We start from the raw sequence: 50,963 nt of genomic DNA on the forward strand, positions 1-50,963 counted from the left end.
ATAGGCAGGCATAACCGCGGCGCCAATGTGCTCTTCTGCGATGGCCGCGTGGAATACGGCAAAACCAACGTCTGGAAAGGCCTGCAGAATGCGCAAAAATGGAACTACGATCACCGGTGGCACTGAATATGCCTGTTTTCGGTAAACGCCCCGTCTCCGCCACGGAGTTGCGCGCGGATGCCGCGTCCGCACCCAGCCAAACGGGCCGTGGGTTTACCCTGATCGAGTTGCTTGTGGTGATCGCTATCATCGCAATCCTGGCGGCGATGCTGCTTCCGTCTCTAACGCGAGCAAAGGCGCAGTCGCAATCTGCTCGATGCAAAAGCAATCTTCACCAGATGGGCATTGCGCTCCGGATGTACCTGGACGACTTTCAGAAATATCCCCGGTATTGGGTTCCCACACCGCCTGCGGTGAATCCGCGCCTCGGTTTTTGGGATTACAAACTGCTCCCCTATTGCGGTTCCAACCAGAGCCTGTTCCTGTGTCCTTCGGTTATTGGTCCGATCAACAACGTAATCAAGAATTGGTCCCCCATGGAGGATGCGACCGGGCTTCATCCGAACCGAAGCTACGGCTATAATGCCTCAGGCTGGTCGAATGAATGGCGGTTTGGGTTGGGAGGCAGCCCTGTGGGCCAGGAAAACCCGCCGTTTCCCGTCGTGCCAGAAAGGCAAGTGTTTGTGCCTGCCGATATGATTGCAGTGGCAGATTATGATCCCCTGCTCACGGATGATGACAACGACGCCGATCTCAATGCGGATTTTCTCTTTATGGGCCTGATGGGCAGGCATAACCGCGGCGCCAATGTGCTCTTCTGCGATGGCCACGTGGAGTACGGCAAGACCAACGTCTGGAAGAGCTTAGAGAATGGGCAGAAATGGAATTACGATCATCAGCGGCATTGAATACTTGAATTTTGAAGCTTCTCTGGCCCTGCTTGACTCCATTGACTAGCTGCGCCAAGCCTTGGATGCGGACTTCGAAGCGATTCGCCCGACTCAATCCGCCCCACGCCGATGGGTGTGCCAGTCAGGATTATGCTCTCTTAGCTTGAAAGGAAAAATGAAAAGAGCTGTCAGACCGTCCGAGTCCGTCTCAAGCCTCGGAAATCACGCGAGGTTACGCTTTAATACCGTATCTGCCTCCGGCCAAACGAGCCCCCCTAGCTTCACCCTGATCGAACTCCTCGTGGTCATCGCCATTATCGCCATCCTCGCCGCGATGCTCCTGCCGGCGTTATCTCAGGCCAAGGCCAAGGCGCAAGGCATCAAATGCATGAGTAATCTGCGGCAGTTACAATTGGGCTGGCACATGTATGCGTGTGATGCCGCCGATGCCATGGTCCCTAACGCTCCGCTGGGCGCCAACTCAGCCACCGACCCGACCGTTAATGCCACATCCTGGTGCAGCGGTGCGGTGGAGGGCTGGGGGCCGGCGGATGCCAACACCAATTACTTCTATTACAGGACCTCTATCATGGGTCCGTACATGGGAAACCAAGTCGGCGTGTACAAATGCCCCTGCGACATCATCCCCTCGGCCAATGGCCAGCGCCTGCGCAGCTATTCAATGAATGGCCAGATGGGAAACCTTTATTCCAAAGCGTTCACGCTCGGTGTCAATCCCGGCTACCGCGCGTACGTGGGCGTTGGCGAATTGACCACCCTGAGTCCCTCGCTGGCTTTTATCTTTTGTGAACAGCACATTTGCAGTCTTCATGACGGTTATCTGCAAGTGAATGACAATGCGCCCGAATGGCCCGAGGCGCCGGGGTCCTACCACCGCTGGGCTGCCGGGTTCTCGTTCGCCGATGGCCACACCGAATTGCACCGATGGCTGACGCCTTCGCTCAAAATCCCTGTCATCTACGGTGTTAACTGGAACACCGTTTATGCCCAGCCCGGCGGCGCAAACAACCCTGATTATGCCTGGTTCAAGGCGCGTACCGCCGCGCCCCGGTGAACCCCCGGCATGCTGAGAGCCTGTTTTAAAAATAAAATTGCCGCCATTCGCCCTCGCCTCGTCCTCGCTCTCGAAAGACTGAAAAATCGAGGACGGGGAGGAACGGGAGCCGTCCATTTTCAAAACACGCTGAGATGGCGCTGTGCGCACTTCGCTGCCCGATTCTTCCCCAATGCGTTGGGAAACCTCTGTTTCAGTTTCGCTGTTACTTCACCCCATTGACGAGCGGGGCCAGGCCCTGGATGCGCACTTCGAGGCGGTCGCCCGATTCAATGCGCCCCACCCCGCTGGGCGTGCCGGTCAGGATAACATCCCCGGGCAACAAGGTGAGATTGGTGGAGATAAAACTGACCAGCCTAAAACAATTGAAGATGAGATGGGCCGTGTTCGAGTTCTGGCGCAACTGGCCGTTTTGGAAAAGCTGGATGGTGAGATCGTGCGGGTCGATCTTGGTCTCGATGTAGGGGCCCAAAGGCGTAAACGTATCGAAAGACTTCGCCCGGGTCCATTGGCTCTCCCCGTTCTGTATCGTGCGGTCGCTGATGTCCTGGGCGGGGGTGTAGCCTAAAATATACCGGGAGGCGGCGGCTGGGGTGACGTTGCGCACGCGGCGTCCGATGACAACCGCCAGTTCCGCCTCGAAATCCGTGCGATGGTTGGGGAATGGCACTTCGATCTTGCCCCCATCGGGCAGCAGCGACGTAGTGGCTTTAATCCAGAACAACGGCTCCTTGGGCAAGGGCTTGTTGGTCTCCCGGGCGTGGTCGGCGTAATTGAGGCCCACCGCAATAATCTTGGACGGCACCACCGGCGTCAGGGTGCGGACCCCTTTAAGCAAGGTGGGCTTCCGATCAAAGGAAGGGGAGCCGAAAACATCTCCGCGCAAGCGGAAGACTTCGCCGTCCACGACTTTGGCGTAAAAGATTTCTTCGCCCTTCTGAAATCGGCCAATGGCTGCCATAAAGCGGCTGATTTCTAGCAAAGACCAGGCCCTGCTCGCAAGGTAAAAGGAAGCGAAGCGGGCGCAAGTCAGGATTCCTCGAATGCGCGTTTTTTCAGGGAACTGCTTTCAAGACTATGAGCTACTCAAATTGAACGGTGGGGAGCACTACCGGAGCGCGACCTCAGCTTCCAAAAGCCAATCGGGACCGATTCGGCGCCATTTGACGTTCTCAAGCTGGATGATTTCATCGAGGCGCCCGGCGCCCTTGCCCGCAACGGCTTTGCGCGAATTGCTTCCACCGAGAATCTTTGGCGCATAAAAAAAGGCCACGCGATTTGCCAAACCGCTGAACAAGAAAAACGCGTTGATTTCTCCGCCTCCTTCGACCAACAAACTGGTGATGTCTTGGCTTCCGAGTTTTTGCAATAACCAGCGCAGGTCGATTTTGCCGTCGCGGGCCGGGGCGGTCCAAACTTGGACCTTTCGGCCCAAGGCTCGCGCGCGCCGGGGCGGGGCCGACCGGCTGATGACAATGGTGGTAAGGTCTGCTTGCATGTCGGTCACGACCTTGGCGGTCAAAGGTGTGCGGGCGTTTGCGTCCAGAATAATCCGGCGCAAGTCCTTTCGGGGCTGGGGGGTATTTTGCCTTTTTCCCACGGCTCGGAACGTGAGGCTCGGATCATCGGCGAGGACGGTGTTGATTCCCACCAGAATGGCATCCGCACCGCGGCGCATCTGCATGGCTTCGAGGCGGGCGGCGGGGCTGGTAATCCATTTGGATTCGCCGGTGGCGGTGGCGATTTTCCCATCGAGGGTCATGGCAGCCTTCACCGTGACCAACGGGGTATGGTGAACGACCCAGTGATTGAACGCTTCGTTGAGTTGCTCGCATTCCCTGGCCAGGATACCCGAGGTGACCGCGATGCCTGCGCGGCGCAACAGCCTGAATCCCTTGCCGCAGTGCGCCGGGTTGGGGTCGGTGGCGCCGGCTACGACTCGCGTTACCCCGGCGGCGATAATGGCCTGGGTGCAGGGGGGGGTGCGGCCCGTCGTGCAACAGGGCTCGAGAGTGACGTAGAGGGTTGCGCCGCGTGTGGCGTTTCCCTTCTTTTGCGCGTCGCGCAGGGCCTCAATTTCGGCGTGGGGTTCGCCCGCGCGACGATGCCAGCCTTGGCCGATGATTTCGCCGCCTTTGACCAGGAGCGCGCCGACCATGGGATTGGGGGAAGTCTGCCCAAAGCCGCGGCTGGCTAAACGCATCGCTCGGCGCAGAAAGCGTTCAGGAAGTGTAGGCATCGTTAGAGCTTTCCGGGTCTGGTGAAATGATCGCATGGAGAGGACCCCTCTCCCAGAGATGCCACAGCTTTCGGCAGGTCACCCCTACGGGGTTTGGTGTGTTCAGGGCAGGGGCGTTCACTATAAACAGGCCACCCCCTAGCGGGGGTTTGGGGACCAGGCGCCGCAAGTCCACAGGTACCCCTTCGGAAGGGGCGAGGGAGAAGCATCGGAAGAGTAGAGATGTAGTTCATGTTAGGGAGTCCTCAAATTATGAGAATGGCCTTCTCATTGGCTCAGCGTACATCTGCGCCTCGGCGGTCACTCCTCGAAAAGCGCCTCGGCGAATTGTTTGGCATCGAAGGGCTGCAGGTCGTCGGCTTGTTCGCCGAGGCCGACGAATTTAATCGGCAAGCCCAGTTCCTTCTGGATGGCAACCACCATGCCGCCTTTGCTGGTGCCGTCGAGTTTGGTCACCACCAGGCCGCTCAGGGGGACGGCCTTGTTAAACTCGCGCGCCTGGTTCAAGGCGTTCATTCCGGTGGTGGCATCCAACACCAGCAAGACCTCGTGCGGAGCGCCGGGCAACTGCCGGTTCATGACCCGATGCACTTTTTGGAGTTCCTGCATGAGATTATGCTTGGTGTGCAAACGCCCGGCGGTATCAACAAAGACATAGCCGGCATTGCGGGCCTGTGCGGCGGCGATGGCATCGTGCGCCACGGCTGCGGCATCAGCCCCATACTTGCCCGCAATGACATCGATCTTGAGGCGTTCCCCCCAGAGTTTAATTTGCTCGATGGCGGCGGCGCGGAAGGTGTCGCAGGCAGCCAATAACGCGGTCTGGCCGCCGGCCTGGACCCAATGAGCGAGTTTGGCGGCGGTGGTGGTTTTGCCGGTGCCATTGACCCCGACGATGGAGACGATGGTCGGCCCGGACTCAGCGCGGCGCAACCCTGGGGCGTTGGCCGAAAGGCTGCGTTCCACCTCGCGTTTGGCGATAGTGAACACGTCCAAGCCCTCGGCGCCCTGGGTCTCGAAGGCCTTCCTGATGGCTGCCACGATCTGCGTTGTCATGTCCATGCCCAAATCGGCTGAGATGAGGGCCGCTTCGAGTTGCTCAAGGGCTTGGGCATCGAGCCGTGGCGAGCGCGTGACGATGCGCTTGATTTCGTGGGTGAGCTTCTGATGGGTCTTCTGTAGGCCCGCCTTGAATTTGTCGAAGAGACCCATGCTACTGGCCAGAGCGCGCTGCTGCGGCCTTGCGTTGTGCGCCCCTGCTTTTAAGGGCTTCGACATGCTGGTAGGGCAGCTTGATAATCCCGATGACCGGTTTGCCTTTGCTCATGCCATGGCAATCCGAGCCGCCCGTAACCAGGAGATGATACCGGTCGGCGATTTCCAAATAGTGTTCGGAGGTGGCGGTCGAGTGTTTGGTATGGAAACATTCAATCCCGTCCAGGCCGGCTTGGGCCATGCCGGGAATGACTTCATCGGCTCGATTCAAGCCGGGGTGTGCCATGACGGCAACACCGCCGGCCTGGTGAATCAATTCAATCGCTTCGGCGGCGGACATTTTGAATTTAGGGACCCAGGCGGGCCGGTTCCTCTTGAGGAAACGTTCGAATGCTTCATCAAGGCTCCCGCAGAGCCCCGCTTGAACCAGGGCGCGGGCCACATGCGGACGGCCCGGGGCGCGGCAATTGGCGAGGTCAAATACGGCCTGGCTTTCGAGTGGCACGTTGAGTTGGTTGAGCCGCGTCACCATTTCGCATACCCGATTGCGGCGTACGGCTTGAAAGCGTTCCAGTTCGACCAGCAACCGCGCATTGTTCACATCCACGCAATAACCGAGTACGTGAATTTCGTGGCCATCCTGTTCGGCGGTCAGTTCGGTGCCGGGGATAAATTCGATATGCAGGGCCTCGCATTGCAGAGAGGTTGGAGCGCAGCCCTCGACGGTGTCGTGGTCGGTCAAGGCGACGGCAGCCAATCCATGGGAATGGGCCTGGCCGGCTACTTCCTCCGGCGAGTAGGTGCCATCGGAAAAGAAACTGTGCAGATGGAGATCGGCAAACATTCAGGCCTTCACTTAACCACGCGGGCGGGGCGGAGGAGTTCGCCCTTGATCTTGTCCAGGATGCCATTGACGAATTTGCCGCTGTCCTGGGTGGAGAATTTTTTGGCGATATCGACGGCTTCATTGATGCTGACGACGGGCGGGATGTCATCCCGGTGCAGCATCTCGTAAATGGCCAGCCTCAGAATGTTCCGGTCCACGGCGGCAATCCGGTGCAAGTCCCAGTTCCGCGCGTGTTTTTTGATGATTTCGTCGGCCTCAATGCGGTGCTCGATAGCTCCGCGGATGAGGGGGTCGGCAAAGAGGCGAATGGCGGCTTCATCGGCGCTGGGAGGCGGCAGTTGCACCGGTTCGCCCCAGGTTGCCCCGCCTTTGTCTTCCGCAATGGCGGCGGCGCGCTGAGTTTCCCAGAATTGGCCCAGCGCCGCATCGAGGTCCTCCGGCGGATTTAAATCGTGCTGAAACAGAAATTGAACCGCGCGTTCGCGCGCTTCCCGTCGCTTTCCCATGCACTCACCATGCCGCAGAAAGGCCCCTCTTGAAACCAAAATCTTCACCCGAAGCGATGTTCCACACATTATTATCAATGCGCGTACCGCACGGCTCCAGTTTAGGCTGGGGCCATGAAAACAAATCCTCGCGCGTGGCAGCTTTACCAGATTCGGATTTGGGCTGGTCTGGGGCTGATTCTTGTTTTAGCATTGGCGTCGTTCGGCAGGGTGTTTCGTTTCGAGGCAACTGGTGGTGCTGCGGCGGCAGACCCGGAGCGTCAAATGGGTGAAGCCGGGAGTGCTTTTTAGTAAGCGCGGGGCCGTGTCGTACTCGATCATGAACGAACCAGAGCGAGCAGAATTGGCGCAGCTCAAAGAGCAGCAGGCCCAGCTTGAACGGGAGGTGGGCCAGTTGTCCGCTCAACTCAAGCTGCTCGAACAGCGCCTGAGCGTGGCGGCACCGCCAAAGGCCGTTGCTCCTGCGGCCAGTCAATTGGGAGCATCCCCTGCGCCTAACAGGCCAACCGCTGCGCCCGTGGCAGAAGTGGCAAGACAGACTGCTGCCCGGGAACCGTTCCCAGTGCAACCGGCGCAGGCTTTACCACCTCCATTGCCGCCAATTGTTCCACCCCCTCGTGTGACTCCAAGCCTCGGCTCACAGGCGCCCAGGATGAGCCCTGTCCAAGGGGCGCCAGAGGTCAGGCGGCCATCCATTGGCGCCGCCGCAGCGCCGCCAATCTCGAAACCTGCGGAATCGCGTTCGTTCGAGATGCGCCTTGGGACGTATTGGGCGCCGCGGATTGGGATCGTGGTGTTGCTGACCGGCCTGGTGTTTTTCGGGAACCTGGCCTACGAACAGTACATCAGCCGGCTGGGGCCTGCTGGAAAGGTCTTGTTGCTCTATTGCGCCAGCGCGCTGTTGTTGGGGGCGGGATGGTGGTGGCAGCGCAAAGCGGCCAAGGAATCCCTCAAGAACTACGCCCAGGTGCTGTTTGCCGGGGGGTTGGCCTCCCTTTATTTCACGACCTACGCCGCCCATCACATCGAGCAGCTTCGGGTCATTCAAAGTCCGCTGCTGGATGGTTTCCTGCTCCTGGCTTGCGCGGCGTTCATTGTGTTTCACGCAGACCGCAGGAAGTCCGAGTTGCTTGCGCTCTTGGCAATCGGGCTGGCCTATTATACCTCGATCATCACGCGGGTTGGCTCCTTCACCCTGTACTCGAACCTGGTCCTGACAGCGGCAGCGGTGTTTTTCCTGGTGCGCAACCGCTGGGCGGTGGTCTCCTACGGCAGCCTGGTGGCGAGTTACGCCGCATACGCCTTTTGGCGATTCTACGATGGCAGCGCCTGGCATTGGGCTTCGCCCGCAGAAGGGCTGTGGTCGGGCACTTGCTTTCTGGTCTGCTACTGGGCCGTGTTCAGCGCGGGCGTCTTTCTCTCGCGGGACGAGAAGTTTGCCGGAGAGAACCGCTCGGGCTTTCTGACGCTAAACAACGGCGCATTCTTCACAATGTTCCTGCTCACCATGCTGCAGGTCAGGCAGGGCGGTTTTTGGGAATTCTCGTTGATTTATGGAACGGTGCTGCTGGCCTTGTCCGAGCTGGCGCTGCGCGTCCTGCCACGCGAACCGCTGGCGCGCAATGCCTATCTGACCCAGGGCTTGCTGCTCGTTACGCTCGGCTTTATTTCAAAATTTGCGGGCCTGAATCTTGCCCTCATCCTTGCAACAGAGAGTTTTGTTTTGCTCAGTCTTGGGCAGCAGCGCCGCAGTTTAGTGCTTCTGACGGGGGGCTATATTGCCGCCGCGTTGGGCGCGGGTTGGGGCATTGATGGGATGCAGCAGTTCGATCGAGAAGGGCTTTACCTGGGCATGGGACTGGGCGCATTGCTCCTGGCCGACGCGCTCCTGATGCATCGCCGGACTGCGGAAAAGCCCTTTTTGCTGCGCGCGCAAGTCTCGTTCTTCACGGTGCTGGCGCTGGCGGTGTGGTTGGTCACCACCTGGGACAACAGCAGCCACGCGCATTTCCCACTCGTGCTGGCAGTCGAATCGGTCTTGCTCACCTTTTCAATTTACCTTCTAGGCGCGCCGGAGATTGCGCTGTTGAGCCAGAGTTTTTTAGTTCTGGCCCAGACCGCCTGGGTGTTGAACAGCTTGGAATCCTCGCCGCGCTGGTGGGAGCCGGCGCTGCTGATTGCTGTGTCCCTTGGGATGAGCCATTGGTGGCAAAAACAAAAAATCCTCTCCTGCAATTCCAATGCGCGAGGTTTCTGGGAAGGGCTGTATGCGCTCGGGATAGTTGCGATTCTCTACTTATGGGTGCATCGGCTGGTCACCCCGCCGGATTGGATGCTGCTGGCCAGCCTCCTGGCCATCGGCATTACCGCCTACGGCGTGGCAACCCGCGCGTGGTTTCTGGCCGCTGCCGCCCAATTGTTTGTCCTGTTCAGCGGGGCGCAATTTATCGAAGAATTTTGGCAAACCAAAGCGCCATGGTCATTGGCCTTGGCGCCGCTAGCGACGCTGGTGGTGCTGTCCTTGGCAACCGTCCGCTGGTTTCAGCAAAGGCCTCAAGCCGATGCGCGCGTTCGAGGGCCCTTGCTGCAGATTGCCTTGGTTTATCGCTGGGCCGCGCTCGTGATGGCTCTCATCTGGGTTTTTCAATACATCCCCGAGCGCGAGTGGATGTGGGTCCTGGTACTGACGGGATTTGTGGTCTTTCTGTGCGCTGGCCGCCTGCGAACGCCCGAGGCGGCGCTTTTTGGGGCGGTGTTCACTCTCACAGGTCTGATTGTTTTTTGGCTCCCACAGAACTCTGAGCCGGCAGGGGTTTACTGGCCGAACTTGCTGGCGATTCTAGCTGTATTGGCCCAGCAACAAATCGCAAAACGGCGCCCACAGGATTACCCGTTCGACTCACAAATCCATATGGCGGCCATCTTGCTGGGCAGCTTGAGCCTGTGGCTGTTCCTGACGCGCTGGGTCCTCGAGAAGGCGGGTGGATTCTACCTGACGGCGAGTTGGTCGGCGCTGGCGCTGGTTTTATTTGTTTGCGGAATGGTGCTGCGTGAACGGGTTTACCGCTGGCTGGGTTTGGCTGTGCTGGGCTGCGCCCTGGGGCGGATCGTGATATTCGATGTCTGGAAACTCGAGTCGCTCTACCGGATTCTGAGCTTCATGGCTTTGGGCATCGTCCTGCTTGTCCTGGGCTTCGTTTATAGCAAGTACCAGGAGAAGCTCAGGGAATGGCTGTAAGACCGAGACACTAATTTCACGAATTAACAACGAATGTTTTTGCGATCCCAGCGAAACTTGACTTAACACAAGGGGCGGACTAAAAAGCGCCAGAGGATTGGCGCAGTCCACGACGCTTCGCGCGGACTGGAGCAGGTTGCAAATCCGCGCTACGGCTTAGTTATCCCTCGCGCAGCCAGCGGGCGGCATCAGTCGCGGCGTACGTAATGAGGATGTCGGCTCCTGCGCGGCGCATGGCCAGCAACGTCTCCAATGTTGCGGCCCGTTCATCCAGCCATCCGTTGGCTGCGGCCGCTTTGAGCATTGCGTGCTCGCCGCTCACGGCGTAAGCAGCGGTGGGATAGCCAAACTCGCTTTTTACCCGGTGCAGGATGTCCAGGTACGCCAAAGCCGGTTTAACCATCACAATGTCCGCCCCTTCCTGGATGTCCAAGGCCACCTCCCGCAGTGCCTCCAATGCATTGCCCGCGTCCATTTGATAGGCGCGCCGGTCCCCAAATTTCGGGGCCGATTCTGCAGCCTCACGAAACGGCCCATAAAAAGCCGAGGCGTACTTGGCGGCGTAGGACATAATCGGCGTGTCGCTGAAGCCCAGCTTATCCAGTCGCTCGCGGATGGCGCGCACGCGACCGTCCATCATGTCGCTTGGTGCGACCATATCCGCTCCGGCCTCGGCATGGCTGGCGGCGGTTCGAGCCAGCAAGTTCAAAGTCGGATCATTCAGGATGGTTGCTCCGGTGTTGGTCCGTCGCACGATGCCGCAGTGGCCGTGAGACATGTACTCACAAAGGCAGACATCTGTAATGATGAGGCTTTGAGGAAGCTCCTTTTTCAGCAGACGTACCGTTTGCTGCACGATGCCGTTGGCCGCATACGCGCCCGAGGCCTTGGCATCTTTTTGCTCTGGAATCCCAAATAGCAGGAAGGCCCGCACGCCGGCCTCATGAGCCTGGGCAGCTTCCTTGAGCAATTCGTCCGGAGAAAGCTGACACACCCCGGGCATAGCGGCAATGGGGCGGCGCAGGCGCCGTCCACTTCGGACAAATAGCGGCAGAACCAATTGTGCCGAGTTCAATTGGGTTTCGCCGACCATGCGTCTGAGCAACGCCGATTGGCGCAGGCGGCGTGGCCGGTAGCTGGGGAATTGTCCAACAGGATGCAGACTCATAGGCCCACAGTGTACGCGCCGGGCCATGTGTGCAAAGCGCAAAACTGTCTGCAATTGACCAGGACGTGCCTCAATTCAGGCCAATTGGCGCATTGCAGGAGCTGACGTAAAGGGGCTTCCTACAAGAAGCGGTGGCGGAGGGCTGTCCTGGCTAAATGTAAACGATCCGCACCGGCTCAGGGATGTCCGGCAGGTCCTGCATCTGGATTTGGAGGGTGCGCCTGCGGTAGGCCGCTGTGGCTTTGAAAGTGCGCGTGCGCAATTGGACCGCGAACTGGCTGGGAACGCGATGCTCTGATTGCGGGCTGGGGAAATTAGCCAGGCCGCGCACTTCTTGCAGCAGTTTCATCATGTTCACTCGGGTAGCCATACGCTCAATTCTTAAGAATATGAGCGCAATTCACGTGCCATCCGCACACGGGCTTTTACGGATGGGAAATCAATCTTGGCAGTTCTGGCGGGTTTTGGTTAGCTCGCCCTGCCCTAATGAGAATCTCGCGCCCAATCTTTCTGCTTGCGTTAAGCTGGCTGGTTTTGCCCTGCCGGCTTTTCGCGCAGAAACACGCGCAGGAAGAACCGGCCTCGACGCCAATCGATATCCAGTCGCTTTCGCCCAATCCAGCCGCCGGCGTGGAGTATCACTTGGACACGGGAATTTTCACGGCTACCAATGGGGTAATCGTCAGGTACGGTGGCACCGTATTGACCGCTGAACGAGCGGCCTTGAATCAAAAAACGGGAGATGTCACGGCCGATGGCCAAGTGCGCATCCAGCAGGGCGATCAACTCTGGGCCAGCGAGCACGTCCGTTACAATTTCAACACCCGGCAGATGGAAGCCGAACAATTCCGGACTGGCGAGACGCCGGTTTTTGCGGCGGGCAAAGGGCTGTATGGCGACTTAACCAACCATCTCTATATAGCCACCAACGCGCTGGTCACAGCCGATGATGTGTCCCAGCCGGCGATTTATGTTCGAGCCCGGCGAATCAAGCTCATTCCGGGCAAAAAGATCGAGGCCTATAGCGCGACGTTGTATGTGGATGGCATTCCGATGTTCTATTTTCCATTTTACTCGCGCAACATCGGACCGCACGCGAACAACTTCAACGCCACACCCGGAGACCGCAGCCTCTTTGGCCCCTTTATCCTGGGGACTTACACGTGGTACCTCAACAACCAACTGGACGGCGTCATGCGCTTGGATTACCGGGAACTGCGCGGCCTGGGTGCCGGACCGGATTTGAACTATCACCTGGGACAATGGGGGGAGGGGACATTCCGGTACTATAATACTCAGGATAAGGACCCCAGTATCGATGGGCTCGGCGCCAGCATTCCCGGGGATCGCCAGCGCGTCTATCTTTCCTATCAAGCCAATCCCGCCACCAATCTGTTTATCAAAGGGCTTTTCCGTTACGAGGACGACCTGGCCGTCGTGCGCGACTTTTTCCCTGGCGAATACCTCCTGGACCCGCAACCGGACTCGTATTTCGAGGCCAACAAATTCTGGAACAATTTCAGCGTCGATGCGTATGTCCAGCCGCGCCTGAATACGTTTCTGCAAACCGTCGAGCGTCTGCCCGATGTGAGGTTGACCGGATACCGCCAAGAGCTAGGCGATACGCCCTTCTATTATGAAAGCCAGAGTTCGGTCGGCTATTATCAGCAGCTCTTCGCTCAAAATGCCGGCATTCTCGGCCCGCCTCCCGGATTGGACTATGCGGCGACCCGGGCCGATACGTACCACCAGGTTACCCTTCCAGAAACCTTTTTCGGATGGCTGAACGTGGCCCCGCGCGTCGGTGGCCGGCTCACTTATTATGGCGAGGCCTCCGGTCCGGGGGCAACGACCGATGAAGAGCTTCGGGGCGTTTTCAATACCGGGGCTGAGGTCTCGTTCAAGGCATCGCGCCTCTGGCCGGGGGTGAAGGACGACCTCTTCGAAGTGGATGGCCTGCGGCATATCATCGAACCCTCGGCGGATTATGTTTTTGTGCCCGCGCCCAGCGTTCCCCCGACTCAACTGCCGCAATTCGATTACGAACTGCCCAGTCTTCGGTTGTTGCCGATTGAATACCCCGATTACAACGCGATTGATTCAATTGACAGCCAGAACGTCATCCGGTGGGGGCTGCACAATAAGTTGCAAACCAAACGGGCCGGGCAGGTGGTCAACCTGGTCGATTGGAACCTCTATACCGATTGGCGGCTTAAACCTCTGCCGGGACAAACTACGTTCGCCGATCTCTATTCAGACCTGACGTTTAAACCGCGCTCGTGGCTGACGCTGGAATCGCTGCTTCGCTATGACCTCAACGACCGGTTCTGGCGCATGTCCTACACAACCGTCACTATCCAACCTAGCACCGTCTGGAGCTGGCGCTTGGGCCAATACTATCTCCGCGACGATTTTAGCCCTTCGCCCATAGCCCTGGGCGCGGGCAACAACGTTTTTACCAGCACGATCGATTATCGCCTGAATGAGAATTGGGGCTTTCGGATGTCTCATTACTTCGAAGCGCGCACCGGCAGTCTCCAGCAGCAGTCCTATACGGTTTATCGCGACCTGCGGAGTTGGACGGCTGCGCTCTCCTTTATCCTGACTGACAACGTCATCGGCCCAAAGGATTATACGGTGGCGTTCACATTCTCCCTCAAGGCTTATCCGCGTTTGCCTGTGGGCGGCGATGTGGGCGGCCCATTCGCTCTTTTGGGACAGTAGAACGCATTTGAATAATTAAATCGCGAAGCAGCAAAACACCCCATGGCAGCCGCGCAGCCTTGATGTAAAGGTTTGTTTAACAATTATTCTTTATGCAAATGTTCAAATTCAAACAGGCAGTCTTGATTAGCAGTTTAGGGGCAGCGCTCGTTCTCACTGGCTGCAGCACCATGCACTCTCAAGCTAATGGACGCAGTGAAGGCCAGGTCATCAACGATGATCGCATCACTTCCATCCTGAAAGCGGACCTCGCCGATCAACCGGTATATAAGTACAACCAGGTCGATGTGAAGACCTATGACGGCATCGTTCAGTTGAGCGGCTTCGTCAATAACGACGGGCAAAAACAGGAGGCCCAACGCCTCGCGCAGCAGGTGCCGGGCGTCCGCCGGGTCGAAAACGCTATCTCGGTCGTTCCGGCCCCCGCGCCCACTGGCCGCTATAATTATCAGCCTGGTGAACCAAACCAAAATCAGAACCAGGGCTCCCCTGCCAGCCAGAACAATCAGCCCTCTCAACACGGCCAGAGCCAGCCTTAATAACACCGTTAAAAGACCAGAGCTTTGGATTTTAAGTCCGCCGTGGAAGGGGCTATTTTGAGGATACCCTGCGCCGGGATTCGCGTCCAAAATCCACCTGGGATTTTCCTGCGCGTCCGCCATTGCCTTCCGGGGCGCTGATAACAAACGAACCGCTATAAATCCTGCCCGCGAACTCGATGCGCACTTCGCCGTTCGGTCCACCCGGGCAGGAGCCTTTATAAGAATTGACGAACGCCACGACCTTTCGGCAATCGGCTGGCGCCTCGAATTCGATGAACTCATACTCACGCCCGGGCGAGGAGCGATGGTCTTTGTAGTAATAGCCCTCGGGCGAACGGGTGTGTTGAAAGAATAACGTTTCCGCGCCGGATCGAGCAGTGGCATAGAGGTCAAGGTCAATAGCTTGTTTCCAGTGAATCCCGATCTTCATCGGGCCAATGAAAGTTTCTGGCGGGCGTGGGGCATTTTCCAGCGAGCCGTCGCGGGTGAGCCAGTCGGCTGCATCGACCTCGCGGGTGATCCGCAGCATCTCGATTTTGCTCTGTTGCGGGTCCAGTGCTCACCGATTCAGGTTGGTCGCGAACCCGGTGGGGCGCTGACAGAAAGCCCGCATGGCGGCAGGCAGATCGCCGCAGAAGGTGGCCAGGCGTCCCAAGTTTCTTAAGTTCGCGAGCCAGTTCCTCGCGCGCCTTAAGCAGCGCCTTGAGTTGCTCTTGTTTTCCATCGTTCAAGAGCGTGTCTTTCTGCTCCTGTTGCGACTTCATGTCACGATTGAGCTCTTGCACCGCTCGTTCGGCCTGTTTCGCAGCCCTTTTGCTTAGTAGAAAGTAAAACAAAGACGACTCCCTTGTAGCTTTCAAGACGACTGCCGCAAAAGAAACTCACAGAACGCAAAGGAAAGGGATATGGACCGCAGATATTCTTTTAGGCGACGTGGAAGAGGATTTTTGGCTTGCCCGATAATCCTCTCTGCCCAATAGTTGAAAGGAGCTTATTCATGCTTTGTATGAAATCGAATCTCGTTTTGACTTCTTTCGCCAGTTCCCTGCTGTTGCTCCAATCGGCTCATGCGCTTCCTGACCCGACCGAGATGCCCTTGCCACTGGTGGGCACCGCCGAGCACGGCCATGCCTATCCGGGCGCCATCGTCCCTTTCGGGATGGTGCAGCTTAGCCCCGACACCCCCTTGCGCGGCTGGGATGGCGCCTCCGGTTACCATTACTCCGATTCAGCCATCCTCGGTTTCAGCCACACGCATTTAGCCGGCACGGGCGTTGGTTGCCTGGGCGACGTGCTGGTCACGCCAACGGTGGGCGAACTCTTCCTGAACGCCGGTTCACCGGGGCACGGGTATGTTTCAAGCTTTTCCCATTCCAACGAGGTGGTCACACCCGGGTATTATCGGGTGTTCCTCGATGACCCCAAAGTCACCGCGGAACTGACGGCCACGGCCCGTTGCGGCTTTCACAAGTACACCTTTCCCGCCTCGGACCAGGCCCACATCATTTTGGACCTGGTGCATGGAGTGGACAGCCGGGCAGTCGAAACGACTCTCGCCATCGAGGGAGATAACACGGTCATCGGTTCGCGCATTTCGGAAGGCTGGGGCGGGCGCCGCGCAGTTTATTTTGTCATGGAGTTCTCAAGGCCATTCGCCTCGTATGGTATCGAGCAAAACGGCCAAAAGCTGGGTGCGGGAGAACGCGCGGCCCATGGCCGCGATCTGAAGGCCTATTTCAATTACAAAACATCAGAAAATGAGGTCCTGCTGATCAAGGTGGGCATCTCGGGCACCGGCATCGAGGGCGCGCGCAAGAACCTGGCAGGCGAAATCCCCGGCTGGGATTTCAATAAGACGCGCGCCGCGGCAGTTCGCCAATGGAAGGACTTGTTCAACACCGTCGAGGTGGAGTCGTTTGATCCGCACATCCGCGCCACGTTTTACGCGAACGTGTACCTCGCTTGCCAGGCGCCTGTACTTTTTAATGATATCGATGGAACCTACCGCGGCATGGACCACAAAAACCACTCCTCGCCCGGATTCCAGAACTACACCACCTTCTCGTTGTGGGATACCTATCGCGCCGAGCATCCCCTATTGACGCTGCTGCAACCGCGCCGAGTGGACGACCTGATCAAGTCGATGCTTGCCGAATACCACGAGTCCGGGTTGCACACCACACCCATCTGGCCACTGTGGGCCAATGAAACCTGGTGCATGATCGGCTACCATTCCGTGCCGGTCATCGTTGATGCCTATTTCAAAGGATTCAGAGGATGCGACCCCGAAGAGGCCTACCAGGCCATGCGCGACACCGCTACCCAGGACCGCAACGGGCTGAAATCTTACAAGGAACTCGGCTATGTAGCCTCGAAGTCCGGCGAGCAGGCGACCTCGCGCACCCTCGAATACGCCTTCGACGACTGGTGCCTGGCCCGAATGGCCGAGGCCCTCGGTCATTCCGACGATGCCCGCCTGTTCTACTCCCGCGCAGCCAACTATCGCAATCTCTTCGACCGCACGACGCAATTCTTCCGTGGCCGCAAAGCCGATGGCGCCTGGCGCTCGCCCTTCATCGACAATGCCCTGGTCGGTGACGAATACACCGAGGCCGATGCCTGGCAGTATGCCTTTTGCGTCCAGCAGGATTTGCCTGGGCTTATCTCGCTGTACTGGGGTGACGAGGGATTTATCAAGAAGCTCGACGCCTTGTTTGCGGCCAACTCCACCATACAAACCACGATCCCGGACATCAGCGGCCTGATCGGGCAGTACTCACAAGGAGACGAGCAGTGCCATCACGTGGCGTATCTTTATAATTATGCCGGCGCTCCCTACAAAACCCAACAACACGTCCGCCAGGTGATGGCCCAGATGTACAATGACACCCCTGCCGGCCAATGCGGCAATGTCGATTGCGGGCAGATGGCCGCCTGGTACGTCTTCAGCGCCCTGGGCTTTTATCCCGTCAACCCGGATAGCGGCATTTACGTCATCGGCAGTCCGGCGGTTTCGAAGGCCGTGTTGCGCCTCGACCGCCAGAAGTACCATGGCAAAAAACTCGAGGTCATTGCCCTCAACAACTCGCCTGAGAATATTTACATCCAGTCCGCCTCGTTCAATGGCCAGCCGCTCGAAAAGGCTTGGCTCAGTCACCAGCAAATCACTTCCGGCGGGACCCTGCGGCTGGTGATGGGCTCGCAACCCAATACCACTTGGGGCAGCGCGCCTGAAAACCGGCCGCCGGCGACCATGCCCGCCGGATTCAAATACCCTGAACTGCCTCCTCCCGCTTCGGACAAACCGGTCGCCCTGAAGCTGCCCATCCGGGTTATTTGCGGCAGCGATGAACCGGCCGGCGATTTCTTGCCCGACCCGAACATGGTGGACGGGGCCGTTAACGCCAGCCGCTCAGCCATTGATACCAGCGTCCCCAACGCCGCCCCGGCTGCAGTGTATCAAACCGAGCGCTACGGCCAGGATTTCAGCTATTCGTTCTCCGTTCCCCAAGGCGGCCATTACCGCGTGCGCCTGCACTTCGCCGAGGTGTTTGATGACGGCGCGGGACGGCGCATTGAGGATATCCAGATCAACGGCCAGCCGGTCCTTACCAATTTCGACATTTTTTCTGCCGCCGGCGGCATGAATAAAGCCGTCGTCAAAGAGTTCGACGGGATTCATCCCAATAGCCAGGACAACATCGTTATCCGAATTTTCTCTCCGGACGCCAGCCCGGATCGCAACGCGAAGATCAGCGGCATCGAGATTCTTCCCGAACAGCAATCCTGACCCTGATGTTTTACTGGCGCTTTTCAAAGGCTCTTTCCGCAAAGGACACCATGCCTTGGCGGGTCCTCTCTCTTTTCTTTGCGGCCCTGGCCCTCTGGTATAGCGGGACCTCGAATGTCCGGGCCGCCACGGGCGCCAGCGGGTTGTTCAATGTCCGCGATTACGACGCCGCCGGTGACGGTAAAACCCTGGACAACCCGGCCATAAATCAGGCCATCGAGGCCTGCTCAGCCGCCGGCGGCGGAACGGTTTTAGTCCCGGCGGGCACTTATTTGAGCGGCTCGATTCATCTGCGCAGCAATGTTCATCTGGTCATCGACGCCGGCGCAACCCTTCTCGGCGCGCCGCAAAACATGAATGCCTATGACGAAACCGAGCCCTACGCGCTAGGTGGCTATCAGGATGGAGGTCACTGTTATTTCCACAACAGCCTCATCTGGGGCGAGAATCTCACCAACGTTTTCATCACCGGCCACGGTCTGATTAATGGCGGCGGGCTGGTTCGCAGTGACGGCGTTCTGGACCGCATGGTCGGTTTCAACAAATTCAATCCGCCAGTCACAAACCCCGCGCCGCCCATCCGCCTGGGCAACAAAGCCATCGCCCTCAAGTTGTGCAGAAATGTCCTCATTCGTGATGTGACCATTTATCATGGAGGCCATTTCGCGATTCTCGTGACGGGATGCGATAACCTGACAGTGGACAACGTCACGACGGATACGGACCGCGACGGCATCGATATTGATTGTTGCCGCAACACGATGGTTTCCAACTGCCGCATCAATTCGCCAAATGATGACGGCCTCTGCCCTAAAAGCACCTATGCCCTGGGCGAGACGCGTCTGACCGAGAATCTCACCATCGTGAACTGCCAGGTCTGCGGCTTCGAGGAGGGCACCCTGTTGGACGGCACGTTCAAGCCCAGCAAGAATCATAATGGCCGCATTAAATTCGGCACAGAATCCAGCGGGGGCTTCCGCAATTGCACCGTGGCCAACTGCGCGTTTCGCAGTTGCCGTGGCCTGGCCCTTGAAGAGGTGGATGGAGGCGTTATGGAGAACATCACAATCAATAATATCACGATGATGGATGTGCCCGACTATGCGATTTATATCACCACGGGAAAACGCAATCGCACCCCGGGCGCCGCAACAACCAGCCGCGCTAAAAGCATTTTGATCTCGAACGTCATCGCCGATGGAGTCGGCAAAATGAGCGGCATCCAGATTATGGGTTTGCCGGACCTGCCGGTCGAAGGCGTGCGGCTGCAAGACATCCGGCTCACCAGCAAGGGAGGCGGGACCAGGCAAGACGCTGCCCGCCATCCAAAGGAGTTGGGGGCCGGTTATCCGGAGCCCAGAAGTCTTGGGGTCTTGCCGTCCTACGGAATTTACGCGCGGCACGTCCACGACCTGGAAATCGCCGATGTCCACTTGGCTTTTGAAAACCAGGATGAGCGCCCTGCCATCGCCTGCATCGATGCCGAAGGAGTGACTATTGACGACTTGAGCGCGCAGGTGGCGGACGGGGTTTCTGCTGCCCAATTTGAGGCAGTAAGAGGACTCGCCATTAGAAACTCACCCGGCTTGGAGAATCAGAAACCGTAGCAAGGGCCTCTTGGATTAGTATTTCAGGGTCACCATCCCGCCGGCGGCGGATATCCTGGCGATTCTCACCGGCACAATGGCGCCCAGGCGATAAAACCGGGCCGCCCCAGCCATGGGAATGGTAATTGTCCGCGCGCCAACGTTGACCGTCGCCGTGGCATCATTGGCGTAAGGTCCTGCGGCCAGCGAAGAGGATTGGACCGTAATTTGAGCTGGCACGAGCAGCAGATAATTGCGCACCTCGAGCCGATCATCCGATTGAACGCTGGAATCGCCCAACTTCGTCAAGCGAAGCGTGTTGGCGCCCGACAGATTCAGAATTGCGCCCAGGCCGTTGGTGTCCAACAGGGGGATATACCTGAAATTGGATTTGCGTATTTGGTTGGGGATATTAAAGGCGCCGAGGTTCAGTGTTGTCTGGTTAGCTTGCGCCGGGTCGCTCGTTACCAGGCTGAGCAAGTTGGTTGTGGCGCCCCAGGAACCGACGCGCAGAAACGCGAAGTAATTGCTCGAACTCGAATTGAACACTCGCGTGTAATTTTGCCAATCGCCCGCGTGAGTGCGAATCACCAGGTATTCAGCCAGACCGGCATCGAGGTACTTTTGCCGGGTGTTATCGTTCGGACGATCATACGTCTCCGAAGTCACATTGGTGTTCCACCCCGGTCCGCTGGGCGTGCTGTTGCCATCTGACAAAAAACCCGCAAAAGGAGTCCCGTCAGGCCATAAGCTGTTAAACTCATCGCGGATTCCTTCGCCGGTCATGACGCCGTCATTCTGGCGGTAATCATCCCATCCTGTGCTGGGGCCAAGTTGATTCGGGGTGAAAATATCCACCCCCTGGCTGGCCATCGTCGAGAAGCCACCGTCATTAGGGTCAAAGTACCCTTGGCCATTATCCCCGATCAGAACAGGATTACCGTTGGTCGGATTGCCGGAAACCGGGATGGGATCAAGCTGGAACACCCCGTTCGAATAATTGTAGTCCTCACATTCGATCGTCTTTACAGGCTCGCTGGACACATAGCCATCGCTGAATGTATCGAACCAAAAAGTATTGGTGGAAATGAGCGGCGGCACGTCGGTGCTCTGCACAACAATTTGGGCGCTATAGACTGCGTTGGACACCAGCGTTCCGGGGCCCGCGCTGAAGCTGACCGTCGAACCGTTCGCCGGGAGCGGCGCCAACGCCGCCGAGGAATCCACTCCATTGAGGTACAGCTTTGTGGCATTAGCCTTGATCAGGCCCGTCGTAAACGTGCTGGCTGTGAAGCTGATGCCTGAGTTGGGGTTGTGAAAATTCTGCCAGCGCCCGGCGGGCATGAAGCGGGTCTTCACGACCGGTGTGCCGGGAATCGAATGCGGTATTGCCGGGAGGGTGGCTGTGTTCGGATCGCTTGCCGCTGCGTAGTAGTTGTCCACCGTCACATCAGAGGTGCCGGTGGTGCCATTCCGGCTGTAAGAAAGAATGCCGCTGATGCCGGAGCTGTAAGTCGCATCGTAATTCTGCAGTGTAGCCAAAGGCGCGGTCAGGTCCTCCATATCATAAACCTGAGCGGTGTACAGCGTGCCGACCCCCTGAAAGATGAAGCGGTAAGAGTTCCCTGGCACCAGGGTCATTTCGCATTTGGCAATCGTAGTGGCGCTGAACCCAGGGTTAACGATGTTGATTTGAAATTCACCCCCGTGCCTGTTTCCCGCATTCTCCCCCGCCTGCGCGGCGTCATAGTTGAGAATCATCCCCGCGCCTCCATCCAGCCCAAAACTGCCGCCCGGCGTAAAACGCGCAAACAAAACCACCGCCTGATCCTCGACGACCCAATTAACCAGGTCCACTGCCACGTAAAAGTCGCTATAGACATTGGTCGGAGCGACAGCAGCCACCGCGGGCACTCCTGCAGCGGCGAATGGGTAGGTTTGAATCCGCAGTCCCTTGCCACTTCCAACGGTGGGGAACGAGAAGGTTACAAGAGACGGGTCCGCGTAATACTTCGTCCAGCGAGCGCTTAAGGCGCCCGAATCAAAATTGTCGGATTGACCTTTGGCCCCCAATGGCAAGGCAAGAGCAGTGACAATAGAGAGCAAAGAAACAAGCTGCTGGCGGCGGTGGGTAGGTTGACTTTTCATATAGAGCCGACATGTGTTGATGTACATGCTAGACCGTCCACGTTTGGGTTAACGCGCCAATCTTGCCACGAGCAGCCCATTTGTCAACTGAATTATGGCTTTTGTCACTCGGCGCGGCCCGGAACAGGAGAGCTATTGACCAGTTCGAGCGCTGCCTGTTCGAGAACTTCGCAGGTGCGTTCACCCAGACTGGTGCGCGTCACATAGGCATAGCGTTTGAAGCTGTCGAAATCCTCCTTTGTGAGAATATAGCCGTAGGCGTCATTGGTAAGGCCGAAAAGGAAGTCGTTTTGGCCCCGCATTTTTCGTTTGAGATAGTAACCAATATTCGGCAGCGCCTCGCCGGGAATTGTAAGGATTTGGGCTGTCCCCAGGTTCACCAGATTCAGTTGCACCTTCACGCTCGCTGCTCCGCTCGAATCAAATCCCGGCATCCGGCTCATCAGCGCCCGCATCAGGGGCGAGTCCACTGGAAACGAGACCATTCGGGCGGCACAGAACAGCTCCGGCGAGCTTTGGACCGGTGCATCACGGATGATGAGCAAGGCCTGGTCCGCCAGCAGGTTGCCAATGCGCTGGCACTCCGGCCAGGTCCGGGCTTCCCCTCCACCGGCAAGGCGGTTGTCGGCAGTGACCATCCCGCCTTGGGCGCTATTCATGAAAATGCCAGTTCCACCGCCATGCTGCTCGATGCGCTCGTAAAGGGGCCCGATGAGGTCCGGGCTGCATACCCCGGCATGGTCGCCCAGAACCTCGGGATGAATGGCATAGTTGACCAGGGTGGCCAGGGGCTGGCCGGAGAGGCTCAGAAACTGCATCACGTTACAGCGCGGGTCATACAACTGCTCCGCGTAATAATTATAAGCGATCTTGCCCCTGGCTTCGCCCGTGGCCACACGCAGCTTGACGGGTTGAAGGCCCGCGAGCGCTTCGTGTATCGCTTCCGCCATCTTCCGGCAGACACTCGCCAGGTATTTCGGATCGCTCGACGTGCCGCCCATTTCGTCTGGAAACCCGTAACAATCCGGCGCGCTGTGGGTGTGTGTTGCGCCAATCAGGATGTTCGAAGGAGGGATTTCCGGCACGGCGGCGCGCACTTTGTTACCCAGCACCGATGGGAACCCAAGAAAATCGGCGCTGACAATCGCCACACGATTGGCGCCTTCCTCGACAACCAGTGCACGAACGGTCAACTCCCCTTCTTTGCGTGTGACCGGCTGGCCCGAACCAATACCTCCAATGACAGGCAGCAGCGGGTCGGGTGTTACCTGCCGGACCGCAACACCGGCGCGTAGAGCCGCTGAGGCGTCGAATAAAGCGAGAAAGCAACAAATGAGGATTAGATTCACTTTCATAGGATTTTGCCAACCGGTTTTAATCCGCAACCTGCTGTTGCTTTCAACCGGGGGAGCGCCTGTCTATGATGGCATGAAGGGTGCATCGGCGTCAACAGCGCCGCACGGCGTTTGGCGCCGGTCCGCGCCACGCGTCGTGGACTGCGCCAGCGCTCTGGCGCTTTTGGGCCGCGTCTTGCGTTGAATTGTCGCTATCGCCTTCATCGGGATTGAATTTGGGGGGCATGGAGAAACGGGAGGACATCCAAAAGCGGTAGAGGACTACCGCAGTCCCAAGACGCTGCGCGCCCTGGGTCAGCGGTCGATTAAATAAAAAGACCGTTCAAAATGCCGATAATAGGGGCCATGAATTTCAATTGACATCCTGGCTCCATTTTCCTATAAATCGTGCTGAGATGGTGAACTTGGATTTTGCTTTGGACAGCATGGCTTTATTGCAGGAATTGGGAGGGGTAGCTGGCTGGCGTAAGGGGCCGGCTGGCCCGTGCCACGAATGGGCGCCAAATGCGCATGTACGCTAAAAAAACATTCACCCGAAAACGAACCGCGCCAAACCGCGCCCGGCAAAAAGCCCGAAGCACAGCCGTTGGCTCCTCTGCTGCGCGGCAGAAGGCGCGCTTCCTCGAGGCCTTTTTCGACCATTCGCTCGATTGCCTGGTGTTCCTGGACAAGGATTTCAATTTTATTCGTGTCAACGAGGTGTACGCCCAGGCATGCAAACGGGATGTCTCGGAATTTCCCGGGTGCAATCATTTCGAGTTTTATCCCGATAAAGAGAATCAGGCGATCTTCGAAAACGTGGTGCGCACCAAAACGGCCTATCAGGTGACAGCCAAGCCCTTTGTTTTTCCTGACCACCCCGATTGGGGGGTGACCTATTGGGACTGGACGCTGGTGCCGGTGCTGGACGCGCGGGGCAAGGTGGATTTCCTGGTGTTCTCGCTGAGGGACGTCACCATGCGCAAACGGATGGAGAAGAGCCTCGAAGAGAGCGAGGCGCGCTATCGTTCCCTGGTAACGGCCACGGCCCAGATTGTGTGGGCTACCAATGTGCAAGGCGAAGTGGTCGAGGAATTGCCGACCTGGCAGGGATTCACAGGCCAAAGCCGTGAGCAATACCAAGGCTGGGGATGGATTGAGGCTGTGCACCCCGAAGACCGCGAGAGGACGCGCTTGGTCTGGTCGCAGGCCGTTGCCTCGCGTGTCCTGTATGAAATCGAGTACCGCATGCGGCGCCAGGACGGGCAGTACCGGCTCATGGCGGTCCGCGGGGCCCCGGTGTCGGAGCGAGACGGGAGAATCCGCGAATGGGTCGGCACCTGCACGGACATCACGGAGCAAAAGGAGGCCGAGCGCCGGCGCGAGTTGACCAGCGCCTTGCTGGGCCTGTTTGCCCAAAAAACCTCCGCCCGCGAGTATCTCGATTCGGTCGTGCAAATCATCCGCCAGTGGACGGGCTGCCAGGCCCTGGGCATTCGGCTCCTGGACGAGCGCCAGGAAATCCCTTACGAATCCTGGAGCGGGTTCGACGCGGGTTTCCTCCAACTGGAAAGCCGTCTGTCTCTCGAAAGAGATAACTGCATTTGTGTCCGCGCGATTTCCGGACAGGCCGCCGAGTCGGACCAGGTTTTGAAGACCCCGTCGGGCTCCTTCCAATGCGGCGATACTTTTGCTTTCATGGATCAATTGACCTCGGCCCAGCGGGATTGGTATCGAGGCAATTGCCAGAAATTCGGATTCGCCTCGATTGCGGTTATCCCACTGGGTTACCATGGCAAGGTCCTGGGGGCTATTCACATGGCAGATCGGCGCCCGGACCGACTCCCTCGAGACAAGATCGAGTTCATCGAATCGATGGCGCCGCTCATTACCGAGGCGCTCCACCGCTTCACCGCCGAAGCGGAGTTGACGAAATACCGCGATCGCCTTGAAGAACTGGTCCAGTTGCGCACAGCGGAACTGGAGAGCGCCAACGCCCGGCTGCAGGTTGAGATTATCGAGCGCGAGCGGGCTCAACAATCGCTCCAGCAGACTGCGCGTGAATTGGAACGCTCAAATCGCGACCTCGAGCAGTTCGCCTATGTCGCCTCGCACGACCTGCAGGAACCGCTCCGGGCGGTGGGCGGTTATGTCAAGCTCCTGGAACGGCGCTTTCCTGAAGAGGTGGATGCCAAAGCCAAGGAATACATCGTGGGGGCCTCCGATGGGGCCGCGCGGATGGAACGGTTGATAATGGACTTGCTGGCCTTCTCGCGGGTAGGCACGCACGGAACCGCCTTTGCGATGGCCGACCTCAACCTGCTGCTGGACGAGGCGTTGCGCAACCTCCAGACCGGTATCGAGACGAGCAAGGCGGCCATCGAGCGCGAGCCGCTGCCATCGCTGGTGGTGGACCCCAGCCGCATCACCCAGCTCTTCCAGAACCTCATCGGCAACGCCATCAAATTCCGCAGCGAGCGCCCACCTCAAATCCAAATCGGGGCCGAGCGCCGGGAAAATGGGTGGCTCATTTCGGTGCGAGACAATGGCATTGGCATCGAACCCCAGTACTTTGAGCGTATCTTTCAGATTTTCCAGCGTCTGCACACGCGCAAGACCTATCCGGGAACCGGCATCGGCCTGGCCATCTGCAAGCGGATAGCAGAATGCCACGGCGGCAGTATTTGGGTGGAATCCCAGCCGGGCCAGGGCGCCACTTTTTATTTCTCGATTCCCGAACTTTCTGTAAAAACTGAAGACCCCTTATGAACAAATTAGAAGGTGACGTGGTGGAGATTCTCCTGGTTGAGGATAGCCCAAGCGATACGGAGCTAACCATCGAAGCCCTCCGCGAAGCCAAGGTCCGCAATCACCTCAGCATCGTCGAGGACGGTGTCGAGGCGATGGATTTCCTTCATCGGCGGGGTGGCTATGCCGACGAGCCGCGCCCGGACCTGATCATGCTCGATTTGAATTTGCCACGCAAAGATGGGCGCCAGGTCCTGGCCGAAATCAAAGGCAACGAAACTCTCAAGAACATTCCCGTGGTCGTCTTAACCACCTCCCGGGCTGAACAGGATGTCCTGCGGGCCTATAACCTGCACGCCAATTGTTACATTACCAAGCCGGTGGATTTTGGTCAGTTCCTGAAAGTGATTCGTTCGATTGAGTCGTTTTGGTTGTTTGTCGTTACCCTGCCGCCCAAGGCGCCCCTCTCCCAAAGTGTGGCGATTGAGAGCCGGCGTTGAGTGGCGTTCCCTGGGCATCTGGCGGTCTTGTTTGACGCCGATCACGGGATAAATTGTCATTGTAATGGAGCAAGAACCGCAATCGAGAGTTCCCGGGTAGATGAAAAGCGGCGCGTTAAGAATCCTGCTGGTCGAAGACAGCCCGTCGGATGCGGTGCTTTTGCAGGAGAGCCTTATGCAAAATGAATTGGGCAACTTTCACTTTACCCATGCCGAGACCCTCGCCGAAGGCATCAAACAGCTCTGCTCCCGCTCCTTCGACCTGCTGATGCTGGATTTATCGCTGCCCGACAGCGCCGGCTCGGATACCTTCCTCCGGGCGCGCGCCGCGGCGCCCCAAGTGCCGATTGTTGTTTTGACTTCCGTGGAAGACGAGGCCGTAGGGTTGGAGGCCGTCAAGGGCGGGGTGCAGGAATACCTCATCAAAGGCCAGGCCTACGGGCGGCAGACCGCCCGCTCGATTCGATATGCCATCGAGCGCAAACGAGCCGAAGAGGCCCTGAAACAGGCCGAAGCGGCCCTGCAACGCGAAAAGGATCAGTTGGAAGAGCGGGTGCAGCAGCGCACAGCTCAATTGTCCCAAGCCAACCAGGCACTCCAAGCCGAAATCCTCCAGCGGCAGCGGGCCGAAAAAGGCCACCGGCAGGTTTTGCGCCGCCTATCACAAGCCCAGGAGACCGAGCGCGGGCGCATCTCGCGGGAACTGCACGACCGGCTAGGCCAGGACCTGACTGCCCTCAAGCTGGGCCTTCAAATCCTCCGCAAACAAGGTCCCTTCTCTGGCGCCGTCCAAGAAAGCATCAGTAAGCTCGAAGGACTCGCCCGGGGCCTGATGCGCGATATTCATCGGCTCGCCTGGGAATTGCGGCCTCCCGCTCTGGACGATCTCGGCCTGGAATTGGCTTTGCGACGCTATGCCACCGAATGGTCCGAGGCCAGCGAAATCCCAATTGATTTTCACAGCGCCGGCTTGGAAGGCTGCCGGTTGCCTCCTGAATTTGAGACCACTCTATACCGGGTGGCGCAGGAAGCCCTCACCAACGTGTTGCGGCATGCAGAGGCAAAGCGGGTCAGCGTCTTGCTCGAGCGGCGAGCGTCCGGTGTGTCGCTCATCCTTGAAGATGATGGCTTGGGATTTGATTGCGAAGCCTTGATGCGCGCGCCTGCAGCGCGGGGAAAGCTCGGGCTTTTGGGCATGCAAGAGCGGCTTAAACTTCTGGGAGGGTCATTTGAGATTGAGTCGGCCCCAGGCACTGGGGCCACCCTCTTCGCCCGCATCCCGCTGGACGAGGCGTCCGCAGGCTGAACCACGGCACAAACGAAATTAGAGCATGGCACCGCGATGAAAACCCGGAAATTGCGCATCGTCCTGGCAGACGACCACCAGATGCTGCGGGATGGGTTGCGCTTACTCATCGACAGCCAACACGACATGCACGTCATCGGCGAGGCCGCCAACGGGCGCGAGGCGCTGGACCGGGCGCGCCAGCTTAAGCCCGACGTGATGGTGATGGACCTGTCGATGCCCGAACTCAATGGACTCCAGGTCACCGAACGACTCAAGGCGGAATTACCCGAGCTGAAAATCATTGCCCTGACGGCCCACGAAGACGAGAGCTACTTGACCGAGTTGTGCAAAGCCGGGGCAGTGGGATATGTGCTCAAACGCTCGGCTGGCGAGGAGTTGATCCAGGCAATCGGCACTGTTGCCAAGGGCGGCGTGCACTTTGAACCGACACTGGCGGCTAAAGCTTTGGCCAAGCAAATCGGCGGGGCGAATCCGGGCCGTGATTCGGCCGGAGCGGCCCTGAGCGAGCGTGAAAGAGAAGTGCTGCTGCGCCTGGCCTGGGGTTACAGCAACAAGGAAATAGCCGGCGAGTTGGGCCTGAGCGTCAAAACCGTCGAAACTTACAAACTCCGTATTACCGAGAAGCTCGGTTTGCACAGCCGGACCGATATGGTTCATTACGCCTTGCGCAAAGGCTGGATGAGCGAAAACTCCTCGTCCCCCGGAAAATAGGCGTCTTCTTCCATCCGCCTTTCTCGCACGTTGCAACAATCCGCTGGGTCAAAACCCCATAGTTTGATCCGGCGCCGGGCTTAAGTTGAAATGAGAGGAGTTTTATGAAAACAATCGAGAAGACCATCGAAATCAAGGCCCCCCTAAATGAGGTTTATAATCAATGGACGCAGTTTGAGACTTTTCCGGCTTTTATGGAGGGGGTCGAAGCGGTGAGACAAATTGACGAGAAGCACCTGCATTGGGTCGCGAATGTCGCTGGAAAGAAAAGGGAATGGGATGCGGAGATTGTCGAGCAGGTCCCCGATCAACGCATTGCCTGGCGCAGCCTCACTGGCGCCCCGAACGCAGGCACTGTGAATTTCCGCCCTAAAGACCACCAGCACACTCTGGTCACCCTGCAAATGAACTACCAACCCGAAGGCGCCGCCGAGAACGTGGGCGATTCCCTCGGCCTGCTCTCGCGTCGAGTCGAAGGCGATCTGAACCGCTTTCGCGATTTTATTCAGCACCGCACGACGGCCACGGGCGGCTGGCGCGGCGAAATTAAGGGGCCCAAAATCAAACCCCGGTCCGATTATGGCACCAGCGGCAAAAGCGGTCTGCCGTAACATTGAGTTTCAACGAAAAGTATTGAATAAAGAGGAGACAATATGGCTTTAAAGCTTATGAGCGATTCCTCGGCGCCCAAGGAGGACCGTGTCCGGGCTCAGACTTGCGAGGCGCTAAACCGGAAGCTGGACATCGAAATGGAACGGCGGCTGCGCTTTTACTCGTATCAAGATGAACAGGCGATTTCGGAACGAATAGCCGAGTTGGACCGCGAGTGGGATATTGAACGTGTGTTGGAAACCAACGCTGCGTCTTTGGCATTATTGGGCATGCTCCTGGGCGCAACCCGCAGCCGGCGCTGGTTCCTCTTGCCCTTCATCGTCTCGGGGTTTTTGCTGCAGCACGCTATCCAGGGATGGTGCCCGCCAGTGCCGATTCTCCGCAGACTCGGTGTGCGGACTCGACTCGAAATTGAGCAGGAACGCTATGCTCTGAAGCTCCTGCGCGGCGACTTCGAGGGGGTCGAACGCCAAGAGGCCACAGGCGCCCCCAACACGGCGCATTTGACCGAGGCGCTGCGGTCATGAGATGCCCGGAGTATTTGCAGGGGCCATTTCGATAGCCGGCGCGCGGTTGTAGAGGGCGTTGCGCACGGTTTCCAGCAGGTGCTCCTAGGTTTGCCCCTGGAAAGCTGAATCCATAGTGAAACGCGCCTCGGACCTGGCTTGGGGCGGAGCCTCGTCGAAAAGTTCCGCCGCCACAACCGCTCGTCGGTCGCCGAGTCGCGCGCGTCCGCATAGGTGTAACTGACGCGTCCTTGCCAACCGCCGCCCCAGTTTGCGTCCAACTCAACCTCGCCTCCTTTGGAGGTGGCGGCCGCCACATTGCCGAAAACGACATTGCTCGCCGAATCGGTCTTGAAGTTGATTAAATCGTTAATGTCTTCGTAAAAAATCGTCGAGGTCATGCGAACGCGACGCTCATCGACCACCTCAAGACGCGAATCGTTAAACACGGCCCCATAAGCGGCTGTTGGCAGGTGTTTGGTCCGTTCCATGTAAGCCCCCTCGAGGGTGAAATCCCCATAACTCACCGACGCGAAACCGCTTCCTAACCGGGTCCCGTCAGCATCTTGGGCGACGCCATTGTTGACAACGGCGAACTCCGGATAAAACAGCGTATCATGGCCGCCGCTATCGTAGTAGGTGCCCGAGAGCGCCAGTTCGAGCCCGCTCTTAAACTTGTTTCCGTAGGTCAGGCGTCCGCTGTAGGTATCATAACTGGCATAAGCCCCGGAGACCTCTGCCCCATGAACATCCCGGCCCCGTCGCGTGATCACGTCGATCACCGCAAAAAAGGCATTGTTCCCATACAGCGATGAGCCGGGGCCGCGGATGACCTCGACCCGGTCGATCAAATCCACATGAGACAGTTTTCCCTAAGTTCGCCTGGCCAACCCGATGAAGAGCAGCCGCTAAGCCAAGCTGATAAGAATTTAAGGGTGATAAGAATTAGGAATAACTTAAAGGAGGCGAATCCATGCTCAACTCGGGCGACCCGCTAATGGAGGCGAAATCGCAAAAGAAAGTCAAGGGGAAAAACGCTATTCCAGGTTTCCGATTCTGCCTGGATGGCTTATGTTCAGGCCATGTGAACGCTCCTCTGTCGGCGTAATTGAACTTTGGCCTGTTTTTACATTGAACCGCTTTTACCCGCAATCCTCCCGCGATGTCTGTTTCACCCTTAGCCGAACTGGCAGCCCTCAACCAGGTTGCCATTCCCGACCTGTGGCAGCAGCAGGCCGTCAGCGCCCTGCGCGAAGGCCATGACGTCGTCGTCCAGGCCCCCACCGGCTCCGGCAAAACCCTCATCTTCGAGCTATGGTCGAACCAAGGCAAAAATCGGGGCCAGGCAATTTACACTGTCCCTACTCGGGCCCTTGCGAATGACAAACTGGCCGAGTGGCGCGCCCGAGGTTGGAATGTGGGAATTACGACCGGGGATTTGGCGGAAAACCTCGATGCTCCGGTGCTGGTTGCCACGCTGGAAACCCAAAAGAACCGCTTGATCCAGGGAGACGGCCCTTCTCTTTTGGTGGTGGATGAATACCAGATGTTGGGCGATTCAGACCGCGGCCTGAATTATGAATTGGCGCTCGCCTTGGCCCCGCCTCAAACGCAACTGTTGCTGCTCAGCGGCAGCGTCTCCAATCCCCAGGACGTCGTCAAATGGCTTGGACGTCTCGGGCGCAAGGCCGTTCTGATTCGGCATGAGCAGCGCCCGGTACCGCTCGAGGAAGTGGATGCCCATAACCTCAGTTACTATGTGCCTGCCGAAATCCGTGGTTACTGGCCGAGGCTCATCGCCAAGGCCCTCGCTGAAGACCTCGGGCCGGTCTTGATCTTCGCCCCACGCCGCCAGGCCGCAGAGGCCATGGCCGCCGACCTCGCACGGCAATTGCCTATCCCCAATCCGCTCCAATTGAGCACCGACCAAAAGGTCCTGCTCGGCGAGCATCTCTCAAAGCTCCTAAAAAGCCGGATTGCCTGCCATCATAGCGGCCTGAGCTACGGCGCGCGCGCGGGGGTCATCGAGCCTCTGGCCAAGGCGGGCCAACTTCGGGTCGTCGTTGCCACCATGGGCTTGGCGGCTGGCATCAATTTTTCCCTCCGCAGCGTTGCCATGGCCGGCGACTCCTATCGCCGCGAGGCCATCGAGCAGCCGTTGCGGCCCGACGAGATGATGCAGATGTTTGGCCGGGCAGGCCGCCGCGGGTTGGATGAAACCGGGTTTGTCATTATCACCGCCAACCAATTGCGGCTGCTCGACGCGCATCCGGGCCATCTGTCCCGCAGCGGCGCAGTTGATTGGGGCGCGCTCCTGGGTGTCATGACCGCCGCTGCGCATCGGCGCCGCGATCCTTTTGCCGAGGCGGTTCGGGTCCAGGAACGGCTCTTCACGACAAAACCCATCGTTCTTGGGGTCGAGGAATCACTCCACCACCCCAATGTCCCTTGCGGCCTGCACACGGACCCCGAGCGCGCCCGGCATGTTCGCAAACGCGTCCGCGAAATGCGCAACAGCGCCGGCCAATGGGAGACCATGGGTGAATTTGTGGCCAGGCCGTTGCGCGAAATTTTTGCGCACGAAGACCTGCTCGGGATGCAAGCAAAAGACGACGGACCTCCTCTCGATGGCTGGCCAGACTCAACCCATCCTCCGGATGGCGTTCGGCCCACAGCCCATCACGCCCCTCATGCCGAGCCTCCTCGGCTACACCCTCGGCTTGTGCCCGTTTTATCCGTGCCTCAAGCCCTGGAAAAGGCCGGCGTCGGAACGCTTTGTGTCCTTTCCGACGGCCCGCGAGAAAAAATCTTTGGCCGGGCGCTGACGGTGGCCGATCGCCTGGGCGCGGAGCGCGTGCTCATTGCCAAATGGATACGGCGCCTGACCAATTGGAATGGCCGCCAGGCCGCGCTGTCGGTTTGGGAGCAACAAATCGCCCCACTGGTCGAACAACGGCTGGCAGAGCAGAAAACGCCTCTCGTCCGGTTCACCAATAACGGCCATCAGATTTTAGCCCAGGTGAGCATCGCCGAACTGACCACGCGCGTCCCGGTAGATTCCCACGGCATTGCCTTGTGGCATCCGCTAACGCGGGAAGTGTTGCCCTGCGATTGCGCGCAATGCTCGCTCGTGCCGATTTGCAAGCAATTGTCCACCGCCACCGGCACTGCAATGCTATGGCGCAGATTGAGCCTGGTCGATGTGGAGGGCGCCCCGACCCTTCGCGGGCAAATCGTGAGCTTCTTCTCTCAAGGCGACGGCCTGGCTATCGCAGCGGCCCTCGAAGATGAGACCTACCCGCTGGACGAACTCATCTATGATGTCGCCAACCTCGATGCCGGGTTCCGCTTTTGCGGCGAGGATAACCGCTGGGGTGGCCGGCTGGCGGTCGTTTGCCATGGGAAATACGGACTGCAATCCATTCCCGGTTACCTCGAAAACGGGGTGCCGCCCAAATACGGCGCCGGCGCAGAGCAGGTGGTGGCGTCCGTCCACAGAAATCCGTTGACCAAGCAGACCTGGATAACCGACCTCCTGGGGCCGGGCGACATTGACCGCGTGATTATCGAATGGCGCAGCCTCCTGAGGCAGATTGCCCATTCGCCCCCCCTGGACTGGCCGCGCTGGCAATCGTTGCAGGCGATGGCCAGGGCTATTTTGAATGAAACCGAATCCCCCACCCTCACCAACCTGCCGCCCCTCGAGTATCACCAGACCCGGCGCGTGGACCACCGCCTCATCCTCCGGCGGCATTAATCTTTGTCCACCTTTAGTTGGCATTATGAGCATCGAAAATTTTTGCGGCGGCACCGGGTGAACCTAGCAAAGGCGTGGGAAGAAGTTTTTCTAACCTTGGATAGCCCCGGATAGGCGCAGACAGGCACGGAAGAAGGGTAGGACGGCAGCCTCCTGTTTATCGGCCGGCTCGTTGATCCCGTTTCGTGAGGATGCAGTCGAAATGGACAGGGTTGAGGGCACCTGATGTTACGGAACGCCCCTGAACGTTTGTTCGATTGCAGGCTGAGGTTTCCTTCCGCAGAATTGCCGCGCGGAACAATGGCCATCCGAGTTTGCATCGTGGAAGACGATTTAGGGACGCGCGAGAGCCTCAGCGAATTGCTGGGGCGCTCGGCGGCTTTGCGGTGCGTCGGCGCTCATCCAAACGCGGAAGAGGCCTTGCTGCAAATCCCCATCGAACATCCCGATGTGGTTCTGATGGACATCAACCTGCCCGGCATGAGCGGGATTGAATGCGTTCGGCGGCTCAAAGAGCATTTGCCCAAAACGCAGGTCCTGATGCTCACCACCTATGAAGAAAGCGACCTGATTTTCGACTCCTTGCGCAACGGGGCCAGCGGCTATTTGCTCAAGAACCTGCCGCCCGTGGAACTCATCCAGGCTGTCGAGCAGGTCCACGCGGGCGGCGCGCCGATGTCGATGCCCATCGCGCGCAAGGTCGTTAATCATTTCCACCAAATCAAGCGGCCAGGGTCCGCGGCGGAGCAACTCACCAAACGCGAGAAAGAAATCCTGGCCCTTTTGGCCAAGGGTTTTTTGTATAAGGAGATTGCCGACCAATTAGGGATCAGCTTAAGCACCGTGCGGGCGCATTTGCACGCCGTTTACGAGAAGCTCCACGTCCAGTCCCGGACCCAAGCGGTGGTCAAATTCCTGGATAGGTGACACTGCTGGCCAAGGCAAGTCGCAACTTGGAAGCGGCACGATGCGATTCACCTAAGAAACCAGATGAAGAAGCGGCTTTCGTTAAGGCCATCGAACTGGGCGCCCGCCGCCCTGGACCCACATCAGCCCCATAGGCGCCCCATTGGCCCCCCTCGGTCTGGCCGGTTTCACGAACGGGTCTAAACCGCCAAAGCGTCAGTTGTTAGGCACGATTTGTGCATGAGGAGGAACTGCAAAGATGCCATGCACTTAGATGTACGTAATTCTTCCTCGACGGGAGCCTCTCCGCAAATCCTGCTGGACGGCCTGCCCATTTCCTTGCCACCCCAGCGCCATTCGCTTGCAGCCATTCGGTCGTTTCTCGAGACTATGGCCTACGAACAGCAGCGGATTCTCTATTCCCTGCGGGTTGATGGACGGCCAGTGAGCCTGGCTGAGCCTCTCCTGAGCCATAAACCCTTCGGGCGAGTCGAGGGGCAATCGATTGATTTAGCGCAAATGCCGCTCCAGCTTGTTAAGATCGCCCGCCGCCAAACGGCTCAAGCGCTCAAGCAAGTCCTCACCGCAGTGGCCCTGGTGCTCATCAATGATGCCCGAAAAGCCCGTGAATACTGGTGGAATCTGACTCAAGACCTCAAGCAACCTCTGCTGACCTTGAGCTTCATGCCCGATACCAGCCCTGCCGCCCTCAATGGCAGCGCCTCCCTGACACAGTTGCGCAAATGGCAACTCCAACAGTTGGCGGCCATTATCAAGGATGTGGACCAGACCTGCTGGGCAGAGGACTCGACGGCCTTAGCCAATGCGCTTGAAACCCGTGTGTTACCCTGGCTTGCTGGGCTCAAGGACTCCCTCGAACTGTGGCATGAGACACTCTCGATAGCCCCGGCCCCGGCTTGCCAAAGCACCTGATCCCGGGCCAACCACAGCGCTTATCCGGGAGGACCCGCGGCGAGGTCCAAAGTCCGCCTTTGTGAAGGGCTTGCAGGGAAGATGAGGCCTCGCGCAGCTCGTCCTTCCGCAGTGTCCTGCAACTGGACAGCCTGTCCAGCTTTCCGGCTTGCAAACCTATTATGCATTCCTATGTTGCACGGACGGACTAAAGTGAAAACAACCCGTCTCTTGGCTTGTGTCAGCATTTCAATCCCGCTGCAGTTGTGCGCCGAAACTCTCCCGCTGCCCGACGATATAGCGCCCGTCCGACCGGACCGGCAGGAGTGCCAATCCCCGCAAGCAGAGCGGCTGACCGGCTGGGTTGGTGAGCGTATCAACGTCAATGAAGCCAACCGTTTGGTAAAGCTCGATCCGGCTCGCCTGCTCGAGGGCTACCGCAAACGACCGGGCCGCCAGGCCTGGGACGGCGAGCACGTCGGCAAATGGCTTCATGCGGCCAGCCTGGCCTGGGCTTATACCGGCGACCCCGCCCTCCGAGAGAAGCTCGATTATGTGGCCTCGGAATTAGTCAAATGCCAGCTTCAAGACGGTTACCTGGGCACTTACCTGGACAAGGACCGTTGGACCGAATGGGATGTCTGGGCGCACAAGTACAACCTCATCGGACTCATCACCTACATGCGCTACACCGGAAACCTGGGGCCCCTGCCCGCTTGCCGGCGTATGGCGGACCTTCTTTGTGACATGTTCGGCGATGCGCCGGGCAAACGCGACATTATCAAAGCCGGCCATCACGTTGGCATGGCCCCCACGAGCGTCCTGGAACCAATTGTCCTGTTATATCGCTTTACCGGTGAACGGCCTTACCTCGAATTTTGCCAATATATCCTCCGCGCATGGGAACACCCTAATGGCCCCAAAATCATTTCCACCCTGCTGACGCTGAAGAGGGTGGACAAGGTCGGGAATGGCAAGGCCTATGAGATGCTCTCCTGTTTGAACGGCGCTCTCGAGTATTACCGAACCGTGGGCGACCCTCAAATCCTCGAAGCCTGCCTCAACGCCTGGCAGGACATCGTCCAGAACCGGCTCTATCTGACCGGCGCCGCAAGTTACGGCGAGGTGTTCCATGACAATTACGACCTGCCTAACGTGAGCAACGTTGGCGAAACGTGTGTCACGGTGACCTGGCTGCAGTTCAACGCCCAACTGTTGCGCCTGACGGGCGAAGCCCGCTTTGCCGAGCAGCTCGAACATGTGATTCTCAATCAACTCTTTGGCGCCCAGCGCTGCGATGGCGCTGCATGGGGATACTACGTTCAAATGGAAGGCAAAAAACCATACAGCAGCAACCTCGATGGACATTGCTGCCTATCGAGCGGGCCGCGCGGTGTCGCTCTCATCCCCACTTTCGCCTTTACCACCGACGCGCAAGGCATCGTCGTAAATCTTTATGACAGCGCAACCGCAACGCTCGACCTGCGAGACCACACGCCTGTTCAGCTCGCCGTCCAGACCCGCTACCCGGCTGATGGGCGGGTCCAAATCGAGGTCGAGCCGGCCGTCAAAAAGGCATTTGCGCTTAAGTTACGCATCCCGGCTTGGTGCCAGGACGCCCGCATTCGCCTTAACGGACGCAAGACCACAAGCATACGCGGGGTGGACGGCTACACTGCCCTGAACCGGGTTTGGGAAAAAGGGGACAGGGTCGAACTGGACCTCAAACTCGAACCGCGCGTCATTGTTGGCGATCATAAGAATGATGGAAAAATCGCAGTGCTTTATGGCCCGCTCGTCCTGGCGGCGGACCAGGCGCTGCTCGGCAAACCTGGCCTGACGCTGGATTCCATTTCGCTGCCCGGGCCGGCTCTTTCCCGGCTCCGATTCAAACCGGAACCCGCCCCTGCGAGCGTTAGATTCTGGCCGGATGAGGAAGTCTTCCGGGTCGATGCGCAAATTCATCGCGAGAGCGGCTCTCTCAACCGGGGGAGCCCAGCACGGATTCGGCTGATCTCCTTCGCCGATGCGGGCCAGACCGGTTCGCAGTATAAAATCTGGCTGCCGCTGGCCCAACTACACAATTAATCCGGGTCTTCCATACAGGACCAATGACAAAGTCGAAGCAACGAGCCGCCCTTGCTAAATGTAGGAGAGGACGTAAGGAGTCTCTGATTAGCAACGTCTTGATGAAGCAAGGGCGGCTGGCAGACAATGATCAGAGACTCCTTACATCGTCTCCTACAACTCCCCCACAAAGGGTTGGAACCTTTCCTCGTCATTGTGCCTGATGTTCCATGAATGGACAAATAATCGAGCCCGGCGTGTGGACTGAGCATTTCACCGTTCATTCTTACGATGTCGATTTTAAACACGCCGCCTCATTGGAGGCGCTGTGCCGCTATTTCCTGGAAGCAGCTTGGAATCACGCCGAAGCCCTCGGCGTCGGCTTCAAAAACCTGCTCAGCCAAAAGAAGGTTTGGGTTTTGTCCCGCCTGCTGGTAAAGCTCGAACGCTGTCCGCGCTGGGGGGATGCGGTTGTTCTGAAGACCTGGCCACGCCTGAGCACCCAGGTTTTGGCGCTGCGCGATTTTGAGATGCTGACTCCGCTCGGCGCGCCACTGGCCGCAGGCACCAGCGCCTGGCTGGTTCTGGATGCCACCACCAGAAAACCTCAGCGCCTCGGCAAAATCCTCTCGGCGCTCGGGACACTCTCTGGCCGCAGGGTGCTGGACACTAATCCGGCCAAGCTGACCGCTTTCGATGCAGGCTCTGAAGTATTGAGGGCCCGCGTTCGCTACAGCGACATCGACCTCAATGGCCACGTTAACAGCGCCAGGTACATCGGTTGGATTTTCGATTCATACTCCTTAGAATTCCACGCCGCCCACTTCGCCAGCCTCTGTGAGGTGAATTATTTGGGCGAGACTTTGGCCGGCTCCGAAATCTCAATGCGCTCGAACGAATCTGTTCCCGGCCATTTTTCACATTCTCTAACCAAACCAAGTGGCGACGAAGTCTGTCGCGCCCGGGTAAAATGGATAAAAATCTAAAACAGAGTCATGACGCAACCCAAAGCTGCAAAAGACGGAACACCATCCGTGGAGCCCAGACCTGGCCAGTGGCTCGAGTCCTGGGAGTTCGAGCATATTGTCCGGCTCACGCCGTTGGTTGCTATGGATTTAGTGGTCGTGCGATCCGATGGCTGCGTCCTGGTTGGACGGCGCGTCAATGAACCGGCCAGGGACACGTTCTTCGTGCCTGGCAGCCGGATAACAAAAAATGAAAGCCGTGCTGCGGCCTTCAGACGCATTACGCGCGAGGAACTCGGCGTCGAACTGCCGATCGAACAGGCCCGTTTCCTGGGCGTTTACGAGCACATGTATCCCGCAAACCGGTTCGAAAAACCCGGCTTCGGCACGCATTATATCGTGCTGGCCTACCAACTCTCTTTAGCCGTGGACTTGAGCGCGTTGCCCAAAGACCAACACGGAGAATATCGATGGATGACACCGCAGGAACTGCTGGCAACCCCGAAGGTGCACGCCAATACCAAGGCGTATTTTAGTTGAGCGTCTGTGCACGCTCTCACGCGCCGGGGCCCCACGCCCCTCGCCTGGTTCCAATCTCGGAATCGGGGGAGGACTAAGAGTAAGCGCAAGAGCAAGAGTAAGAAAAAGAGCGACTCGTGGGGTTGCTCTAGCTTAGCCAGAGATGGCGCGAGGGGCGGAGTCGAGCTTCGCCAGCAGCCGGCACAGGGACTCCAGCCGCGGAACGGCTACGCCGGCCTTTCGGGCTTGCTGCAAGGGCTCAAAAAACAGGCTCTCCAGCTCCATCGGTTGTCCGCGTTCGAAATCGAGCAGAGTCGAGGCCTTGTAAGCCCCCATCGCGCGTGTGCGCTCGATGTGTTTGTCGGGCATTGAATCGGGAATGTCGAAACCCAGAGCGCCTGCCGCGCGAATGATTTCGAACATCAACTCGCGAACCAGTGCCGTCCATCGCGGGTCCGCCAGCAGTTGGTCCGTCGAGACGGTTTTTGGCCTGGCCGCTGGAACAGTTGAGTTCCATTCGCCGCTCAGGATCGCCTCAAGTCCCGCTCCTCCGGCCACGCCCAACCCGTTGAAAGGGATGTTCCAGGTCAGTTTCTCCCAATGCGTCCGGGCGAGATTGTCGCTGAGAGCGCACTGAACGCCCGCAGCCTGAAACATCCTGGCAGCGTCCTGCGCGCGCTTTTGGGGTGGTCCCTGGAATTCGCCCAAAACGACCTGGCCATGAGCGATATGATGAATCAAGCCCGGTTCCAACCGGTTCAGGCAAACAAAACAAAGCCCACCGAGAATCTGCGCGGGTGGAAAGAATTGGGCGAGTTGCTCTTCGTTTCCCAATCCGTTTTGCAACGTCAGCACGGCTGTGTCCGGGCCCGCCAGCGGCGGCAGCAGCCGTCCGAACTGGTCGTTGGCCGTCGTCTTCAGCCCAATGAGGACCATGTCCCCCGGCCCAACCTCTTCGGGTTCCTTCGCGCAGTGGGGCCGCACGCGAAAATCGCCCTGCGGACTGCGAATGAAAACGCCCTGCCGCCGGACGACTTCATAGTCCGAACGCAGCAGGAAATGAACTTCATGCCCGGCGTGGGCAAGTTTGGCCCCGTAAAAGCTCCCAATCGCCCCGCAGCCGACGACTGCCACCTTCATTCCCAAACAAAAAGGCACCCTGAACTCCTCAGAGTGCCTGTTCCGAAAAGGGGTTTCTTACTTGGCACCCAGGATGGCGTCTTTGGCGGCTTTGGCTACGCGGAACTTCACGACGCGTTTGGCAGGAATTTTGATCGATTGCCCCTTGTTGGGGCCGAACTGCATAGTCATCTCACGAGCGGGACGATTCACCAGGACCAGCTTGCCAAGGCCCGGCACTGTAAAGGTGTTCTTGGCCTGCTTATAGGCCAGTTCGGCGACCGTGTCCAGGGCTTGAGCGGCCTGCTTCTTCGTGATGCCGACCTTCTCAGCAACCGTGGCGGCGATTTGTGATTTCGACATTGCTTTTGCCATAGTCTGTTTAGTGTGTTTTGTTGTTGTTTGGTTTAATCAAAAAGTCATTCGACTTGGCTCGATTAAACTCTTTCACCGAAGTGGCGCAAGCAGAAAATAACAATTTTTCAGCGAAAACTCGCATCTTTTTGCGCGGCGCTCGATACGCCCGATGCCAGGGCTTGACTTCAAATACGGTTTCTTCACCATCATCCGGTGGTTCTCTTCACGATTCAAAACGAGTTTCGATACGAGATCGTTCGCAAGTTGTACGAAGGCGGCATGGGTATCGTGTATGAAGCTGAGCAACTGGGCGCCCGGGGCTTTGTCAAACGCATCGCGATCAAAGTCATCCGGCAAAACTACGCCAACCAGAGTCAATTCATCGAAAACTTTATCGGCGAGGCCAAATTGGTCGCGGACCTGATTCATACCAACATCGTCCAGACCTATCACCTGGGTGAGACGCAGGGCCTTTATTTCATCGCGATGGAACTGATTCGCGGGGCCAACCTCGAGCAATTCTCGCAGCAGCTCCTCGATGCAAAGCGTGTTCTGCCCAAGGAACTGGCCGTGTTCATCGTCAGCCGCGTGGCGCGCGGGCTGGCTTACGCCCATGCAAAGACAGATAAAGACGGGCGGCCATTGGGGATCGTTCACCGCGATGTGAGTTTCAAGAACATCATGATCGCTTTCGAAGGCGACGTAAAGCTGACCGATTTTGGCATCGCCAAAGCCAAAGGGTTCCTGGTGGATAACGAGGGCGAGGTAGTCGCCGGCAAAGCCGATTATATGAGCCCCGAGCAGGCCAATTTCCAAATCACCGACAAGCGGTCGGACCTCTTCTCGGCGGGCGTGGTGCTGGCGCACCTGCTTCTGGGCAAGAACATTTTCAAAGGCCCTTCTGCCGAGGAATCCAGGCAACGGATGATCAATATGGCCGTCCCGGATTTCCGCGCCCTGGATTCCCGAATCGACCAGCGCCTCAATGAAATCCTCCACCGCGCCCTGGTCCGCGACCTTGACAAGCGCTACCCCAACGCCGACGAGTTGCTTTATGATTTGGAGCATTACATTTACCACTCCGGTTACGGACCAACCAATGAGACGATGGGCAAATTCATGCGCGAACTCTTTGCGCAAACGGCGCCCCCGGCAGCACTTTCCCCAGTGCATGGCACCACGGCGTTGCTTGAAGCCGCCCACCCTTACATTCAGCAATAGAGTGGCATTTGTGTTCCAAGGGTCATGCGCCCCTCCACTCCAAAGACCCTGATCAAGATCGGGTTGCTCCAAACCTCCTGCTCCCCTGAGCCGGAAGCGAATCTGAAGAAGACCCTTTCCGCCGCCAGCCGGGCGGCCAGCCAGGGCGCTCAAATCATTTGCACCCAGGAGTTGTTCCGGTCCCAATACTTTTGCCAGGTTGAAGACCACAAATACTTTGAGCTGGCAGAACCAGTGCCGGGCCCAACTATCCGGGCTTTTCAAAAACTCGCCCGGAGCAAGGAGGTGGTCGTTATTGCTTCCATTTTTGAAAAACGAGCTGCAGGGCTTTATCACAACAGCGCAGCGGTAATCGATGCGGACGGCTCGTTGCTGGGGCTTTACCGCAAGATGCACATCCCGGATGACCCGCTGTATTTTGAGAAATTCTATTTCACTCCGGGTGACTTGGGGTTCAGGGCGTGGCAGACGCGTTATGGCCGGATTGGGGTTTTGATTTGCTGGGACCAATGGTATCCCGAGGCCGCGCGCCTGACAGCGCTCCAAGGCGCCGAAATTCTTTTTTACCCGACAGCCATTGGCTGGCATCCAGCGGAAAAGGCCGCCGAAGGCGAGCGGCAGCACAGCGCCTGGGAAACCATCCAGCGCGGTCATGCCATTGCCAACGGCTGCTACGTGGCGGCCACCAACCGGGTGGGCCACGAGAGGCTCGCTGGGGAGGGCCTCGAGTTTTGGGGCCAAAGCTTTGTGGCCGGCACTTCGGGGGAACTCCTGGCGCGCGCCGGCGCCGTGAACGAGGAGGAATTGATTTGCCCAGTTGACTTGGCGCGGGTGGAAGTCACCCGCACGCATTGGCCCTTCCTGCGGGACCGGCGCATTGACGCCTATGGCGACTTGCCCCGGCGCATGATCGACTAGCGGCCTCGTTTTGCTTTGTGATTCAGACCAACGCGGAACCCATTTGGATCACCGGCGCCGGGGGCCTGATTGGCAGTTGGCTGGTCCGCACTGCAGGCCAAGCTGCACACTCTGTCCTGGGCCTTACTCGCGCCCAACTCGATTTGACCGATTTCCCGGCTGTCCGCCGATTCTGTAACCAGCACGCCCCGCAGCTTGTCATCCATTGCGCCGCTTTGAGCAGAAGTCCGGAGTGCGAAGCCGATCCTGTCTCGGCCCGGCGCCTGAACGTCGATGCCACGGCGTTCCTGGCCGAGTTGGCGGCCAATATCCCATTCGTCTTTTTCTCCTCGGATTTAGTCTTCGACGGGTGCGCCGGCAATTACGATGAAGCTTCAGCGGTCAACCCGCTGAGCGTCTATGCGGAGACTAAAGTTGCCGCCGAAAAAATCGTACTCTCGAACCCGCGGCACACCGTTATACGCACGTCCCTGAACTGCGGCGCCTCGCCCACTGGCGATCGCGGATTCGACGAGCAGATGTGCCGCGCCTGGAAACAAGGCCGCACCCTGCGCCTGTTCACCGATGAATTCCGCTGCCCGATTCCGGCCGAGACAACAGCCCGCGCGGTTTGGGAACTTGCGACTCAGGGCCAGGCTGGGCTGTTCCACGTGGCTGGAGCGGAACGGCTTTCACGCTGGCGAATCGGCGAAATCATTGCCGCCTGTTGGCCAGAGTTGGAGCCCAGAATCCAATCCGCTTCTCTGAGTGAATACTCTGGCGCACCGCGCCCACCGGACACCTCTCTAAACTGCGCCAAGGCCCAACACCTGCTCTCATTTGCACTGCCGAAATTCAGCGACTGGGCTCAACGTCGGCCCTGAAATTGCTCGAAATTGACCGGCATGAGCATAGTATCCAATGATGTGAATCGGCCGCAATTCAAAGCCTTTACGCTCATCGAGCTTCTGGTTGTCATTGCGATCATCGCCATACTGGCGGCGTTGCTCCTGCCGTCGCTCTCGCGGGCCAAATCAAAGGCTTATCGGACCCGGTGTTTGAGCAACCTGCGCCAATTAGCCGTTACTTGGGAGCTTTATGCGGATGACAATCAGCAGGTCCTGGTTCCAAACGGATACGGGAGCGAGAATGATCCGAATGCCCCCAGACTCTGGGCCGTGGGCGATGAACACATCCATCCCGAGGCGTTCACCAACACCAGTTACCTGCTCGATCCCAAATATGCGGCATTCGCACAGTACCTCCATACAAAGGATGTCTATAAATGTCCCGCGGACCGAACGACAATCTCGATAGGCGGCCAGAACATTCCGCGAACGCGCAATTACGCCCTGAACGGTTACCTGGCCTGGAGCTATCCCTCCGATAACGCGCTATTGAGCCCCTCATGCCAGGCGTTTAATAAAGCCTCCGATCTGGCCGCAGCCGGCCCAAGCCGCATTTACAGCTTTGTCGATACTTCACCGGAGAACATTTGCTTCTCAGCATTTGTGCTCTTTATGGGAAACTCAGGATGGTTTTGGCATCGGCCCACGATCGAGCACGACAACTCCGGTGTGGTTGCTTTTGCCGACGGACATGCGGAGGTCCGTCGCTGGCTCGACCCCGCGACTATGAAAGCAGCGCGCGACGGCGGCAACGCCGATGGGGCGCACTTCACTTTCGTGGACCCGAATAATGGGGACCTTTTATGGCTGCAGCAACATGCCACCATCAGGAAGTAAGGCTCAGGCTGGATGAAGCGAAGATATAAATGTATGAGACGACGTAAGGAGTCTCTGATCAGCAACTTCCGGGTAAAGCAAAGGCGGTCGGCAGAAACTCATTTTGATTAGAGACTCCTCACGTGGTCTCCTACAAAAGTTTGATTGGCCCTGGCGAGCGGCCTGAACGAGCCCAATAACCAGTTGACAAACGCCCGAAGCGTGCCTTAGAATAAATTAAGTTCGGGTGGCAGTACGTTTCTTCAGCGGGGTTCCCCACCCCCACCTCCTTGGCGTCTGCTGCCCGGACTTGGGTTCTGCTTGACGGCTGGGGAAAGGTTCCTTACGTTCTGCTGCCCTAAGCGGGGGCGTAGCTCAATTGGTTAGAGCGCTGCCCTGTCACGGCAGAGGTTACGGGTTCGAGCCCCGCCGCTCCCGCCACTGTTTTACCGGCACAATTTAACGATTTTGCTGGTCTTCGTCCTAACAGCCGTCCTAATTTTCCAAGATATGAACGCCTGGAACGTGGCCTTTTCCCGGTGGCGCACGCGCTGGCGCTCGGCGCAGTGAGGTTCACCTGGACTGTCGCCCTGGTCGTGGACCGTATCTGCGAAGTGAAATGGGCCGACACCGATGGTATTTGTCCACAGCGATTGCCAAACCGACATTGCCAAATCCGTGCAAGCCTCGACACTGACCACTTCGTTGGAATACCCCGCAACATCAAATTCAAAACCACTGGGTCCCATTCCGTTTCCAGCGACGTCAATCCGCGGTGCGATGTTCAGAGCGGTGAGCGCGCCTGCGCCTGCGTTCCCGCCCTTGTAGGGCGTCCCGTATAATGTTCCGCCATACAGCGTCAAGGGACCCGGCTCGGCTCCATCGCTGTTGATGAAGAATTCTGTACCGTTGCTCGTCCTGGTAAAATGGTGCAGCACGGTGTACCCGCAGCCGTCCATCCGCAATGCGAACAGAACGCCGCTGCCGTAGTACCCCCCCACGCGCGTGCTGCCAAATAACGCGCCGCCGCAAGATTCCAAACCGGATTGCGTATAGTAACCGTCGGTGTTCGTTCCCGATACGGGGTCGAGGGGTGAGAACGTTTTCAAAATATTATACTGGGTGCCATCGGTGCTGAGTTCGTAAACCATGCCGCCCGAGTTGCCTCCATCGGCCGTGCCGTAAATCCACCCCCCGGAGCCAACCAAGTGGTATCGGGGACTGGCTCCGTCCGCACCGCTAAAGTTTTTCACCGTTGTGAAGCCGCTTCCATCCAGACTAATCGAAAAAACCGTGCCATTACTCCCGGACCCTCCCCCGACGGTTGTTCCGTAAAGCACACCACCGGAGAGGGTCAGCCCGCCAACCGGCAGCAGTCCATCACCGCCGCCAAAGCTGTGCAGCACGCCGAAGCCCGAGCCATCGGTATTGACTTGGAAAACCGTGCCCTTGCCGAAATCACCACCTGCCGCCGTAGTGCCGTAAAGGATGTTGCTCACCAGGAGCAATTCCCCATACGGCGCTTTGCCGTCGGGACCAGAGAACTGTTTGAATGCATTGAAACTCAGCCCGTTTGTCTTCAAAGAAAACAAACTGCCCAGGCCGTATAGCCCGCCCTGCGATGCCGTGCCGTAAAGCGTATCGCCATCTACAATAACGCCGCCGAGCAGAGTCGCGCCGTCTGAGTTGGTGTTGGCACTCGTACCGTTGTAAACCGTGGGCGGAAAGGTCTTGATTATTATGTAGCCGGTCCCGTCGGAATTGATTCGAAAAATCCCAGCACCGCCCGGTCCATACAGACAGTTCCCTGTGTAGAGCGGTCGGGCAAAGCCACCCGGCGGAAAGGAAGTCGGGAAACTGTAAAGGGCCTTAAAGCTTTGCGCCTCCGTTGTTACCTGGCTTGCCAGTATGCAGCCGAGAAAAAACAACACAGCCGAACGGGCGCTCGATGTGGTTTTCATGGGTTGAGCATTTTCGGACCTTACGAAAAATTCTACTTCCACAAGTCCTTTTTCGTCGAACAGCGCGTTCTGTCGCACAGCCTGGGCTGCGAATCGGCGGTTGCATTCAGGGCTGCGTTCTTAATACGGAGGAAGCTTGGCCGAGAGAGAACCGGTCGAGACGAAGGCGGCTGACGCCGTGCTCGTGGCCATCCCGCTGGTCGGCCCCGGCTCCGAAGGCGGGCGCTGGCCATCGACGAGTGCCGGGTCAACGCTGGCGTCGCGGCAGCGCAACTTCCAGATGCACATCAACGCTTTGGGCGGATAGCAGAACATCGGGGAGTTCCCCGATTAGACGGAATCACGCAACTGACGCACACTTTTATTCAGTGACATACCAGTATCCACGGAAGGAATCACTGTCCTATCGTCGCAATTCCAAGAAGGTATTGGACCGCTGCGGCGTCGAGAGAGAAAATCGATTCGGTTCAATCGACCGGTTCAGCAAACCGACATTATTGAGAAAGGTTCAAGCTTTATGAGCACGCACCAAACAGAAACGGCCTTTTTGAGGCGCATCATTCTGTATGACGACGGTGAGGAGCGCCGTAAACTGGAGACAAGCATTGCACAGGTTCAGCGTGACCAGCGTTGCGTGCAACGCGTGGCGTACGTGATGGCCCCGTTCCCCCTGCTGGCGATAGCTGGCGTTTTCTATGCGGAAATTTTGCAGGAGGGTTTTCCGTACAGCGGGTTTGGGCTTGGCCTGAGGCTTCTTTGCGTGCTTGGGCTGGCATCGCTGATTTGTTTAGCCGGCTTCGCGGGTCTTTTGACGGTCTATCGCCTGAAGCTGAACCGATTGCGCAAGGAATGCCTCCAGTTGGTCAACGGACTCCTGGAGTCGCGCTTGGGCAAGCCTCAGGTTCCAACGTTGCCAACCAGCCATCGAGTATTTGACGGCGGCGAAGCCTTCCAAGCCTCAGCACCGCAAACTGGACTGTCACCGGCGGCTCCAGTCACCGTCCGCGCGTGAGCTCGTGAAGGCTGCCGAATCTCGGCCCTTGGTCGCCTGGGGGCCGCTCGCGGCTACCGTTACCGCGTAAGTGCTCGACACGATGCCGGGGTCGCCATACCAGTTCACGATATAATGCTGCGCCATGTCGAGATACTCGGGGCGCACGTCCAATGCCGGCCCGAATCACCCCAGAATGGTTGGCCGTTGCTGCCATCAATGACCTCGCCAACCGAATCATCATTTGCCGAGGTAAGTAAGGATCTGTCTCCCAAATTCACATCCTGACCGCCCGAAGACTGGTCATGGCAGTACAGGGGTCCGTCAATGAAGAGCGAAGCCCCAGGAGAAAACTTGACCGCCGTGCCCGGATCAAAATCCGCGTTTGCTAAATGGCAGGGCCCATCCACCAAATAGGTGTAGTAGCAGGAGAATTGGAACCCAGGCCAGTCATAGACCAAAAAATAGTCCCAGACGACGCCCGGCCGATCTGAGCGCGATGCAACCTCGTCGAGTTGTGAATCCGAGGCGGTGCTGGCTAACCGTGGCTGCCTTGCTGAGAGCGGCGGCATGCATCCCTGAGCGAACCATCGGGTAAGGTTGCGGGTACTTGCGTTGGTCCCCGTTGTGCTCGGCGCGGTCGTACTCGCCAGAGCCGCGGCTGGCAGCTTCAGGAACTCGGGTTGTATTCGCCGATACGGGACGCGCTCGACGATCAACCGCTTCGCCCGAACCCAGCTACTCCCACACCCCTAACTCGATGAGTTGCCGGGTTGCCACGGCGGCCCAGTCCCGGTTGGCGGCTGGACTGGCCGGGCTGGGATGGAGGATGCGCCCCAACTTGGGAGGGCCTTGGGGAAAGGCAGTTTGGGCCCGCCGCCAGGCGAAATCACCCACTCCAATGAGCCACTCGGGTTGCAGGGCCTCGACCGAGGCGCGCAGCGCCTTGTCGCAAGCCGCAAAGAGCGAGGCCCTCTCGGCAGCCGGTAGCTTATCGGGTGTGCGATTGCGTCCGCTGACCTCAATGAAGGCCAAGGGGCAATAGTTCAGAATGAGATGCTCGGGAAAGAACCGTTCGGGTTGCCCGAATCGTTCGGCAAAAAGGCTCCACAACCGGCGCCCGCTAACCTCCGAGCGCGCGCAGGCAAAACCTTTCACTGGCCGCCGAGGATGCTCGATGGCTGGGCGCAGGACTTTCTCCTCGAGCCCCAACCAATCCCGTACGGCGCAGATCTCGCCGAAAGGCACCCCGGTTTGCACCATGCCGAATGGGCCGGGGTTCATGCCCAGGAAAACAACTCGTTTGGGACTTGCGGCGAACCGGCCAATATAAGCGGCGTAAGGCGCCCAGGCGTAGGTGAGCGGGTTATAAACGCAGGCTATGGGCGGCGCAAAAGTCATCCTCTCCAACGCGCGTCTCAGGCGCTTTGCCGTTTCCAGGAGGCGCGCGCTGGTGCGGGAAACGTTCGGCCCCGGCCAGTCCGGGTCAGTGGCCACGGTGCGAGTGTTGGCCGCCCTCGCGCGGGCGCTGCAGTTGGCGCACGGCGCGCCGGAGTGTTTCTATTTCGCGTTCGTCGGCCCCGGTTTGGCGTTCGAGACTTTCGAGCATCTCGAGCACCTCCTCCATTTCTTCCAAGGCCTCCCGGAGGTTGTGGACGACTTGGTTGACCTCATCGATGGCCTGCTGGACCGTTGGCGGCGGGCCAGAGCCGGCAGCCCGTGCTGGCCGAACCGGCTCGTCGGAAATCCTGGCTTCCATCGGCTCAGCCGCGAGCGGCTCTGACTCGGTTGTCACCGGCTCGATAGGGACTTGGCTGGCAGGAACAGATGCCTCCATAGGTTCGGATTCACGCGCAGCGATTTCCTCGACGGGCATTGGCTCGGCGTGCTGGGCTGATGGTTGATGTGGCTTGCGGCGAGGACCGCGCCCTCTGTGGCCACGGCCCGGACGACGGCCACGTGGAGGACTTTGACCAGGTTCGGCACGCGGCTGCGCAGCCGCGCCGGGATTGAATTCTGATTCGGGACCCATCTTCATTCCCAAATTGCCCTTCTGCGGCCTAAATGCAAAGCCAAATAATGCTGAAATTGGTTGGACGGCTGGGCCGGTCTTGTCCAGAATGCAAGCGATAATGAGCAATCTTGTTTGTGTCTGGCTTCGATTGTTTTTCCTGTTCTGCCTGGCGGCAACCCAGTGCCTGCTGGCCGCGCCGGCCCGCACCAATTTCTTTTCCATCAGGCCCCCAGCGCCGCGCCGGCCCAACATCATCCTGATTCTGGCTGACGACCTGGGCTATGGGGATTTGGGGTGCTACGGCCAAACGAAAATCAAAACCCCAAATATAGATAAACTGGGCGCCGAGGGCGCGCGGTTTACTGATTTTTATGCCGGCAGCACCGTTTGCGCCCCCTCGCGGTGCGCGTTAATGACCGGCTTTCACACCGGCCATGCCGTTATCCGCGGCAACGCGACTGTCCCCCTGCCACCCGACGCCATAACGGTGGCGCAGCTCCTCAAAGGCGCCGGCTATCATACCGGTCTGATTGGCAAATGGGGTCTGGGCAATGAAAATACCAGCGGGGTTCCGCAGAAACAGGGTTTCGATGAGTTCGCCGGTTATCTCGACCAGGTCCATGCGCACGATTATTACACCGATCACCTTTGGCGCTATGATTCGCACACGGGTTTCGACGGCCTGGAGCCGCTGCCGGAAAACCAGGCCGGCAAAAAGGGGCTTTATATCCACGACCTTTTCACAAAAGCCGCCCTCAATTTCATCCGAATCAATCAGCCCGACGCTTTCAATCAGCACCGGCCTTTCTTCCTGTATTTGGCCTACACCATTCCGCATGCGAACAATGAAGAAGCCCGCCGCACAGGCAACGGCATGCAGGTCCCCAGCGATGCACCCTATTCCGCCGAGCCCTGGCCGGAGCCCGAAAAGGACAAGGCGGCGATGATCACCCGATTGGACCGCGATGTGGGCCGGCTTGTGGATAAGCTCAAAGAGCTCAAGTTGGATGACCAGACGATTATCCTTTTCACCAGTGATAACGGGCCGCACAAGGAAGGCGGAGTTGATCCGGCCTTCTTCCAAAGCGCCGGCCCGCTGCGCGGCATCAAGCGGGACCTCTATGAAGGAGGCATTCGCGTGCCCTTAGTTGTCCGATGGCCCGGTCGAATTAAGCCGGGCCGGGTCAGCGACCAGGTTTGGGCGTTCTGGGATTTCCTGCCCACAGCCGCCGCAATCGCCGGGACCCGTCCGCCCCAGAACATCGATGGCATCTCGATGCTTCCAGCACTGCTGGGCCAGACCCAAACCAACCAGCACGCCTTCCTTTATTGGGAATTCCACGAACGGGGTTTCCAGCAGGCAGCGCGTATGGGCGACTGGAAGGCCGTGCGCACCCAAGCCGATGCGCCGTTGGAACTGTATAATCTCAGGACCGACCTGGGCGAAAAAAAGAATGTCGCAGCCCAGCACCCGGAGATCGTCGCGAAATTCGAGCAGTATCTAAAGAGCGCGCACACTGATTCCGACCAGTGGCCGATCCAGAAACCCACGGCGCGGAAAGGATGAAGGGTTTTCACCTTTCATCGTTTTCAGGGCGCGGCTGCGGTTCCTCGGTTGCGGAAGATGGCTGCAACAGCTATCCTTAGGTCATGAAGTTCCGTGTTCCACCGATCCTTAGCCAGGTGAGGAAAAATGCACAGGTAGGTGAAAAATCTGTTGACACAACATCACCATTATGGTGATGTATAGCCATGCCCGCATTCACCAAGCGAAAAACCAAACTCCACCTCCAACTGACCAACTCCGACCAGGCCACTGCCCATGGCGGCCAAGTGCTGGTTGATGCCCTCTGCCGTCGTGCCGG

The 50,963-nt window shown here is 58.4% G+C and carries 45 protein-coding genes and 1 tRNA gene; 29 read left to right on the top strand and 17 right to left on the bottom strand.

Annotated features, from left to right (window positions below; translation table 11 throughout):
• The first annotated feature begins 128 nt into the window (after nucleotides 1–128).
• Together VG146_07360 and VG146_07365 are read left to right on the top strand one after the other, a co-directional pair.
• Nucleotides 129–908, top strand: coding sequence for a DUF1559 domain-containing protein (locus tag VG146_07360; protein HEV2392167.1), 780 nt, complete (start codon nucleotides 129–131; stop codon nucleotides 906–908).
• Between the two features lie 157 nt (nucleotides 909–1,065).
• The gene (locus VG146_07365) at nucleotides 1,066–1,965 is read left to right on the top strand and encodes a prepilin-type N-terminal cleavage/methylation domain-containing protein (GenBank protein HEV2392168.1); all 900 of its coding nucleotides are present in this window, start codon (nucleotides 1,066–1,068) and stop codon (nucleotides 1,963–1,965) included.
• 205 nt (nucleotides 1,966–2,170) lie between these two features.
• Here VG146_07365 and VG146_07370 read toward each other — a convergent pair whose 3' ends face one another.
• The 5 genes from VG146_07370 to nusB form a co-directional block, all read right to left on the bottom strand.
• Entirely contained in the window at nucleotides 2,171–2,926 is a 756-nt protein-coding gene (locus VG146_07370; GenBank protein HEV2392169.1) for a fumarylacetoacetate hydrolase family protein, read from the bottom strand.
• A 147-nt stretch (nucleotides 2,927–3,073) separates the two neighbouring features.
• A complete protein-coding gene (ribD, locus tag VG146_07375) occupies nucleotides 3,074–4,204 on the bottom strand; it encodes a bifunctional diaminohydroxyphosphoribosylaminopyrimidine deaminase/5-amino-6-(5-phosphoribosylamino)uracil reductase RibD (GenBank protein ID HEV2392170.1) in 1,131 nt (376 codons plus the stop codon).
• Nucleotides 4,205–4,504: 300 nt separating this feature from the next.
• On the bottom strand, nucleotides 4,505–5,482 hold the full coding sequence (ftsY, locus tag VG146_07380) for a signal recognition particle-docking protein FtsY (protein ID HEV2392171.1): 978 nt from the start codon (nucleotides 5,480–5,482) through the stop codon (nucleotides 4,505–4,507).
• Nucleotides 5,418–6,263, bottom strand: coding sequence for a PHP domain-containing protein (locus VG146_07385; GenBank protein ID HEV2392172.1), 846 nt, complete (start codon nucleotides 6,261–6,263; stop codon nucleotides 5,418–5,420). The genes ftsY and VG146_07385 overlap by 65 nt, the downstream gene beginning before the upstream one ends.
• Before the next feature lie 8 nt (nucleotides 6,264–6,271).
• The gene (nusB, locus tag VG146_07390; GenBank protein ID HEV2392173.1) at nucleotides 6,272–6,772 is read right to left on the bottom strand and encodes a transcription antitermination factor NusB; all 501 of its coding nucleotides are present in this window, start codon (nucleotides 6,770–6,772) and stop codon (nucleotides 6,272–6,274) included.
• Between the two features lie 114 nt (nucleotides 6,773–6,886).
• Between nusB and VG146_07395 the strand changes: the two genes are divergently transcribed.
• Together VG146_07395 and VG146_07400 are read left to right on the top strand one after the other, a co-directional pair.
• The gene (locus VG146_07395) at nucleotides 6,887–7,063 is read left to right on the top strand and encodes a hypothetical protein (GenBank protein ID HEV2392174.1); all 177 of its coding nucleotides are present in this window, start codon (nucleotides 6,887–6,889) and stop codon (nucleotides 7,061–7,063) included.
• Between the two features lie 28 nt (nucleotides 7,064–7,091).
• Entirely contained in the window at nucleotides 7,092–10,010 is a 2,919-nt protein-coding gene (locus VG146_07400; GenBank protein HEV2392175.1) for a DUF2339 domain-containing protein, read from the top strand.
• Nucleotides 10,011–10,170: 160 nt separating this feature from the next.
• Here VG146_07400 and hemB read toward each other — a convergent pair whose 3' ends face one another.
• Together hemB and VG146_07410 are read right to left on the bottom strand one after the other, a co-directional pair.
• Nucleotides 10,171–11,178 (bottom strand): porphobilinogen synthase, encoded by a 1,008-nt coding sequence (gene hemB / locus VG146_07405; protein ID HEV2392176.1) that lies wholly within the window; start codon nucleotides 11,176–11,178, stop codon nucleotides 10,171–10,173.
• A 151-nt stretch (nucleotides 11,179–11,329) separates the two neighbouring features.
• Nucleotides 11,330–11,548: a hypothetical protein gene (locus VG146_07410; GenBank protein ID HEV2392177.1), complete on the bottom strand. Its 219-nt coding sequence runs from the start codon at nucleotides 11,546–11,548 to the stop codon at nucleotides 11,330–11,332.
• 116 nt (nucleotides 11,549–11,664) lie between these two features.
• Between VG146_07410 and VG146_07415 the strand changes: the two genes are divergently transcribed.
• Together VG146_07415 and VG146_07420 are read left to right on the top strand one after the other, a co-directional pair.
• Nucleotides 11,665–13,902, top strand: a complete 2,238-nt coding sequence (locus VG146_07415) for an OstA-like protein (GenBank protein HEV2392178.1) — start codon at nucleotides 11,665–11,667, stop codon at nucleotides 13,900–13,902.
• A gap of 170 nt (nucleotides 13,903–14,072) precedes the next feature.
• Nucleotides 14,073–14,441 (top strand): BON domain-containing protein, encoded by a 369-nt coding sequence (locus tag VG146_07420; protein ID HEV2392179.1) that lies wholly within the window; start codon nucleotides 14,073–14,075, stop codon nucleotides 14,439–14,441.
• A gap of 52 nt (nucleotides 14,442–14,493) precedes the next feature.
• On the opposite strand, the gene VG146_07425 is transcribed toward VG146_07420, so the two are convergent.
• Nucleotides 14,494–14,973, bottom strand: coding sequence for a hypothetical protein (locus tag VG146_07425; protein ID HEV2392180.1), 480 nt, complete (start codon nucleotides 14,971–14,973; stop codon nucleotides 14,494–14,496).
• A gap of 82 nt (nucleotides 14,974–15,055) precedes the next feature.
• On the opposite strand from VG146_07425, the gene VG146_07430 reads away from it, so the two are divergent.
• The 3 genes from VG146_07430 to VG146_07440 all read left to right on the top strand — a co-directional run bounded on the left by VG146_07430 (nucleotide 15,056) and on the right by VG146_07440 (nucleotide 19,841).
• Nucleotides 15,056–15,265 (top strand): hypothetical protein, encoded by a 210-nt coding sequence (locus VG146_07430; GenBank protein HEV2392181.1) that lies wholly within the window; start codon nucleotides 15,056–15,058, stop codon nucleotides 15,263–15,265.
• 185 nt (nucleotides 15,266–15,450) lie between these two features.
• The gene (locus VG146_07435; GenBank protein ID HEV2392182.1) at nucleotides 15,451–18,234 is read left to right on the top strand and encodes a GH92 family glycosyl hydrolase; all 2,784 of its coding nucleotides are present in this window, start codon (nucleotides 15,451–15,453) and stop codon (nucleotides 18,232–18,234) included.
• Nucleotides 18,235–18,284: 50 nt separating this feature from the next.
• Nucleotides 18,285–19,841 (top strand): glycoside hydrolase family 28 protein, encoded by a 1,557-nt coding sequence (locus VG146_07440; protein ID HEV2392183.1) that lies wholly within the window; start codon nucleotides 18,285–18,287, stop codon nucleotides 19,839–19,841.
• 15 nt (nucleotides 19,842–19,856) lie between these two features.
• Here VG146_07440 and VG146_07445 read toward each other — a convergent pair whose 3' ends face one another.
• Together VG146_07445 and VG146_07450 are read right to left on the bottom strand one after the other, a co-directional pair.
• Entirely contained in the window at nucleotides 19,857–21,968 is a 2,112-nt protein-coding gene (locus VG146_07445; protein ID HEV2392184.1) for a hypothetical protein, read from the bottom strand.
• A 104-nt stretch (nucleotides 21,969–22,072) separates the two neighbouring features.
• A complete protein-coding gene (locus VG146_07450) occupies nucleotides 22,073–23,323 on the bottom strand; it encodes a hypothetical protein (protein ID HEV2392185.1) in 1,251 nt (416 codons plus the stop codon).
• Nucleotides 23,324–23,833: 510 nt separating this feature from the next.
• Between VG146_07450 and VG146_07455 the strand changes: the two genes are divergently transcribed.
• From VG146_07455 to VG146_07480, 6 genes are all read left to right on the top strand, one after another.
• Nucleotides 23,834–26,071: an ATP-binding protein gene (locus VG146_07455; GenBank protein ID HEV2392186.1), complete on the top strand. Its 2,238-nt coding sequence runs from the start codon at nucleotides 23,834–23,836 to the stop codon at nucleotides 26,069–26,071.
• On the top strand, nucleotides 26,068–26,550 hold the full coding sequence (locus VG146_07460) for a response regulator (protein ID HEV2392187.1): 483 nt from the start codon (nucleotides 26,068–26,070) through the stop codon (nucleotides 26,548–26,550). The genes VG146_07455 and VG146_07460 overlap by 4 nt, the downstream gene beginning before the upstream one ends.
• A 100-nt stretch (nucleotides 26,551–26,650) precedes the next feature.
• The gene (locus VG146_07465) at nucleotides 26,651–27,856 is read left to right on the top strand and encodes a histidine kinase (GenBank protein ID HEV2392188.1); all 1,206 of its coding nucleotides are present in this window, start codon (nucleotides 26,651–26,653) and stop codon (nucleotides 27,854–27,856) included.
• A 36-nt stretch (nucleotides 27,857–27,892) separates the two neighbouring features.
• Entirely contained in the window at nucleotides 27,893–28,570 is a 678-nt protein-coding gene (locus tag VG146_07470; protein ID HEV2392189.1) for a response regulator transcription factor, read from the top strand.
• 104 nt (nucleotides 28,571–28,674) lie between these two features.
• Nucleotides 28,675–29,181 (top strand): SRPBCC family protein, encoded by a 507-nt coding sequence (locus VG146_07475; GenBank protein HEV2392190.1) that lies wholly within the window; start codon nucleotides 28,675–28,677, stop codon nucleotides 29,179–29,181.
• Nucleotides 29,182–29,223: 42 nt separating this feature from the next.
• Entirely contained in the window at nucleotides 29,224–29,709 is a 486-nt protein-coding gene (locus VG146_07480) for a hypothetical protein (GenBank protein ID HEV2392191.1), read from the top strand.
• Here VG146_07480 and VG146_07485 read toward each other — a convergent pair.
• The gene (locus VG146_07485) at nucleotides 29,607–30,545 is read right to left on the bottom strand and encodes a hypothetical protein (protein HEV2392192.1); all 939 of its coding nucleotides are present in this window, start codon (nucleotides 30,543–30,545) and stop codon (nucleotides 29,607–29,609) included. The two genes, VG146_07480 and VG146_07485, sit on opposite strands and share 103 nt — an antisense overlap.
• A 305-nt stretch (nucleotides 30,546–30,850) precedes the next feature.
• On the opposite strand from VG146_07485, the gene VG146_07490 reads away from it, so the two are divergent.
• The 6 genes from VG146_07490 to VG146_07515 all read left to right on the top strand — a co-directional run bounded on the left by VG146_07490 (nucleotide 30,851) and on the right by VG146_07515 (nucleotide 38,835).
• Nucleotides 30,851–33,445 carry a DEAD/DEAH box helicase gene (locus VG146_07490; protein HEV2392193.1) on the top strand — a complete coding sequence of 865 codons (2,595 nt, stop codon included), beginning with the start codon at nucleotides 30,851–30,853 and terminating at the stop codon, nucleotides 33,443–33,445.
• A 300-nt stretch (nucleotides 33,446–33,745) separates the two neighbouring features.
• Nucleotides 33,746–34,372, top strand: a complete 627-nt coding sequence (locus VG146_07495; GenBank protein ID HEV2392194.1) for a response regulator transcription factor — start codon at nucleotides 33,746–33,748, stop codon at nucleotides 34,370–34,372.
• A 243-nt stretch (nucleotides 34,373–34,615) separates the two neighbouring features.
• Nucleotides 34,616–35,284 (top strand): hypothetical protein, encoded by a 669-nt coding sequence (locus VG146_07500; protein HEV2392195.1) that lies wholly within the window; start codon nucleotides 34,616–34,618, stop codon nucleotides 35,282–35,284.
• Nucleotides 35,285–35,476: 192 nt separating this feature from the next.
• Complete coding sequence (locus VG146_07505; GenBank protein ID HEV2392196.1) at nucleotides 35,477–37,351, top strand: beta-L-arabinofuranosidase domain-containing protein; 1,875 nt, start codon at nucleotides 35,477–35,479, stop codon at nucleotides 37,349–37,351.
• Between the two features lie 209 nt (nucleotides 37,352–37,560).
• The gene (locus VG146_07510) at nucleotides 37,561–38,316 is read left to right on the top strand and encodes an acyl-ACP thioesterase domain-containing protein (GenBank protein ID HEV2392197.1); all 756 of its coding nucleotides are present in this window, start codon (nucleotides 37,561–37,563) and stop codon (nucleotides 38,314–38,316) included.
• Between the two features lie 9 nt (nucleotides 38,317–38,325).
• Entirely contained in the window at nucleotides 38,326–38,835 is a 510-nt protein-coding gene (locus VG146_07515; GenBank protein HEV2392198.1) for a GDP-mannose mannosyl hydrolase, read from the top strand.
• Between the two features lie 132 nt (nucleotides 38,836–38,967).
• On the opposite strand, the gene VG146_07520 is transcribed toward VG146_07515, so the two are convergent.
• Nucleotides 38,968–39,954, bottom strand: coding sequence for a 2-dehydropantoate 2-reductase (locus VG146_07520; GenBank protein ID HEV2392199.1), 987 nt, complete (start codon nucleotides 39,952–39,954; stop codon nucleotides 38,968–38,970).
• Nucleotides 39,955–40,011: 57 nt separating this feature from the next.
• A complete protein-coding gene (locus VG146_07525) occupies nucleotides 40,012–40,308 on the bottom strand; it encodes an HU family DNA-binding protein (protein HEV2392200.1) in 297 nt (98 codons plus the stop codon).
• 195 nt (nucleotides 40,309–40,503) lie between these two features.
• Between VG146_07525 and VG146_07530 the strand changes: the two genes are divergently transcribed.
• From VG146_07530 to VG146_07550, 5 genes are all read left to right on the top strand, one after another.
• Nucleotides 40,504–41,511, top strand: coding sequence for a serine/threonine-protein kinase (locus tag VG146_07530; GenBank protein HEV2392201.1), 1,008 nt, complete (start codon nucleotides 40,504–40,506; stop codon nucleotides 41,509–41,511).
• Between the two features lie 24 nt (nucleotides 41,512–41,535).
• Complete coding sequence (locus VG146_07535) at nucleotides 41,536–42,429, top strand: carbon-nitrogen hydrolase (protein HEV2392202.1); 894 nt, start codon at nucleotides 41,536–41,538, stop codon at nucleotides 42,427–42,429.
• A gap of 17 nt (nucleotides 42,430–42,446) precedes the next feature.
• Complete coding sequence (locus VG146_07540) at nucleotides 42,447–43,292, top strand: SDR family oxidoreductase (protein HEV2392203.1); 846 nt, start codon at nucleotides 42,447–42,449, stop codon at nucleotides 43,290–43,292.
• Between the two features lie 21 nt (nucleotides 43,293–43,313).
• Nucleotides 43,314–44,153 carry a prepilin-type N-terminal cleavage/methylation domain-containing protein gene (locus VG146_07545; GenBank protein ID HEV2392204.1) on the top strand — a complete coding sequence of 280 codons (840 nt, stop codon included), beginning with the start codon at nucleotides 43,314–43,316 and terminating at the stop codon, nucleotides 44,151–44,153.
• A gap of 343 nt (nucleotides 44,154–44,496) precedes the next feature.
• Nucleotides 44,497–44,573: transfer RNA gene (locus tag VG146_07550), tRNA-Asp, on the top strand.
• A 5-nt stretch (nucleotides 44,574–44,578) separates the two neighbouring features.
• Here the strand turns inward: VG146_07550 and VG146_07555 are convergent.
• Complete coding sequence (locus VG146_07555; protein ID HEV2392205.1) at nucleotides 44,579–46,093, bottom strand: choice-of-anchor tandem repeat GloVer-containing protein; 1,515 nt, start codon at nucleotides 46,091–46,093, stop codon at nucleotides 44,579–44,581.
• 136 nt (nucleotides 46,094–46,229) lie between these two features.
• Here VG146_07555 and VG146_07560 point away from each other — a divergent pair, with 136 nt between their 5' ends.
• Together VG146_07560 and VG146_07565 are read left to right on the top strand one after the other, a co-directional pair.
• Nucleotides 46,230–46,400 carry a hypothetical protein gene (locus VG146_07560; protein ID HEV2392206.1) on the top strand — a complete coding sequence of 57 codons (171 nt, stop codon included), beginning with the start codon at nucleotides 46,230–46,232 and terminating at the stop codon, nucleotides 46,398–46,400.
• Between the two features lie 210 nt (nucleotides 46,401–46,610).
• Nucleotides 46,611–47,105 (top strand): hypothetical protein, encoded by a 495-nt coding sequence (locus VG146_07565; GenBank protein ID HEV2392207.1) that lies wholly within the window; start codon nucleotides 46,611–46,613, stop codon nucleotides 47,103–47,105.
• Nucleotides 47,106–47,209: 104 nt separating this feature from the next.
• Here the strand turns inward: VG146_07565 and VG146_07570 are convergent, their stop codons facing one another.
• The 3 genes from VG146_07570 to VG146_07580 form a co-directional block, all read right to left on the bottom strand.
• On the bottom strand, nucleotides 47,210–47,656 hold the full coding sequence (locus VG146_07570; GenBank protein ID HEV2392208.1) for a hypothetical protein: 447 nt from the start codon (nucleotides 47,654–47,656) through the stop codon (nucleotides 47,210–47,212).
• Between the two features lie 166 nt (nucleotides 47,657–47,822).
• Complete coding sequence (locus VG146_07575) at nucleotides 47,823–48,485, bottom strand: uracil-DNA glycosylase family protein (protein ID HEV2392209.1); 663 nt, start codon at nucleotides 48,483–48,485, stop codon at nucleotides 47,823–47,825.
• Nucleotides 48,486–48,570: 85 nt separating this feature from the next.
• Nucleotides 48,571–48,921 (bottom strand): hypothetical protein, encoded by a 351-nt coding sequence (locus VG146_07580; GenBank protein ID HEV2392210.1) that lies wholly within the window; start codon nucleotides 48,919–48,921, stop codon nucleotides 48,571–48,573.
• Between the two features lie 295 nt (nucleotides 48,922–49,216).
• On the opposite strand from VG146_07580, the gene VG146_07585 reads away from it, so the two are divergent.
• Entirely contained in the window at nucleotides 49,217–50,665 is a 1,449-nt protein-coding gene (locus VG146_07585; GenBank protein HEV2392211.1) for an arylsulfatase, read from the top strand.
• The last annotated feature ends 298 nt before the right edge of the window (nucleotides 50,666–50,963 follow it).

Source organism: Verrucomicrobiia bacterium (assembly GCA_035946615.1).
Lineage (GTDB): Bacteria > Verrucomicrobiota > Verrucomicrobiia > Limisphaerales > UBA8199 > DASYZB01.

Bases quoted from the DNA above. Each gene is read 5' to 3' on its own strand.
- VG146_07365 (HEV2392168.1), top strand. From the start codon at position 1,066: ATGAAAAGAGCTGTCAGACCGTCCGAGTCCGTCTCAAGCCTCGGAAAT.
- VG146_07420 (HEV2392179.1), top strand. From the start codon at position 14,073: ATGCACTCTCAAGCTAATGGACGCAGTGAAGGCCAGGTCATCAACGAT.
- VG146_07445 (HEV2392184.1), bottom strand. From the start codon at position 21,968: ATGAAAAGTCAACCTACCCACCGCCGCCAGCAGCTTGTTTCTTTGCTC.
- VG146_07425 (HEV2392180.1), bottom strand. From the start codon at position 14,973: ATGCTGCGGATCACCCGCGAGGTCGATGCAGCCGACTGGCTCACCCGC.
- VG146_07435 (HEV2392182.1), top strand. From the start codon at position 15,451: ATGAAATCGAATCTCGTTTTGACTTCTTTCGCCAGTTCCCTGCTGTTG.
- ribD (HEV2392170.1), bottom strand. From the start codon at position 4,204: ATGCCTACACTTCCTGAACGCTTTCTGCGCCGAGCGATGCGTTTAGCC.
- VG146_07415 (HEV2392178.1), top strand. From the start codon at position 11,665: ATGAGAATCTCGCGCCCAATCTTTCTGCTTGCGTTAAGCTGGCTGGTT.
- nusB (HEV2392173.1), bottom strand. From the start codon at position 6,772: ATGGGAAAGCGACGGGAAGCGCGCGAACGCGCGGTTCAATTTCTGTTT.
- VG146_07500 (HEV2392195.1), top strand. From the start codon at position 34,616: ATGCACTTAGATGTACGTAATTCTTCCTCGACGGGAGCCTCTCCGCAA.
- VG146_07465 (HEV2392188.1), top strand. From the start codon at position 26,651: ATGAAAAGCGGCGCGTTAAGAATCCTGCTGGTCGAAGACAGCCCGTCG.
- VG146_07495 (HEV2392194.1), top strand. From the start codon at position 33,746: ATGGCCATCCGAGTTTGCATCGTGGAAGACGATTTAGGGACGCGCGAG.
- hemB (HEV2392176.1), bottom strand. From the start codon at position 11,178: ATGAGTCTGCATCCTGTTGGACAATTCCCCAGCTACCGGCCACGCCGC.
- VG146_07515 (HEV2392198.1), top strand. From the start codon at position 38,326: ATGACGCAACCCAAAGCTGCAAAAGACGGAACACCATCCGTGGAGCCC.
- VG146_07455 (HEV2392186.1), top strand. From the start codon at position 23,834: ATGTACGCTAAAAAAACATTCACCCGAAAACGAACCGCGCCAAACCGC.
- VG146_07440 (HEV2392183.1), top strand. From the start codon at position 18,285: ATGCCTTGGCGGGTCCTCTCTCTTTTCTTTGCGGCCCTGGCCCTCTGG.
- VG146_07385 (HEV2392172.1), bottom strand. From the start codon at position 6,263: ATGTTTGCCGATCTCCATCTGCACAGTTTCTTTTCCGATGGCACCTAC.
- VG146_07535 (HEV2392202.1), top strand. From the start codon at position 41,536: ATGCGCCCCTCCACTCCAAAGACCCTGATCAAGATCGGGTTGCTCCAA.
- VG146_07520 (HEV2392199.1), bottom strand. From the start codon at position 39,954: ATGAAGGTGGCAGTCGTCGGCTGCGGGGCGATTGGGAGCTTTTACGGG.
- VG146_07585 (HEV2392211.1), top strand. From the start codon at position 49,217: ATGAGCAATCTTGTTTGTGTCTGGCTTCGATTGTTTTTCCTGTTCTGC.
- VG146_07525 (HEV2392200.1), bottom strand. From the start codon at position 40,308: ATGGCAAAAGCAATGTCGAAATCACAAATCGCCGCCACGGTTGCTGAG.
- VG146_07555 (HEV2392205.1), bottom strand. From the start codon at position 46,093: ATGAAAACCACATCGAGCGCCCGTTCGGCTGTGTTGTTTTTTCTCGGC.
- VG146_07480 (HEV2392191.1), top strand. From the start codon at position 29,224: ATGGCTTTAAAGCTTATGAGCGATTCCTCGGCGCCCAAGGAGGACCGT.
- VG146_07400 (HEV2392175.1), top strand. From the start codon at position 7,092: ATGAACGAACCAGAGCGAGCAGAATTGGCGCAGCTCAAAGAGCAGCAG.
- VG146_07570 (HEV2392208.1), bottom strand. From the start codon at position 47,656: ATGCCGCCGCTCTCAGCAAGGCAGCCACGGTTAGCCAGCACCGCCTCG.
- VG146_07510 (HEV2392197.1), top strand. From the start codon at position 37,561: ATGAATGGACAAATAATCGAGCCCGGCGTGTGGACTGAGCATTTCACC.
- VG146_07450 (HEV2392185.1), bottom strand. From the start codon at position 23,323: ATGAAAGTGAATCTAATCCTCATTTGTTGCTTTCTCGCTTTATTCGAC.
- VG146_07395 (HEV2392174.1), top strand. From the start codon at position 6,887: ATGAAAACAAATCCTCGCGCGTGGCAGCTTTACCAGATTCGGATTTGG.
- VG146_07360 (HEV2392167.1), top strand. From the start codon at position 129: ATGCCTGTTTTCGGTAAACGCCCCGTCTCCGCCACGGAGTTGCGCGCG.
- VG146_07565 (HEV2392207.1), top strand. From the start codon at position 46,611: ATGAGCACGCACCAAACAGAAACGGCCTTTTTGAGGCGCATCATTCTG.
- VG146_07430 (HEV2392181.1), top strand. From the start codon at position 15,056: ATGGCGGCAGGCAGATCGCCGCAGAAGGTGGCCAGGCGTCCCAAGTTT.
- VG146_07545 (HEV2392204.1), top strand. From the start codon at position 43,314: ATGAGCATAGTATCCAATGATGTGAATCGGCCGCAATTCAAAGCCTTT.
- VG146_07410 (HEV2392177.1), bottom strand. From the start codon at position 11,548: ATGGCTACCCGAGTGAACATGATGAAACTGCTGCAAGAAGTGCGCGGC.
- VG146_07475 (HEV2392190.1), top strand. From the start codon at position 28,675: ATGAAAACAATCGAGAAGACCATCGAAATCAAGGCCCCCCTAAATGAG.
- VG146_07575 (HEV2392209.1), bottom strand. From the start codon at position 48,485: ATGACTTTTGCGCCGCCCATAGCCTGCGTTTATAACCCGCTCACCTAC.
- ftsY (HEV2392171.1), bottom strand. From the start codon at position 5,482: ATGTCGAAGCCCTTAAAAGCAGGGGCGCACAACGCAAGGCCGCAGCAG.
- VG146_07370 (HEV2392169.1), bottom strand. From the start codon at position 2,926: ATGGCAGCCATTGGCCGATTTCAGAAGGGCGAAGAAATCTTTTACGCC.
- VG146_07470 (HEV2392189.1), top strand. From the start codon at position 27,893: ATGAAAACCCGGAAATTGCGCATCGTCCTGGCAGACGACCACCAGATG.
- VG146_07460 (HEV2392187.1), top strand. From the start codon at position 26,068: ATGAACAAATTAGAAGGTGACGTGGTGGAGATTCTCCTGGTTGAGGAT.
- VG146_07580 (HEV2392210.1), bottom strand. From the start codon at position 48,921: ATGGAGGCATCTGTTCCTGCCAGCCAAGTCCCTATCGAGCCGGTGACA.
- VG146_07490 (HEV2392193.1), top strand. From the start codon at position 30,851: ATGTCTGTTTCACCCTTAGCCGAACTGGCAGCCCTCAACCAGGTTGCC.